This window comes from Phytopseudomonas straminea (genome assembly GCF_900112645.1).
GTDB classification, from domain to species: domain Bacteria; phylum Pseudomonadota; class Gammaproteobacteria; order Pseudomonadales; family Pseudomonadaceae; genus Aquipseudomonas; species Aquipseudomonas straminea.
In genome coordinates this window covers 1-56,818 of record NZ_FOMO01000002.1, presented here as the reverse complement: position 1 = coordinate 56,818, position 56,818 = coordinate 1, and the positions used below count along the sequence as shown (strand labels likewise).

General features: G+C 59.1%; 53 protein-coding genes and 1 tRNA gene. 38 read left to right on the top strand and 16 right to left on the bottom strand.

All coding sequences use genetic code 11. From position 1 onward, the window contains the following. Positions 1 to 75 precede the first annotated feature (75 nt). Positions 76 to 2,523 carry an acyl-CoA dehydrogenase gene (locus BM279_RS04405; protein WP_093501349.1) on the bottom strand — a complete coding sequence of 816 codons (2,448 nt, stop codon included), beginning with the start codon at positions 2,521 to 2,523 and terminating at the stop codon, positions 76 to 78. Between the two features lie 333 nt (positions 2,524 to 2,856). Between BM279_RS04405 and BM279_RS04400 the strand changes: the two genes are divergently transcribed. The 3 genes from BM279_RS04400 to BM279_RS04390 all read left to right on the top strand — a co-directional run bounded on the left by BM279_RS04400 (position 2,857) and on the right by BM279_RS04390 (position 5,413). After that, the gene (locus tag BM279_RS04400; protein ID WP_093501347.1) at positions 2,857 to 3,477 is read left to right on the top strand and encodes a glutathione S-transferase family protein; all 621 of its coding nucleotides are present in this window, start codon (positions 2,857 to 2,859) and stop codon (positions 3,475 to 3,477) included. 218 nt (positions 3,478 to 3,695) lie between these two features. Then, complete coding sequence (locus BM279_RS04395) at positions 3,696 to 4,628, top strand: ABC transporter ATP-binding protein (protein WP_093501345.1); 933 nt, start codon at positions 3,696 to 3,698, stop codon at positions 4,626 to 4,628. Further along, positions 4,628 to 5,413, top strand: a complete 786-nt coding sequence (locus BM279_RS04390) for an ABC transporter permease (RefSeq protein WP_093502494.1) — start codon at positions 4,628 to 4,630, stop codon at positions 5,411 to 5,413. Before BM279_RS04395 ends, BM279_RS04390 begins: the two co-directional genes overlap by 1 nt. 45 nt (positions 5,414 to 5,458) lie before the next feature. Here the strand turns inward: BM279_RS04390 and BM279_RS04385 are convergent, their stop codons facing one another. Continuing rightward, the gene (locus BM279_RS04385) at positions 5,459 to 6,430 is read right to left on the bottom strand and encodes a magnesium and cobalt transport protein CorA (protein ID WP_093501343.1); all 972 of its coding nucleotides are present in this window, start codon (positions 6,428 to 6,430) and stop codon (positions 5,459 to 5,461) included. A gap of 89 nt (positions 6,431 to 6,519) precedes the next feature. Beyond that, a complete protein-coding gene (locus tag BM279_RS04380; protein WP_093501341.1) occupies positions 6,520 to 7,209 on the bottom strand; it encodes a crotonase/enoyl-CoA hydratase family protein in 690 nt (229 codons plus the stop codon). A gap of 338 nt (positions 7,210 to 7,547) precedes the next feature. On the opposite strand from BM279_RS04380, the gene BM279_RS04375 reads away from it, so the two are divergent. The 5 genes from BM279_RS04375 to efp all read left to right on the top strand — a co-directional run bounded on the left by BM279_RS04375 (position 7,548) and on the right by efp (position 12,079). Then, positions 7,548 to 7,637, top strand: a tRNA-Ser gene (locus tag BM279_RS04375). 244 nt (positions 7,638 to 7,881) lie between these two features. Next, positions 7,882 to 8,577 (top strand): lipopolysaccharide core heptose(II)-phosphate phosphatase PmrG, encoded by a 696-nt coding sequence (pmrG, locus tag BM279_RS04370; protein WP_093501339.1) that lies wholly within the window; start codon positions 7,882 to 7,884, stop codon positions 8,575 to 8,577. A gap of 398 nt (positions 8,578 to 8,975) precedes the next feature. Further along, on the top strand, positions 8,976 to 10,322 hold the full coding sequence (locus BM279_RS04365; RefSeq protein WP_093501337.1) for an MFS transporter: 1,347 nt from the start codon (positions 8,976 to 8,978) through the stop codon (positions 10,320 to 10,322). 13 nt (positions 10,323 to 10,335) lie between these two features. Continuing rightward, positions 10,336 to 11,460, top strand: coding sequence for an elongation factor P maturation arginine rhamnosyltransferase EarP (gene earP / locus BM279_RS04360; protein ID WP_093501335.1), 1,125 nt, complete (start codon positions 10,336 to 10,338; stop codon positions 11,458 to 11,460). Positions 11,461 to 11,506: 46 nt separating this feature from the next. Further along, the gene (efp, locus tag BM279_RS04355; RefSeq protein ID WP_013791768.1) at positions 11,507 to 12,079 is read left to right on the top strand and encodes an elongation factor P; all 573 of its coding nucleotides are present in this window, start codon (positions 11,507 to 11,509) and stop codon (positions 12,077 to 12,079) included. Positions 12,080 to 12,168: 89 nt separating this feature from the next. Here the strand turns inward: efp and BM279_RS04350 are convergent, their stop codons facing one another. From BM279_RS04350 to BM279_RS04340, 3 genes are all read right to left on the bottom strand, one after another. Next, positions 12,169 to 12,726: a Smr/MutS family protein gene (locus BM279_RS04350; protein ID WP_093501333.1), complete on the bottom strand. Its 558-nt coding sequence runs from the start codon at positions 12,724 to 12,726 to the stop codon at positions 12,169 to 12,171. Between the two features lie 46 nt (positions 12,727 to 12,772). Beyond that, a complete protein-coding gene (locus BM279_RS04345; RefSeq protein ID WP_093501331.1) occupies positions 12,773 to 13,093 on the bottom strand; it encodes a hypothetical protein in 321 nt (106 codons plus the stop codon). A 78-nt stretch (positions 13,094 to 13,171) separates the two neighbouring features. Beyond that, positions 13,172 to 13,771 carry a cysteine hydrolase family protein gene (locus tag BM279_RS04340; RefSeq protein WP_073265086.1) on the bottom strand — a complete coding sequence of 200 codons (600 nt, stop codon included), beginning with the start codon at positions 13,769 to 13,771 and terminating at the stop codon, positions 13,172 to 13,174. Between the two features lie 226 nt (positions 13,772 to 13,997). Here BM279_RS04340 and prmB point away from each other — a divergent pair, with 226 nt between their 5' ends. Continuing rightward, entirely contained in the window at positions 13,998 to 14,924 is a 927-nt protein-coding gene (gene prmB, locus BM279_RS04335) for a 50S ribosomal protein L3 N(5)-glutamine methyltransferase (RefSeq protein ID WP_425272662.1), read from the top strand. Between the two features lie 229 nt (positions 14,925 to 15,153). On the opposite strand, the gene cobF is transcribed toward prmB, so the two are convergent. From cobF to phhA, 5 genes are all read right to left on the bottom strand, one after another. Beyond that, entirely contained in the window at positions 15,154 to 15,918 is a 765-nt protein-coding gene (cobF, locus tag BM279_RS04330) for a precorrin-6A synthase (deacetylating) (protein ID WP_093501329.1), read from the bottom strand. A gap of 160 nt (positions 15,919 to 16,078) precedes the next feature. Then, positions 16,079 to 18,346 (bottom strand): glucosylglycerol-phosphate synthase, encoded by a 2,268-nt coding sequence (ggpS, locus tag BM279_RS04325; RefSeq protein WP_093501327.1) that lies wholly within the window; start codon positions 18,344 to 18,346, stop codon positions 16,079 to 16,081. An 88-nt stretch (positions 18,347 to 18,434) separates the two neighbouring features. Beyond that, the gene (locus tag BM279_RS04320; protein ID WP_093501325.1) at positions 18,435 to 19,724 is read right to left on the bottom strand and encodes an MFS transporter; all 1,290 of its coding nucleotides are present in this window, start codon (positions 19,722 to 19,724) and stop codon (positions 18,435 to 18,437) included. A gap of 191 nt (positions 19,725 to 19,915) precedes the next feature. Continuing rightward, entirely contained in the window at positions 19,916 to 20,272 is a 357-nt protein-coding gene (locus tag BM279_RS04315; RefSeq protein ID WP_093501323.1) for a 4a-hydroxytetrahydrobiopterin dehydratase, read from the bottom strand. 107 nt (positions 20,273 to 20,379) lie between these two features. Further along, entirely contained in the window at positions 20,380 to 21,186 is an 807-nt protein-coding gene (gene phhA, locus BM279_RS04310; RefSeq protein WP_256662745.1) for a phenylalanine 4-monooxygenase, read from the bottom strand. Between the two features lie 193 nt (positions 21,187 to 21,379). Here phhA and BM279_RS04305 point away from each other — a divergent pair, with 193 nt between their 5' ends. Further along, positions 21,380 to 22,933 (top strand): sigma-54-dependent transcriptional regulator, encoded by a 1,554-nt coding sequence (locus tag BM279_RS04305; protein ID WP_093501321.1) that lies wholly within the window; start codon positions 21,380 to 21,382, stop codon positions 22,931 to 22,933. Between the two features lie 39 nt (positions 22,934 to 22,972). Here BM279_RS04305 and BM279_RS04300 read toward each other — a convergent pair whose 3' ends face one another. From BM279_RS04300 to BM279_RS04285, 4 genes are all read right to left on the bottom strand, one after another. Further along, on the bottom strand, positions 22,973 to 23,635 hold the full coding sequence (locus tag BM279_RS04300; protein WP_093502488.1) for a DUF799 domain-containing protein: 663 nt from the start codon (positions 23,633 to 23,635) through the stop codon (positions 22,973 to 22,975). A 5-nt stretch (positions 23,636 to 23,640) separates the two neighbouring features. Beyond that, on the bottom strand, positions 23,641 to 23,988 hold the full coding sequence (locus BM279_RS04295) for a DUF4810 domain-containing protein (protein WP_093501319.1): 348 nt from the start codon (positions 23,986 to 23,988) through the stop codon (positions 23,641 to 23,643). Positions 23,989 to 24,002: 14 nt separating this feature from the next. Further along, positions 24,003 to 24,671: a CsgG/HfaB family protein gene (locus tag BM279_RS04290; RefSeq protein ID WP_013791755.1), complete on the bottom strand. Its 669-nt coding sequence runs from the start codon at positions 24,669 to 24,671 to the stop codon at positions 24,003 to 24,005. A gap of 254 nt (positions 24,672 to 24,925) precedes the next feature. After that, the gene (locus BM279_RS04285; protein ID WP_093501318.1) at positions 24,926 to 25,822 is read right to left on the bottom strand and encodes a LysR substrate-binding domain-containing protein; all 897 of its coding nucleotides are present in this window, start codon (positions 25,820 to 25,822) and stop codon (positions 24,926 to 24,928) included. 128 nt (positions 25,823 to 25,950) lie between these two features. Between BM279_RS04285 and BM279_RS04280 the strand changes: the two genes are divergently transcribed. From BM279_RS04280 to BM279_RS04230, 11 genes are all read left to right on the top strand, one after another. After that, positions 25,951 to 26,778, top strand: a complete 828-nt coding sequence (locus BM279_RS04280; RefSeq protein ID WP_093501316.1) for an HTD2 family dehydratase — start codon at positions 25,951 to 25,953, stop codon at positions 26,776 to 26,778. A gap of 75 nt (positions 26,779 to 26,853) precedes the next feature. Further along, positions 26,854 to 28,017 (top strand): acyl-CoA dehydrogenase family protein, encoded by a 1,164-nt coding sequence (locus tag BM279_RS04275; protein WP_093501312.1) that lies wholly within the window; start codon positions 26,854 to 26,856, stop codon positions 28,015 to 28,017. Positions 28,018 to 28,216: 199 nt separating this feature from the next. Beyond that, positions 28,217 to 29,569 (top strand): MmgE/PrpD family protein, encoded by a 1,353-nt coding sequence (locus BM279_RS04270; RefSeq protein WP_093501310.1) that lies wholly within the window; start codon positions 28,217 to 28,219, stop codon positions 29,567 to 29,569. A gap of 14 nt (positions 29,570 to 29,583) precedes the next feature. Next, positions 29,584 to 30,786, top strand: coding sequence for a CaiB/BaiF CoA transferase family protein (locus BM279_RS04265; RefSeq protein WP_093501307.1), 1,203 nt, complete (start codon positions 29,584 to 29,586; stop codon positions 30,784 to 30,786). Between the two features lie 208 nt (positions 30,787 to 30,994). Continuing rightward, positions 30,995 to 31,819: an HpcH/HpaI aldolase/citrate lyase family protein gene (locus BM279_RS04260; protein WP_093501304.1), complete on the top strand. Its 825-nt coding sequence runs from the start codon at positions 30,995 to 30,997 to the stop codon at positions 31,817 to 31,819. Positions 31,820 to 31,950: 131 nt separating this feature from the next. Next, complete coding sequence (locus BM279_RS04255) at positions 31,951 to 32,952, top strand: TRAP transporter substrate-binding protein (protein ID WP_093501302.1); 1,002 nt, start codon at positions 31,951 to 31,953, stop codon at positions 32,950 to 32,952. Positions 32,953 to 33,041: 89 nt separating this feature from the next. Further along, a complete protein-coding gene (locus tag BM279_RS04250) occupies positions 33,042 to 33,710 on the top strand; it encodes a nitroreductase (protein WP_093501300.1) in 669 nt (222 codons plus the stop codon). Positions 33,711 to 33,997: 287 nt separating this feature from the next. Next, positions 33,998 to 34,465: a MarR family winged helix-turn-helix transcriptional regulator gene (locus tag BM279_RS04245; RefSeq protein WP_093501298.1), complete on the top strand. Its 468-nt coding sequence runs from the start codon at positions 33,998 to 34,000 to the stop codon at positions 34,463 to 34,465. Continuing rightward, the gene (locus tag BM279_RS04240; protein ID WP_208604525.1) at positions 34,465 to 35,910 is read left to right on the top strand and encodes an efflux transporter outer membrane subunit; all 1,446 of its coding nucleotides are present in this window, start codon (positions 34,465 to 34,467) and stop codon (positions 35,908 to 35,910) included. The genes BM279_RS04245 and BM279_RS04240 overlap by 1 nt, the downstream gene beginning before the upstream one ends. 9 nt (positions 35,911 to 35,919) lie before the next feature. After that, positions 35,920 to 37,113 carry an HlyD/EmrA/EmrK family protein gene (locus BM279_RS04235; RefSeq protein WP_093501296.1) on the top strand — a complete coding sequence of 398 codons (1,194 nt, stop codon included), beginning with the start codon at positions 35,920 to 35,922 and terminating at the stop codon, positions 37,111 to 37,113. A 1-nt stretch (position 37,114) separates the two neighbouring features. Then, a complete protein-coding gene (locus BM279_RS04230; protein ID WP_093501294.1) occupies positions 37,115 to 38,644 on the top strand; it encodes a DHA2 family efflux MFS transporter permease subunit in 1,530 nt (509 codons plus the stop codon). A gap of 71 nt (positions 38,645 to 38,715) precedes the next feature. On the opposite strand, the gene BM279_RS04225 is transcribed toward BM279_RS04230, so the two are convergent. After that, the gene (locus BM279_RS04225) at positions 38,716 to 38,952 is read right to left on the bottom strand and encodes a YheU family protein (RefSeq protein ID WP_093501293.1); all 237 of its coding nucleotides are present in this window, start codon (positions 38,950 to 38,952) and stop codon (positions 38,716 to 38,718) included. A gap of 306 nt (positions 38,953 to 39,258) precedes the next feature. Here BM279_RS04225 and ihfB point away from each other — a divergent pair, with 306 nt between their 5' ends. The 17 genes from ihfB to BM279_RS04140 all read left to right on the top strand — a co-directional run bounded on the left by ihfB (position 39,259) and on the right by BM279_RS04140 (position 56,687). Beyond that, the gene (ihfB, locus tag BM279_RS04220; protein WP_013791075.1) at positions 39,259 to 39,546 is read left to right on the top strand and encodes an integration host factor subunit beta; all 288 of its coding nucleotides are present in this window, start codon (positions 39,259 to 39,261) and stop codon (positions 39,544 to 39,546) included. A 441-nt stretch (positions 39,547 to 39,987) separates the two neighbouring features. Further along, positions 39,988 to 41,505 carry an MBL fold metallo-hydrolase RNA specificity domain-containing protein gene (locus BM279_RS04215; protein WP_093501291.1) on the top strand — a complete coding sequence of 506 codons (1,518 nt, stop codon included), beginning with the start codon at positions 39,988 to 39,990 and terminating at the stop codon, positions 41,503 to 41,505. A 129-nt stretch (positions 41,506 to 41,634) separates the two neighbouring features. Continuing rightward, a complete protein-coding gene (locus BM279_RS04210; RefSeq protein WP_093501289.1) occupies positions 41,635 to 43,083 on the top strand; it encodes a mannose-1-phosphate guanylyltransferase/mannose-6-phosphate isomerase in 1,449 nt (482 codons plus the stop codon). Beyond that, positions 43,080 to 44,249: a nucleotide sugar dehydrogenase gene (locus BM279_RS04205; RefSeq protein ID WP_093501286.1), complete on the top strand. Its 1,170-nt coding sequence runs from the start codon at positions 43,080 to 43,082 to the stop codon at positions 44,247 to 44,249. The genes BM279_RS04210 and BM279_RS04205 overlap by 4 nt, the downstream gene beginning before the upstream one ends. Before the next feature lie 3 nt (positions 44,250 to 44,252). Continuing rightward, positions 44,253 to 45,590, top strand: a complete 1,338-nt coding sequence (locus tag BM279_RS04200; protein ID WP_093501284.1) for a flippase — start codon at positions 44,253 to 44,255, stop codon at positions 45,588 to 45,590. Further along, positions 45,530 to 46,309: an FkbM family methyltransferase gene (locus tag BM279_RS04195; protein WP_208604524.1), complete on the top strand. Its 780-nt coding sequence runs from the start codon at positions 45,530 to 45,532 to the stop codon at positions 46,307 to 46,309. Before BM279_RS04200 ends, BM279_RS04195 begins: the two co-directional genes overlap by 61 nt. Positions 46,310 to 46,527: 218 nt before the next feature. Further along, positions 46,528 to 47,430, top strand: coding sequence for a glycosyltransferase family 2 protein (locus BM279_RS04190; protein WP_208604523.1), 903 nt, complete (start codon positions 46,528 to 46,530; stop codon positions 47,428 to 47,430). 3 nt (positions 47,431 to 47,433) lie between these two features. Then, complete coding sequence (locus BM279_RS04185; protein WP_093501278.1) at positions 47,434 to 48,252, top strand: methyltransferase, TIGR04325 family; 819 nt, start codon at positions 47,434 to 47,436, stop codon at positions 48,250 to 48,252. A gap of 208 nt (positions 48,253 to 48,460) precedes the next feature. Then, complete coding sequence (locus tag BM279_RS04180) at positions 48,461 to 49,468, top strand: hypothetical protein (protein ID WP_208604522.1); 1,008 nt, start codon at positions 48,461 to 48,463, stop codon at positions 49,466 to 49,468. Beyond that, positions 49,468 to 49,830 carry a sugar 3,4-ketoisomerase gene (locus BM279_RS23735; protein ID WP_093501276.1) on the top strand — a complete coding sequence of 121 codons (363 nt, stop codon included), beginning with the start codon at positions 49,468 to 49,470 and terminating at the stop codon, positions 49,828 to 49,830. Before BM279_RS04180 ends, BM279_RS23735 begins: the two co-directional genes overlap by 1 nt. Beyond that, a complete protein-coding gene (locus BM279_RS04170) occupies positions 49,827 to 50,918 on the top strand; it encodes a DegT/DnrJ/EryC1/StrS family aminotransferase (RefSeq protein WP_093501272.1) in 1,092 nt (363 codons plus the stop codon). Before BM279_RS23735 ends, BM279_RS04170 begins: the two co-directional genes overlap by 4 nt. A gap of 201 nt (positions 50,919 to 51,119) precedes the next feature. Continuing rightward, positions 51,120 to 52,244: a GDP-mannose 4,6-dehydratase gene (gene gmd / locus BM279_RS04165; RefSeq protein ID WP_093501269.1), complete on the top strand. Its 1,125-nt coding sequence runs from the start codon at positions 51,120 to 51,122 to the stop codon at positions 52,242 to 52,244. Positions 52,245 to 52,246: 2 nt separating this feature from the next. Further along, the gene (gene fcl / locus BM279_RS04160) at positions 52,247 to 53,212 is read left to right on the top strand and encodes a GDP-L-fucose synthase (RefSeq protein WP_093501267.1); all 966 of its coding nucleotides are present in this window, start codon (positions 52,247 to 52,249) and stop codon (positions 53,210 to 53,212) included. Continuing rightward, positions 53,205 to 53,948 carry a glycosyltransferase gene (locus tag BM279_RS04155; protein WP_167363097.1) on the top strand — a complete coding sequence of 248 codons (744 nt, stop codon included), beginning with the start codon at positions 53,205 to 53,207 and terminating at the stop codon, positions 53,946 to 53,948. Before fcl ends, BM279_RS04155 begins: the two co-directional genes overlap by 8 nt. Before the next feature lie 72 nt (positions 53,949 to 54,020). After that, positions 54,021 to 54,812: a glycosyltransferase family 2 protein gene (locus BM279_RS04150; protein WP_093501263.1), complete on the top strand. Its 792-nt coding sequence runs from the start codon at positions 54,021 to 54,023 to the stop codon at positions 54,810 to 54,812. After that, complete coding sequence (locus BM279_RS04145) at positions 54,809 to 55,741, top strand: glycosyltransferase (protein ID WP_341864798.1); 933 nt, start codon at positions 54,809 to 54,811, stop codon at positions 55,739 to 55,741. Before BM279_RS04150 ends, BM279_RS04145 begins: the two co-directional genes overlap by 4 nt. Further along, positions 55,734 to 56,687 (top strand): NAD-dependent epimerase/dehydratase family protein, encoded by a 954-nt coding sequence (locus BM279_RS04140; RefSeq protein ID WP_093501261.1) that lies wholly within the window; start codon positions 55,734 to 55,736, stop codon positions 56,685 to 56,687. Before BM279_RS04145 ends, BM279_RS04140 begins: the two co-directional genes overlap by 8 nt. Positions 56,688 to 56,818 lie beyond the last annotated feature (131 nt).

Sequence of the window (56,818 nt, the reverse complement as noted above, 5' to 3'; positions counted from 1 at the left end):
TCCGGGTGATCCTGAAAGTAAAACGGGCGCCGGAGTATAAGGTCCATGGCGCCCGCTGTCGTCTCTGCCTTGCGATTACCTCACCTTGCCTTCGCTGGGCAGCAGCTCCTCCTTGCTGAAGTCGTCGACGTCGATCACCACGCGGCGGGCCTGCTCGGCGCGCTGCAGTTGCTGGCCTTCCTCGGCGCTGAGCACGCCGGCGGCGACCGCCGTTTCTATCTCATTCTGCCCAGGCGTTTCACGCACTTGCCCGGCCTTGACGGCCTTATGTAGTTTCTTCTGCAGTGGCGCAGCTTCCTGCAGTAGATTGAAGGCGTGTTGCAGAGCGCCAACCGGGTCCTCGGTCGAGGTGGGGCGGAAGCAACCTTCGAGCACGGCCTCGAGCGCTGGGTCACCGGCATTTTGACCAATGATCGCGGCGACTTGCGCATCGAGGTGATCGTCCGGACCCTGGTGACGGCGGCCGAACGGGAACACCAGCACGCGCAGGGCGCTGCCGAGCAGGCGGTTTGGGAAGTTGCTAAGCAGCTCGTCGATGGCGTTTTCGGCCTTGCCCAGGCTTTCTTCCAATGCCCAGTGCAGCAGCGGGCGCACGTGCTCCGGGTAATCCTGGTCGTGATAGCGCTTGAGCGCCGCCGAGGCCAGATACAGATGGCTGAGTACGTCGCCCAGGCGGGCCGACAGACGCTCACGGCGCTTCAGCTCACCACCCAGCAGCATCATGCTCAGGTCCGCCAGCATGGCGAACGCGGCGCTCAGGCGGTTGAGAGCGCGGAAGTAGGGGCGGCTGATGCGGTCCCCCGGCACCTTGCCGAGCAGGCCCAGGCTGAGGCTCAGGATCAACGTGCTGGCGGCATTGCTGACGGCGAAGCCGATGTGCTGCATCAGCAAATCGTCGAACTCCAGCAGCGCCTGGTCGCGGTCCTCGCGGCCGGCCAGGGCCATTTCCTTGAGTACGTAGGGATGGCAGCGGATGGCGCCCTGACCGAAGATCATCAGGTTGCGCGAGAGGATGTTGGCGCCCTCGACGGTGATGAATATCGGCGCACCTTGCCAGGAACGGCCCAGGTAGTTGCTCGGGCCCATGATGATGCCTTTGCCGCCGTGCACGTCCATGGCGTGGGTGATGCATTCACGGCCGCGTTCGGTCAGGTGGTATTTGAGGATCGCCGAAAGCACCGATGGTTTCTCGCCCAGATCCACCGCGTTGGCGGTTAGGATGCGCGCGCTGTCCATCAGCCAGGCATTGCCGCCGATACGCGCAAGGGCTTCCTGGATACCTTCGAAGGCCGAGAGCGGTACGTTGAACTGCTCGCGCACCTGGCTGTACTGGCCGGTGACCAGGCTGGTGAACTTGGCGGCGCCGGTGCCTACAGCCGGAAGGGAAATCGAACGGCCGACCGACAGGCAGTTCATCAGCATCATCCAGCCCTTGCCGAGGTAGTCCGGCCCACCGATCAGGTAGTCGAGGGGGATGAATACATCCTTGCCGGAGTTCGGGCCGTTCATGAAGGCGGCGCCCAGCGGCACGTGGCGACGACCGATGTTCACGCCGGGAGTGTCGGTCGGAATCAGCGCCAGGCTGATGCCGAGCTCTTCCTTGTCGCCGAGCAGATGATCCGGGTCATAGGCCTTGAAGGCCACGCCCAGCAGGGTCGCTACCGGGCCGAGAGTGATGTAGCGCTTTTCCCAGTTCAGGCGCAGGCCGACGACTTCCTCGCCGTTCCACTGGCCTTTGCAGATCACCCCGCTGTCGGGCATGGCGCCGGCATCGGAGCCGGCCAGCGGGCCGGTCAGGGCAAAGCAGGGAATGTCTTCACCGCGAGCCAGGCGCGGCAGGTAATGATTGCGCTGTTCTTCGGTGCCGTAATGCAGCAGCAGCTCGGCCGGGCCCAGGGAGTTGGGCACCATCACGGTGGAGGCCAGGTCGCCGCTGCGGGTGGCCAGCTTCATCGCCACCTGGGAGTGGGCGTAGGCCGAGAATCCCTTGCCGCCGTATTCCTTGGGAATGATCAGGGCGAAGAAACCGTGCTGTTTAATGTGATCCCAGGCTTCGGGCGGCAGATCCATGCGTTGGCCGATCTGCCATTCGCTGACCATGGCGCACAGCTCTTCGGTCGGGCCGTCGATAAAGGCCTGTTCTTCCTCGGTCAGCCGGGCTTTCGGGTAAGCCAGCAGCTTGTCCCAGTCGGGGCGGCCACTGAACAGCTCGCCGTCCCACCAGACGGTGCCGGCTTCGATGGCATCCTTTTCGGTATTGGACATCGGCGGCAGCACCTTCTGGAACCAGGCGAACAGCGGCTTGGTGAAGTGCTTGCGGCGCAGCTCCGGAAGCGCCAGTGGCAGGGCGACGGCCAGCCACAGCAGCCAGAAGATCACCATCAGCCAGCTGGGAGCATGGCTGTAGGCGCCCATGACGAGCAGGTAGGCGGCAACGATGGCCAAGGCGGGCAGGGGAGCCGTGCGGCGGTGGGCCAGATAGGCCGTACCGAGAACCAGGACGAGCAACCAGACAGCGAGCATGCAGAATCCTCCGTGATGGCGACAGCAGAACGGCAAGCGCCGCCATAATCGTAGTCGGCTTGGGTGGAAGCTGCCGACAGGGGGTGTAACAGGGCGCTTGCTGAGCAGATGCGGCCGGTCACGTTCCGATAGTGACCCCGCGCCAGGCAGGCGAGTTCGGATAACAAATTGTCTGCGCGGATGACCTGTTGGTCAGGTGCCCAATGGTGCTGACTGCCTGCGGTATGAACCCGGTCGATAGCCAACATTATTGTGGCCGGCTTCCTTCCTGGCGACACAGTGGTAGGGTTGTCAGCCTCCTGGCAGGCAGGACTCTGATAAGGACGATGGGTGATGCTGAAAATTTGGGGTCGCAAGAATTCCAGTAATGTACGCAAGGCGCTGTGGTGCGCTGAAGAAGCAGGTGTCGCTTACCAGCGCGTCGAGGCCGGTGGCGCCTTCGGGGTGGTCGACCAACCCGAGTACCTGGCACGCAATCCCAATGGGCGCGTGCCGATGATCGAAGACGGCGACCTGGTGTTATGGGAATCCAACGCCATCGTGCGCTACCTGGCCGCGGCCTATGCGCCGGGCAGCCTTTACCCTGAAGAGCCTGCCAGCCGTGCGTGCGGCGACAAGTGGATGGACTGGACGACCTCCAGCTTCGCCGGCGAGTTTCGCGATCTGTTCTGGGGCGTTTTGCGTACTCCGGTCGAGCAGCGCAATGAAGTGGTGATCGAAGCGGCTCGGCAACGCTGTATCGACTTGTTGGCGCTGCCCGAAAAAGCGTTGGGCGAGCAGCCCTACCTGTCCGGCGAGCGCTTCGCCATGGGCGACATCCCGCTGGGCAGCTTCATCTATGCTTGGTTCGAAATGCCCATCGAGCGGCCAGCGCAGCCCAACCTGCAGGCCTGGTACGCCCGCTTGTGTGAGCGGCCGGCCTATCGGCGCGCGGTGATGACCGACCTGACCTGAGGGCACCTCTAAAAACTACCTGCGTTGTCATCGCAGCGTTGAAAACAGGCTAAAAATGCTCATTTACAAGCTGTAAACTCCGCTTTTTCGCCTGTTTTCGCCTTGCGATGACTGCCTCGCCTACGTTTTTAGAGGCGCCCTGAGTGGGCAATTGCGTTGCAATGTTTGCATGGCATCCCCCCTCTAAACCCTGTCTTTTTAATGGGTGCATATCCTTTATGAGTACTGCTCTGTCGATCCGACAGCTGACCAAGACCTACGGCAACGGCTTCACCGCCTTGCATGGTCTCGACCTTGACGTCGCCGAGGGCGACTTCTTCGCCTTGCTGGGGCCAAACGGCGCCGGCAAGTCCACCACCATCGGAATTCTTTCCACCCTGGTGAACAAGTCCAGCGGTACGGTCAACGTATTCGGCCACGATCTGGACGCCCAGCCCGCCGCGCTCAAGCGCTGCATCGGCGTGGTACCCCAGGAATTCAACTTCAACCAGTTCGAAAAGGTCTTCGACATCGTCGTGACCCAGGCCGGCTATTACGGCATTCCGGCGCGCCTGGCCAAGGAGCGCGCCGAGCGATACCTCACCCAGCTGGGGCTGTGGGAAAAGCGCGGCGTGGCGTCACGAGAGCTCTCCGGTGGCATGAAGCGCCGGTTGATGATCGCCCGCGCGCTGGTGCATGAACCGCGCCTGCTGATCCTCGACGAGCCGACCGCGGGCGTCGACATCGAGCTGCGCCGTTCGATGTGGAGTTTTCTCACCGACCTCAATAAGCAAGGCATTACCATCATTCTCACCACCCATTACCTGGAAGAGGCCGAGCAGCTGTGCCGCAACATCGGCATCATCGACCACGGGCGGATCGTCGAGAACACCAGCATGAAGGCGCTGCTGGGCAAGCTGCACGTCGAGACCTTCCTGCTCGATCTCAAGCACGATCTGGCTGCCGTGCCGGCCCTTGCCGGTTATCCGGTCAAGCTGGTCGACCATCACACCCTCGAAGTGCAGGTCGACAAGAGCCAGGGCGTCACCGACCTGTTCCGTCAGTTGGCGGCGCACGACATCGAGGTGCTGAGCCTGCGTAACAAGAGCAACCGCCTGGAGGAGCTGTTCGTGTCCCTGGTCGAGAAGAACCTGTCGAAGGTGGCCGTATGATGCACGAGCAGTCCGAGTTCAGCGCCAATCTGGTGGCCTTGCGCACCATCGTCTATCGCGAAGTGCGCCGCTTCATGCGCATCTGGCCGCAGACCCTGTTGCCGCCGGCGATCACCATGGTTCTGTACTTCGTGATCTTCGGCAATCTGATCGGCCGGCAGATCGGCGACATGGGTGGCTTCACCTACATGGAATACATCGTACCGGGGCTGATCATGATGTCGGTGATCACCAACAGCTACGGCAACGTGGTGTCGAGCTTCTTCGGCAGCAAGTTTCAGCGCTCGGTCGAAGAATTGATGGTCTCGCCGGTCTCGCCGCATACCATCCTGATCGGTTACGTCACCGGTGGCGTGCTGCGCGGCCTGGCGGTGGGCGTCATCGTCACCATCCTGTCGCTGTTCTTCACCCACTTGCAGGTGCATCACCTTGGGCTGACAGTACTGGTGGTGTTGCTGACGGCGACGATCTTCTCCCTCGGTGGTTTCGTCAACGCGGTGTTCGCGCGCAACTTCGACGATATCTCGATCATCCCGACCTTCGTGCTGACGCCGCTGACCTACCTGGGTGGGGTGTTCTATTCGATCAGCCTGCTGCCGCCGTTCTGGCAGACGGTATCGATGGCCAACCCGGTGCTGCACATGGTCAACGCCTTCCGTTACGGCATCCTCGGCGTGTCGGACATCAGCATCGGCACCGCCATCGGCTTCATGCTGGTCGCCACGGCGGTGCTCTATGTGCTGTGCGTTCGCCTGCTGGTCAGCGGCCGTGGGATGCGTCAGTGAGCAGATCGAGCTGAGAGCACACTGCAACAGCGTGCTCTGGTCGCGCTACAGCCAGCCGTAATGGCGGAAGCTGGCGTACAGCCCTACGCAGCCAGCGCCGATCACGCCGAGTACGGCGAAGTAGCCGTACTGCCAGTTCAGCTCCGGCATGTTGTGAAAGTTCATGCCGTAGATGCCGGCTACCGCGGTGGGAAAGGCCAGTATCGCCGCCCAGGCGGCGAACTTGCGCTGCACCACGCTCTGCCGGGATGACTCGAGCAGAAGGCCGACTTCGATGGCATGGTCGGCCATCTCCCGCAGATTGGTCAGGTCCTCGAGCAGCCGATTGACGTGAATCGCCACGTCGCGAAAGTACGGTCGCATGTTTTTGTCGATAAAGGGGAAGTCCAGGTGCTGCAGCTCCTGGCAGATCTCCGCGAGGGGCCCGATATTGCGGCGCAGGCGCAGAAGATCTCGGCGCAACTGCTGGATACGTACCACCTCGCCGTGGGTCATGGCGCATTCGAGCACGGTTTGCTCGAGTTGCTCCAACTCGGTGTAATAGGTGTCCATCAGCGGCCGGTAGTTCTCGATGATGAAACTGATCAAGGCGTAGAGTACGAAGTCTTCGCCGTGCTCAAGCAGCAGCGGCCGCGCCTCGCAGCGCTGACGTACCTTGGTGTAGGACGCGGAGTCGCCGTAGCGGGCGCTGATTACGTAACCCTTGCCGGCGAATAGCTGGGTTTCCACAAAAGTCAGTTCATTAGCGATATGTACGGGCGAGTAGAGCACCAGAAACAGCGCATCGCCGAAGATTTCGAGCTTGGGACGTGTGTGCCGCTGCAGCGCATCTTCTAGAGCCAGCTCATGCAGATTGAACTGTTGTTGCAGGTTGCCGAGTTCCTGGTTGCCGGGGTCGTGCAGGCCGATCCACACGAAGTGTTCGGGCTTGGCGGCCCATTCCCGACCTTCGTCGAGGTGAATGTCGCTGACTTTGCGACCCTTGCTGTAAACCGCTGCTGCGACCACATCGCCCATGGTGTACCCCGTGCCAGATTAGTGGTCGCAGCTTACCTGCTTATCTCGATGTGCTCAGTAGCCGCTGAGCGGCTCTTTCACGGCTGGCGTTACAGCGAATGCTGCTTGTCCAGCTCGATTGCTTTGTCGAGAGTTTCCAGCAGCGCGGCACGTACCTTGAGCTTGGTCTTGCGGTGAGCGTTCATGTTGATCTTCTTGAACTGCGCCGCCGCGGCCTGGGCGGTAGCCATTAATTGCTCGGCCGGTACCACCTTGTCGAGGAAGCCGGCATCGACGGCGCTTTGCGGGTCAAACATCTCGCCGTTGATCACCGAGCGATGGAAGGCGGACTTGCGCAGACGATCGCGCGCCAGTTCGATGCCGACGTGGTGCATGGTCATGCCGATCTGCACTTCGTTGAGGCCGATAGTGAAGGCTCCTTCAACGCCGATGCGGTAATCGCTGGAAAGCAGCAGGAAGGCGCCTTTGGCCACTGCGTGGCCGGGGCAGGCGGCGATGATGGGATAAGGATGGGCGAGCATGCGCCTGGCCAGCGTCGAGCCGGCAGCGACCAGATCGATTGCGTTTTGCGGGCCGGAGGTTATCACCTTGAGGTCGTAGCCGCCGGAGAGAATACCCGGCTGGCCGGTGAGGATAACGATGGCCTTGTCCTGGGTCGCGCGGTCCAGGGCCGCGTTGAAGGCCTCTATCAGCGCCGGCGAGATCGCGTTGACCTTGCCGTTGTTGAGCGTCAGCGTGGCGATGCCGTCATCGAGTTGGTAGCTGATCAGGTCGCTCATGGTCGACTCCTTGTTGTGAAAGTGCGGCTGACGTTACCCATCCGCCGTGATCCGGTAAAGCACGAAGGGTGACCATAGAGTCAGGTTGGCTGGGCGATGTAGGTGCAGGGCGGGGTGGTCATGCCGGTGATGGAGTGGACTGATTACCACTGTCGGCTTTCCTCGGGCCTCGCCTGCCAGCGCTATGCGCGCTTGCTCGCACCATAGCGATGGCGCGTACGTCGCCCCGACATCTCTCAATGGCTTAAGCGCATGAATCTTTTGAAAAAAGTTTTGCGTTTGGAAGAACCTTCGATTACATTAGCGCGCCTCGACAGACAGCGCGTTTGGCGAGATCCGGTGAAGTGTCCGAGCGGTTGAAGGAGCACGCCTGGAAAGTGTGTATACGGGAAACCGTATCAAGGGTTCGAATCCCTTCTTCACCGCCACTTTCGATTCAACGCAAACCCCCGTCATTCCTAGCGAAGCGGGGGTTTTGTGTTTCTGGTGTTCAGGTTTTGGAACGGTCTTGGGCTAAAACGGCAGTTTTGCAGCCAACAATCCACCGTTAGCTGCTTGCAGGCACATCGGCTTACAAACCGCCTTATCGCCATTTGCGAACTATCCGCAACCGATGGAGTCAGCTTAGATCGCGCCGATGAAAGATATAGAGGCGGTCAAGCTGGAGTTCCGATGTTGCAATCCCTGTTTCTACGCCCGGCGCGGCGCTTGTACAGCAAGCTGAGCGCTCGTCAACGTCGTGGCGCAGTGGCCGCCTGCGTGGCGGCTTCCTTCGCGACTGCCCTGGGGGCGTTCGTGATGCAGCCGCCCGAGATCGAAGATCTTTCCGAAGAGCGCAGCCATGAGTTGCCCAGTCTCCTTGCCAAGTGGCAGGAGGGCGATGTGATCGTTCTGCTGCGTCATCTGGAGCGCTGCGACAAGGAAGACTATCCCTGCCTGGAGGGAACGGAGGGCATCACCTCCCGATCACTCCCTGTTGGTGGTTGGCTGGCAGATGGTTTCGGGCAACTGGGTCTGACCAGAACCGACGTCTACAACAGCCCGCTTACCCGCACGGCCCAGACCGAGTCGCTGGTGTTCAACGACGTGGGTATGGACGAAGACTGGCTGTATCGGTGCAAAGAACGGATGCTCGATGATGCGCTCGAGCATAAGGTGCCGGGCAAGAATATGGTTCTGGTCACCCACAGCAGTTGTATCTCAGCGTTTGAGAAGTCTCTGGGTTATGACAGCGACACGCCGGAATACGGAACTGCGCTGTTTTTCAGTAAAGCTGCTGATTCCGACTCGCTGCAGGTGATCGGTTTTCTCGACGCCGACGACTGGAAGAGTGCGCTGAGCGACCAGGCTCAGCGCCAGCGAGGCTGAGCCCTCAGAGCAGTGAGGCCGTCGCTTGCATGGCAGGCGACGGCATCGTCGTATTTTGCTGTTGCGGTTAGTGGGCAATCGATCACGACTACGTGGCTGAGCCGATTGTTCGAGCCCCTCTGCTCGTGTATCGTCCGCGGCCTTTGATGGGCGGCCTGCGCCCCTCAGGTTTCACCGTTTCAGCTCCCTCGCCTTACAAAATCAAAAACCAGAGCCGCCCCGGCTTTCGAGGTTTTTGGGTGTTGGCGTCCGTGTTTACGTGCGGCGTCTTTCCTGAAACATTCCCCCACTCGGCCAAGCATCGCTTGTCGTCGAGCGGCATGGTGTGCGCAGCCTGTAACGGTTACAGCATTCTTTTTTCCGATGCGCTCAAGGGGCGGCATCGCTTCGAGGTTTTTATGTCGCAATTGCTTGGCATGGCGCTGGGGCCCTTGCTCGGTTTGTTCATCATCAGTATCGGCAACGGCTTCATTTCGTCGCTGACCACACTGCGCTTGGATGCGGCAGGCGTGTCGGCGACGGTGATCGGTATCGTGTCGGCTTCCTATTTCATCGGCCTGACCCTGGGAGCGCTGTTCAATGACCGGCTGATCCTGCGCATCGGCCATATCCGCGCCTACAGCAGTTTCGCCTCGCTGACGGCGGTGAGCGTACTGCTGCAGGGGCTGTTCTTTGACCCCTGGGCCTGGTTCGTCTTCCGGCTGATCGCCGGCTGGTCGATTCTTGGTGTGTTTCTCGTCGTCGAAAGCTGGATGCTTCTGGCGGGTGACCAGAAGGTGCGTGGTCGCCTGCTGGCGTTGTACATGATGGCGCTCTACGGCTCCGGCATGCTCGGCCAGTTGCAGCTCGGCGCCATCGATGCCTGGGGCGACACCGCGCCGTTCATAGTGGCCGGGCTGCTGGCGTCGTTGTCGGTGCTGCCCATGGGCATCATTCCGCGGGTTACGCCCTTGGTGGAGAAGGTCGAGCCGCTGCTGCCGCAGCAGTTGATCCGTATGACGCCGACCGGGGTGATTGGCTGCTTCGGGTCCGGTATCGCCATCGCTGCGGTCTATTCGCTGCTGCCGCTGTACCTGCAGCGCGTCGGCATGAGCGTCAGCGAGGTCGGGCAGATGATGGCCAGCGTGATTCTCGGCGCCATGCTGCTGCAGTACCCGGTGGGGCGTTGGTCCGATCAGCATGATCGGCAGAGTGTGCTGATCGTACTGAGCCTGTTCTGCCTGCTGATTTCCCTAGCGATCATGATTCTGCCGTCTTCGCCGCTGCTGCTCATGGTGCTGCTGTTCCTGCTCGGTGGTGGCGTGTTCGCCGTTTACCCGGTGGCAGTCAGCCACGCCGCTGACCGGGCGCCTGCTGGCGCGCTGGTGCGTATGGTGCAGGGGCTGCTGCTGATCAACTCTCTGGGCTCGGCGATCAGCCCGCTGATGATCTCGCCGCTGATGGAGCATGACGGCGACGCCGGCTTGTTCCTGGCCTTCAGCCTGCTCAACGGTTGCCTGGTGCTGTTGTTCTTCTGGCGCCGCAAGCTGCGCCCCGCGCCTCAGCCTGTGGCACCATTCGAGCCGGCGACGCCCGCCTCGATGGTGGGGGCAGAGCTGCGGGTGACCGAGGATCTGGTTCAGGGCGCGCTGGAGCACGAGCGCCAGGAAGATCTTTCCGATGTGGTGCCCGGCGTCGAAGTGGCCGAGCCGCTGGTCGATGCCAGCATGAACACGCGGCAGTGTGAGGGCGGGCTGCAGGCCTGAAGGGAAGGGCGTTATGAGGTGGGATATTTTCTGCCGTGTCGTCGACAACTACGGCGATATCGGCGTGACCTGGCGCCTGGCCCGGCAGCTGGTGGCCGAGCAGGGCGCTGCGGTGCGCCTGTGGGTCGATGATCTGGCGGCGCTGGCGCGTATCTGCCCGCAGGCCGATGCGGATTCCGATTGTCAGCTATTGAGCAGCGTCGAGGTGTGCCATTGGGCGCAGGCCTGGCAGGCGGTGGAGCCGGCGGATGTGGTGATCGAAGCCTTCGCCTGCGAGCTGCCCGCCGAGTATGTGGCGGCGATGGCGGCGCGCAAGGCGCCCGCACTCTGGTTGAACCTGGAGTACCTGAGCGCCGAGAGCTGGGTCGAAGGTTGCCACGGCCTGCCGTCGATGCAGGGTAATGGGCTGCAGAAGTTCTTCTTCTTTCCAGGCTTCAGCGCCGGCACGGGTGGGCTGCTGCGCGAAAGCGGGCTGCTCGCCGCTCGCGACCGGCTGCAGAGTGACGCCAGAGCCCGCACTGATTTTCTTGCGTCATTGGGTATCAGCCCGCTCACCGATGCGCGCCTGGTTTCCCTGTTCGCCTATGAGAATAGTGCCCTGGCCGGTTGGCTGGATGCCCTGGCTGGCGCTGACACAACGACCCATATGCTGGTTCCGGAAGGACGCATCCTCGGCGATTTGCAGCGCTGGGCCGGTTCGCCGCTCATGCTTGGCGAGGTCATGCAGCGCGGCGCCTTGAGCGTGCAGCTGCTGCCCTTCATGCAGCAGGATCAGTATGACGCGCTGCTCTGGTGCTGCGACCTCAACCTGGTGCGCGGCGAGGATTCTTTCGTGCGTGCGCAATGGGCGGGCCGACCGCTGGTCTGGCATATCTACCCACAGCAGGAAGAGGCGCACTGGGAAAAGCTCGAGGCCTTCATGGCACTGTATTGCCGGGGGCTTTCGAGCGAGGCCGAGGCCGCCCTGCGCCTCGTATGGCGGGCGTGGAATGCGGGCGAAGGCATGGCGCCGGCCTGGGCCGCCTGGCTGGAGCGCGCCGATGAGTTGGCCGCCCATGCCCAAGTCTGGGCCAGGCGCCAGGCGGTATATGCAGATCTTGCCGCGGCGCTGGTGCAGTTTTATCGAAATTGGCTATGATACGCGGCCTCGAATTTTGTAAATCCATTCAGATCCGGATATTCGTATGAAAACCGCACAAGAAATGAAGCCTAACAGCGTGGCCCTGATCGACGGCCAGCCATGGCTGATCCAGAAGGCCGAGTTCACCAAGTCCGGTCGTAACAGCGCTATCGTCAAGATGAAGCTGAAGAACCTGATCAACGGCTCCAAGACCGAAACCGTCTACAAAGCCGATGACAAGATGGAGCCGGTGATCCTTGAACGCAAGGAAGTGAACCTGTCCTACATCAGCGGCGACGACTACGTGTTCATGGATCCGGAGTACAACTCCTACGAGCTGCGCGCCGAAGACCTGGAAAGCGTTCTGCCGTTCATCGAAGAAGGCATGAACGACGTCTGCGAAGCCGTGTTCTTCGAAGGCAAGGTTATCTCCGTCGACCTGCCGACCACCATCGTGCGTCAGCTGGCCTACACCGAAGGCTCCGCCCGTGGCGACACCTCCGGCAAGGTGATGAAGCCTGCCAAGTTGAACAACGGTACCGAAGTGAAGGTTGCCGACTTCTGCGAAATCGGCGACTGGATCGAAATCGATACCCGCACCGGCGAGTACAAGTCCCGCGCCAAAGCGCCGGCCTGATTCAGCGCTGCGCTGTACAGAAAACCCGGCCTGGCGCCGGGTTTTTTATGCGCTGCGATCAGCGCTTTGTAGGGGAGCGGATCAAGCGATTACTCGTCACGGCCATCCATCATGGTGCGTTTGAGCATCACATAGATGGCCCCCGTGCCCCCGTGCTTGGCCACACAGGAGGCAAAGCCCAGTACCTGCGGATGCTGGCGCAGCCAGGTGTTCACGTGGCTTTTGATCATCGGCTTGCGGCCATCGGTGCGTACTGCCTTGCCGTGGGTCACCCGCACGCAGCGGATTTCAAGCTTGGTGGCTTCGGCGAGAAAATCCCAGAGTGTGTCGCGGGCCTTTTCCACGCTCATGCCGTGCAGGTCGAGGCTGCCGTCGAAGGGAATCTGGCCCAGCTTGAGCTTGCGCATCTGGCCGTCCTGCACGCCGTTTTCGGCCCAGAACAGCGCGTCTTCGGCGCCGACGTCGATGACGAACTGATCGGACAGGCCGTCGACCTTGATGGTGTCGGTACGCTGGGTGGCAGCCTGGCGCAAGGTGGCCAGTCGCGCGCGGTCGCTCTTCGGTTTGCCGGTGTCTGCACGGTCGTGCTTGATCGGCTTCACGCCTTGCAGCTGGGCTTTGAACAGGGAAAGGTCGTCGTCTTGCATGGGGCCTCCGCAGGGGCGCCCAGTTTACCAAGCGGCGCGGGGTGGGTCAGTCGCGTTTCTTCATCAGGTGCGGAGACATGGCCATGTCAGCCCTGCGCTGGCGCATGCGGCGTCGGGCTTTGCGCCAGCCCAGTACGCCACCCCAGAGAAGTACCACTCCGAGCACCAGCAGTACGCTGGCGTCAGTGGTCGAGTCATTGAGGTTGCCCAGAGCCGGCGGGCGACCCAGCAGGGTCGACGCGCCCGCCATCAGCAGCAGAATGCCCAATACCGCAAACAGCGCCGTCAGCGCAGCGGCAAAACGCAGTCGCCAGCTGAACGAGCGTCGCGGGCGGAGGCTGACACTGAAACCGTCTGTTTGCTTCATGCGCTGATTCCTTGAGGGATCTTCTCGCTATGACTGGCAGTGTAGTAGCGGGTTCCAACCGATAAAGCACCTGAATGCTCAGAGTAAAGCGTTGGCGTCCGGCACCCAGGCGGCAAAGTTGTCGGCCAGGGCGATCATCTCCACACGGTGCATCTCGGCGGCGCTGATCACCTTGCCATCTGGCGTGGGCAAGTCGCGGGTAGCACAGGCGGCGTCGACCACGGTGCAGCGGTAACCGTAATCCTTGGTGGCGCGGATGGTGGTGCTGATGCTCGAGTGAGTCATGAAACCGCAGACGATCAGGTCCAGGTGGCCGAGGGACTGCAGCTTCTCGTGCAGTTCGGTGCCGGAAAAGGCGTTCGGCATGCGCTTTTCGACGACGATCTCGCCTGGCAGCGGCGCCACTTCCGGCAGGTGATCACCCCGCGGGCCGCGCGGGTCGAGCAGACCACCGGGTATGCCCAGGTGCTTGATGTGCACGATGGCGCCGCCCTGAGCACGTACGGCGTCGAGCAGCTTGGCGATCTCGACCAGCGCGGCATCGAGGCCGGGCAGTTGCACCACGCCGCTGCGATATTCCTCCTGAGCATCGATGACCAGCAGGGTCGCATTGCTCAAGTTGGCGGGGGCGTGGCCACGGCCGGTGAGCTGATAGAACGTTTGCGGGTGGGACGACATGTACGACTCCTTGCTGGCGCGGTTAACGGTGCATATTGTCCGCCTCTATGACGCCGCTGTGAACCTCTCTGTTGGCTGTATTGCTGCCTGGCAGCGCAGCGCTGGCAGCAGAATCGTTTCAGCAAGCCGGCACTTTTGAACGCCCAGCGTGCTGCCAATCCTTTGCAGGGCGCTGGAATGCTGGGGCTGGCCTGCTAGACTAACGGCTTTTGCCCGGAGCCCTGTCGTGACCGATGCCCACCCAGCCCTGAAAACCCGCCTGCGCACCCTGCGCGACTACATCCGCTGGGCGGTGAGCCGTTTTCAGGCCGAAGAGCTGTTCTTCGGGCACGGCACCGACAATGCGTGGGACGAAGCCCGTCAGCTGGTGCTCGGCGCGCTGCACCTACCCTGGGAAATCGCCGACGGTTACCTGGACTGCCGCCTCGAGGACGACGAGCATCTGCATTTGCAGACCCTGTTCAAGCGCCGCATCGAAGATCGCGTGCCCACCGCCTATCTGCTGGGCGAAGCGTGGTTCTGCGGTTTGCCGTTCATCGTCGACGAGCGCGTGCTGGTGCCGCGTTCACCGATTGGTGAGCTGATCGAGCAGCGCTTCAGCCCCTGGCTGGCCGGCGAACCCGCGCGGATTCTCGATCTGTGCAGCGGCTCCGGGTGCATCGGTATCGCTTGCGCCTACGAATTCCTCGAAGCCGAAGTGGTGCTTGGTGATCTGTCCTTCGAGGCGCTGGAAGTGGCCAATCGCAATATCGAGCGTCATGGTCTCGAGGAGCGCGTCTATACCGTGCAAGGCGATGGCTTCGCCGGGCTGCCTGGGCAGCGCTTCGACCTGATCGTCTCCAACCCGCCGTATGTCGATGCCGAGGATTTCGCCGACATGCCGGCCGAATATCAGCACGAGCCGGAAATGGGCCTGGCCTGCGGCGACGATGGCCTGGACCTGGTGCGGCGGATGCTCGCCGAGGCTGCCGATCACCTGACCGAAAAAGGCTTGCTGATCGTCGAGGTGGGCAACAGCCAGGTGCACGTCGAAGCACTTTACCCGGAAGTGGATTTCGCCTGGCTGGACTTCGCCCGCGGCGGCCACGGCGTGTTCATGCTCTCGGCCGAGCAGTGCCGCGAGCACCAAGCGCTGTTTCGCGAACGCTGTTGAGGCGATGCTCTCGATCGGCCAGCTTGAAAAAAGTCGCCTGGCCGGACGCTGAATACTGGCCTTTGCGATTTCGTGGGAGGGGCTTTAGCCCCAAGCTCTTAACACCTAGCTGGCAAAATCGAGGCTAAAGCCTCTCCCACAAAGCCCTGCTCAGCGTCCACTTATGCCATTGCCGCGATCAAACAGCCAGGCGACAGGCTGCGGGCGGGCGCTACCCACAAGTCTGCTATCAGGCCTCACGCCCGCCGCGGCGCAGCAAATAACTGTCCATGATCCAGCCGTTGGCTTCGCGTGCTGCTGCGCGGGTCGTGGCGATCTGCTCGGCCACTTCCACCAGCTTGCCGGCGATCAGGATCTCGTCCGGCGTGCCGACGTAGGCGCCCCAGTAGATGTGCAGGTCTTCGTCGATTACCTGGCGATAGCTGTCCTGGGCGTCGAGCATCACCACCACGCTGTCCACGCCTTGGGGCCAGCCCTCGCGCAGTCGACGCCCAGTGGTGATCTGCACGGCGCGGCCGATTTGGTTGAGGGGAATGCGGTGGCGTGCGGTGAGGGCCTGCACGCTGGTAATGCCGGGGATCACTTCGTAGGCGAGGGGCCGGCCGCCAGCGATCACGCCATCGAGAATGCGGATGGTGCTGTCGTACAGCGACGGATCGCCCCAGACCAGAAAGGCGCCGGTTTCGCCCTCTTGCAGCTGGCCGAGCAACTGCTCGAACACCACCTGCTTGTCGCGGTTGAGGCTGTCGATGCTGGCGTCATAGTTTGACACGTCTCGCTCGCGCTCCGGGTTGGTGGCCTCCAGAACGCGGTACTGGCGGCCCGGCGCGATATAGCGATCGAGGATCAGGCGGCGCAGGGCGATCAGCTTGTCCTTGGCCTCGCCCTTATCGAGGATGAAGAACACGTCGGCGCGGTTGAGGGCCTTGATCGCCTGGGTGGTCAGATAGTCAGGGTCACCGGCGCCGATACCGATGATCAGGATGTCGTTCATGCTGCACGTCTCGTTCTTGCGATGGCGCGCAGCATATCAGTTCGTCATCACGACAGACCGTAGCCTGCTGCTGAGCGAAGCGATGCGCAGGGGCGGTGTCTCGGCAGGCTGCACATCCCTGACCTGGATATCGCTTCGCTCAACGCCAGACTACTGATGGTTAGCCAGCCGCCAGGCGCAGGACATTTTCCGCCTCTTCCTCCGGCTCGGCGACACCAGCCAGGAACTCATCGCCCCAACGGCGGATGTCGTTGTAGCTGACGATATCGAACAGCTCGCGCAGCCGAGCCCGGGCTTCGGCCTTGGGCATGTTCAGCGCCAGGTAGCAGGTTTGCGCCAGGTCGGCGGTGTCGTGAGGGTTGGTCAGCAGGGCGCCCTTGAGTTCGGCGGCGGCACCGGCGAATTCCGATAGCGCCAGCACGCCCTGGCCGTCGGTCAGCCCCTGAGTGGCGATGAATTCCTTGGCCACCAGGTTGAGGCCGTCGCGCAGCGGGGTGATCCACATCACGTCGGCCATGGCGTACCAGGCCACCACCTCGTCGAACGGGAAACTGCGGAAGAAGAACTGCACGGGCGTCCAGCCGACCCGTGCGAAGCGGCCGTTGATGCGCCCAACCGCCTGTTCGATCTGCGATTGCAGTTCGTCGTAGATGGTCATCTCGCGCGCTGCCGGTACGCAGATGCTGACCAGGGTGATCTTCTTGTGCAGCTCCGGATTGTCGGCCAGCAGGCGCTCGTAGGCCTGCAGCTTCTCCAGAATGCCCTTGGTGTAATCCAGGCGCTCGACCGACAGGATCAGCTTGATGCCGCTCAGCTCCTCGCGCAGGTTGGCCATCTGCTCGCGGGTCTTGTCCTGGGCCAGGGCGTTGCGCACCCGTTCGATATCCAGGCCGACCGGATGGGCGCCGAGCTTGACCACCCGGCTGCCGGTGTCCACCGCGGTGGTCATGCGCTCCAAACCAACGGCGCAACCATAGGTGACGAAGCGCGGCGCGCAGTTCTGCCGGCTGACGGTCTGCAGCGGCGTGACGCCACGAGCCACGTCGACGAAGTTCTCCACCTGGCGCGGGATATGAAAACCGATGTAGTCGCACTGCAGCAGGCTGCCGATGATCTGCCGGCGCCACGGCAGCACGTTGAACACGTCGGCCGAAGGGAAGTAGGTGTGGTGAAAGAAGGCGATGCGCAGGTCCGGGCGAAGCTCGCGCAGGTAGCCGGGCACCATCCACAGGTTGTAGTCGTGCAGCCACACCACGGCGCCTTCCGCGGCTTCCTTGGCGGTACGCTCGGCGAAGGCGCGGTTGACCTTGAGAAATACCTGCCAGTCGTCCTCGTCGAAGCGTGCCCGCTCCCAGAAGGTGTGCAGCGTCGGCCAGAAGGCTTCCTTGGAGAAGCGCTTGTAGAAGATGTCGACCTCCTGCTTGCTCAGCGCCACCCGGGCAGCGGTGAGCTTCGGGTAGCGCTCGGCATCCACGGTGGTGTGGGTTTCGAACGGCTCGTCGCCGCCTTCGTCGACGGCCCAGGCGACCCATGAACCCGGGCGAGAGTCGCCGAAGAAACTCATCAGGGTCGGGATGATGCCGTTGGGGGACGTGGGGCGACGGCGCTGCACCTTGCCGTCCGCGCCGCGGTGCTCCTCGTAGGGCAGACGGTGATAGACCATCACCAGCTCGGCGCGACCCGGCTTGGTGGCGGTGCGTTTTTCCGCGGCGATGCCGTGCTCGCCAAGAAAGCCGAAATGCACGAAGGCCTGCAGAATGCCGCCGCAGCCCGGACGGTCCGCCTGCAGGATCCACGACTGATGCTCGGTGGCCTTGATCAGGTTGGGCTCGGATTCGCCCACGCAAACGCCCTTGTAGGTGCCGTCGAGCATGTTCAGGTCATTCAGGGTGTCGCCGCAGGCCAGCACCTCGCCGTCATCGAGCCCCAGCCACTCGACCAGCGCCTTGAGGCTGGTGCCCTTGTTGACGCCCTTGGGCAGAAAGTCGAGGTAGCGATCCGCGGAATACAGCAGATCGCAACCTAGGGTTTCTGCGACCTGGGCCAGGGCTGGATCGGCGGCCTGTTCGGGCGTGCAGAAGTACGAGCAGCGGCGCGCCTGAGGCACGTCCTGGCGTTCCAGGCCGAAGCCCTCCAGTGCCTGGGCGACCTGGCTTTCGCCGGGCCAGCGGGCGTCGACCTGGCCCTGTAGCTGCTGGATCGGTTGCAGGCTGTCGCCATGCACGAAGGTGGCGCCGACGTCGGCGATGATGAAGTCCGGTTGCGGCAGGGTGGGGTCGGCGAGCAGCGGCAGTACCGCTTCGAGGCTGCGCCCGGTGACGTAGGCCAGCTGGATTTCCGGGTGCGCGGCGATGGTCTGGTAGAGGCTAAGGCGATCCTCGGGATCACCGGCGAGAAAGGTTCCATCGAGATCGGTAGCAAGTAGCATGGGCTGTCTCCCTGTCAAAACGCCGGCATCGACCGGCGAGCAAAACGGGCACCTTGGTGGCGCCTCTGTTATGTAGGCGTGCGTGTGCCTACGACGAAGTGGTGACGGGCTCCCGCTCGTCACCGGTGTGATCGTTGTCCGAATCGATGTCATCCGCAGACGGCGGGGCAGCGGGCATCAGCTCCAGCACGGTGTGGCTGGTGCGCAGCATCGGCACGAAGTGCGCCTGTTCACCGGCGACCAGGTCGCTGACATGACGCAGGCGATAGAAGGTGTAGGCCGCCAGCAAGCCCAGGGTGGTGGCGAAGTAAAGCGGCAATGCCGCCGCGCCGCTGTATTGCATGAGCAGGCCGGCGAGCAGCGGGCCACATACCGAGCCGATGCCGTTGACCATCAGCAGGCTGCTGGAGCCGGAAAGGATTTCGTCGCTGTGCAATTGGTCGATCAACTGCGCCACGGCGATGGGGTAGATGGCGAACGACAGCCCGCCGAACAGGAACATCAATCCCAGCAACGGGCGGCCAGCGGGCAGCAGGCTCATCACCAACGCGACGATGACCGCTGCGCTGACCACCCAGAACAGCACCCAGCGCCGGTCGTGGGTATCGGAGAAGCGCCCGATCGGCCATTGCAGCAGCGCGCCACCGAGAATGGTCGCGCTCATCATCAGGCCGACCCCGGCGGCGTCGAAGCCGTTGAGGCTGGCATACACCGGCGCCATCCCCCAGAACGCACCCAGTGCCAGGCCGGAAAGGCCGGCCGCGGCGATCGACAGCGGCGCGATGCCGACGATGGCGCGCAGGTTGGTGTGCAGGGTATCGGGCACGTTGGGTTGCGCCTGGCGGGTCAGGGTGATGGGCATCAGGGCCGCGCTGATCAGCATCGCCGCCAGGGCGAACAGCAGGAAGTCAGCCGGATCGGCCAGGTTCAGCAATTGCTGGGCGGCCGCCAGGGCGCCGAGGTTGACCGCCATGTACACGGCGAACATCTGCCCGCGCTTGTCGTTGGGAACCTGGGCGTTGAGCCAGCTCTCAATGACCATGTACAGGCTGACCAACGCCAGGCCGTAGAGCACCCGCAAGCCGAGCCAGACCCAGGGGTCGACGATCAGCACGTGGAGCAGGACGGTGATGGCGGCCAGGGCGGCGCAGAACGAGAAGGCACGGATATGCCCAACGCGACGCACCAGCGGAATCGCCAGCCAGGTGCCGATCAGGAAACCGACGAAATACCCGGACATGATCAGGCCGAGCATCCCGGTGGAGTAGCCTTCGGCGACGCCACGCAGAGTCAGTAGGGTGTTGAGCAGACCGTTGCCGAGGAGGAGTAACGCGACCCCACCCAGCAACGAGCTGATAGGGGCAATCAAGGACCACATGGCGAACAACCCTAGGGAACTATGCCGGTGATGGCAAGCAGGAAGCGCGCCAGTGATCTCTAAGGTTGTTTTCTATCTATATGATATTTAAGGTTTATTTTTACCGACGAACGGTCTTTCGATTTTTCGGAGCAGTGAAAGGCACCAGCTCGGTGCGTACGCGAGCGAATTTTTCCCGTTTACGGGGCGCCTCACTTGCGCCCATCGGCCACCTTTGCCAGCTCGTCGGTGCGTGCTGCCATGACGAAATCGTTGCGGTGCAGGCCCTTGATCGAATGGCTCCACCAGGTGACGGTGACCTTGCCCCATTCGGTGAGCAGCGACGGATGGTGGTTCTCGCCCTCGGCGATCTCGCCCACTGCATTGGTGAAGGCCAGCGCATGCTTGAAGGTGCGAAAAGAGTAGGCGCGTTCGAGCTGCATCACGCCGTCGCGAACCTCGATGTTCCAGTCCGGGATTTCCTTGATCAGCTGTGCCAGTTCGGCCTCGCTGACTTTGGGCGCATCGGCGCTGCAGGCTTCGCAGGTGGCTTTGGACAGTGCGGTCATGGGGTTTCCTCGAATTCACAGGTGGTAGATGAGCTTCTGGCGGCGGCGCCTCGCCCGGGCTTGGCTGGCGCAGAAGTGCCGACGCACAGCAGATCGTAAGCAGGTTATCAGGCCGCCTTGGGCGGAAATTTCGGTGCGTGCAGGCCCAGCGCCATGGCCTGGTGCACCAGGCTCATGATGTCCTGTTGCGCCAGGGCGAACAGCCGTTGCAGGTCCGGCAGCACGAAGTACAGCGGTTGCAGGATGTCGATGCGATAGGGGGTGCGCATCGCCTCCACGGGGTCGAACGGCTGATGCTCGGGCTCGTCGGATAGACAATACACCGCCTCCCTGGGCGAGGAGAGAATGCCGCCGCCGTAGATGCGTCGGCCGGCCGGGGTATCGACCAGGCCGAACTCGATGGTCATCCAGTACAGGCGTGCCAGGAATACCCGTTCCTGCGGGCTGGCGGCCAGCCCCAGGCGGCCATAGGTATGGGTGAACTCGGCGAACCAGGAGTTGGTCAGCAGCGGGCAGTGGCCGAAGATCTCGTGAAAGATGTCCGGCTCCTGCAGGTAGTCCAGATCAGCCTCGGTGCGGATGAAGGTGGCCACCGGAAACTGCTTGTTGGCGAGCAGCTCGAAGAAGCGCTGAAAGGGAATCAGCGCCGGCACCTGGGCGACCTGCCAGCCGGTGGCGGCCTGCAGCACGCGGTTGATGTCCGGCAATTGAGGAATCCGGTCATGGGGCAGGGCGAGCTTGTCGATGCCGTCCAGGTAATCCTGGCAGGCGCTGGGCTTGATCACCTTGAGTTGGCGCTCGATGAGCGTCTGCCAGGTGCGGTGCTCGACCTCGCTGTAGTCAATGAAGCCGTTCGCGTCAGGCTGCCTGGCAACGTACTGGCTGGCTTTCATCTTGGCGATCTCCCTGCACATCCGTTCTGATCGTGGCTGGCCTGAGCATGCCCCATGCACGCGCGCCTTGCGCGGCTGCGCGCGACCGACGAGTGAGGGCGGATGGCGGTTTTCGTAAAGAAAGCATTACGTCACGCGGGAAAGCCTGTTCCTGGCTCGGTGGCTTCCTCTAGACTGGCAAGAAGCCTTGACGAAAATAACAAGAGCGGCCGTCATGCGTATCAAGATCCATTGCCAGAACCGTGTGGGCATCCTGCGCGACATCCTCGAACTGCTGGTCGACTACGGCATCAACGTCGCCCGTGGTGAGGTCGGTGGCGAGCAGGGCAACGCCATCTACCTGCATTGCCCCAACCTGATCAACCTGCAATTCCAGGCCCTGCGCGCCAAGTTCGAGGCCATCACCGGCGTGTTCGGCGTCAAGCGCGTGGGGCTGATGCCCAGCGAGCGCAGGCACCTGGAACTCAATGCTCTGCTCGGCGCCCTGGAATTTCCGGTGCTGTCCATCGACATGGGCGGCAGCATCGTCGCCGCCAACCGGGCCGCGGCAGCGCTGCTCGGCGTGCGGGTGGACGAAGTGCCGGGCATCGCGCTGTCGCGCTACGTCGAGGATTTCGATTTGCCGGAGCTGGTGCGTGCCAATCGCTCGCGCATCAACGGGCTGCGGGTGAAAGTCTGCGGCGATGTGTTTCTCGCCGACATCGCGCCGTTGCAGAGCGAACACGACGACAGCGAAGCCATGGCCGGCGCGGTGTTGACCCTGCACCGTGCCGACCGCGTTGGCGAGCGAATCTATCAGGTGCGCAAGCAGGAGCTGCGCGGCTTCGACAGCATCTTCCAGAGCTCCAGGGTGATGGCCGCCGTGGTGCGCGAGGCGCGACGCATGGCGCCGCTGGACGCACCGCTGCTGATCGAAGGTGAAACCGGCACCGGCAAGGAGCTGCTGGCCCGGGCCTGCCACCTGGCCAGCCCCCGCGGCCAGTCGCCATTTATGGCCCTGAATTGCGCGGGCTTGCCGGAGTCGATGGCCGAGACCGAGCTGTTCGGCTACGGCCCTGGCGCCTTCGAGGGCGCCCGCGCCGAAGGCAAGCTGGGTCTGCTGGAGCTGACCGCAGGCGGCACGCTGTTTCTCGATGGCGTCGGCGAGATGAGTCCGCGCCTGCAGGCCAAGCTGCTGCGCTTTTTGCAGGATGGCTGCTTTCGGCGGGTCGGCAGTGACGAGGAGGTGTACCTGGATGTGCGGGTGACCTGCGCCACCCAGGTCGACCTTTCCGAGCTGTGCGCTCGCGGCGAATTCCGCGAAGACCTTTACCACCGTCTCAATGTATTGAGCCTGCACATCCCGCCGCTGCGTGAATGCCTGGATGGCCTGCAGCCCCTGGCCGAGCATTTTCTCGACCGCGCCAGCCGACAGATCGGCTGCCCGCTACCGGGCCTGGCGCCCGCCGCGCTGGACAAGCTCGGTCGTTACCATTGGCCGGGCAATGTCAGGCAGCTGGAGAACGTGCTGTTCCAGGCGGTGTCGCTGTGCGACGGCGCGGTGGTGAAGCCCGAGCACGTTCGCCTGCCGGGCTACGGCGCGGCGCAGCCGCTGGGCGACTTCTCGCTGGAAGGCGGGCTGGACGCCATCGTCGGGCGTTTCGAGAAAGCCGTGCTGGAACGCCTGCACGGCGAATTCCCGAGCAGCCGCCTGCTCGGCAAGCGTCTGGGCGTGTCCCACACCACCATCGCCAACAAGCTGCGCGAACATAGGGTGGGCAAGGAGTAGAAAGAAACGAGCCCGGGGGCCGGGCTCTTGTGGCGGGCTTCAGCGAGCGCTGACGGGCCGCGCACGGGGGCCGGGCAGAATGCCATTGACCGCGTTGCTGCTCAGCAGGCGCGAGCTGGTGATGCCGGCGATCTCATGGCCGCGATCGTTCAGGCTGTTCATCACCTGATTGACCAGGGCGGTGATCAGGATCCCCGCCAGGCCGCCGCCGCTGTTCTGCTGTTGCTCTGCCGTGCTGGCCCGGGCCACGCCTTTCCACAGTTCCTTGCCGGTTCGCAGGTCGACCAGAGTGGCGCTGGCGGCCACCGCCACCTCGCTGCTGATCACCTTGTAGCTGCTGCCGTACTCGGTCACGTCGATGTACAGCACGGTGTCGGCACCGAAGATCTCGTAGAGCTTCTGCGGCGGGACTTCGCGGATTTCCTCGGCGTTGGCCATGCCGTTCTGCTTGAAGGTCTCGTTGACCACCGCCACCGGCAGCACGTAATAGCCGGCTTCGCTCAGGGGTGCGGTGATCAGCGAATACAGGCTGTAGGTGGCCTTGATGTCCGGCGATTTGTTGACCGGCGGCAGCACCAGGATGGAGGCCGGGCTGCTTTCCTTGAAGGCGCTGTAGTCGTAGGGCTGCTGGGTGGCGCAACCGGCCAGCAGGGCGATGGCGGCCAGGGCCGCGAGGGTTCTGAGAGAGGTCAGTAGAGGCATGTCGGTCACTTGGCCATATTGCGCATCAGGAAGTCCATGTACTGCGCGGACTCGGGGAACAGGGCTTTCTCGGTTTCGAATTGCTGGCGCACCTGATCGGGCTTGCCGATCTCCGCGTAGAGCATGCCGAGGTGGGCGTGAAAGCCCGGCGGCAGGGTGCGGTCGGCGGCGCGGGCCTTCTGGGCGCTGGCTTCCAGCGCGGCGATCTGCTCCTCGGTGCCGGTGGTGTTCTCGAAGCGCTGGTAGACCTGCTGCTGGTAGCCCTCCCAGTAGTAGAGGGATTTGGGTTGCTGGGCGCAGCCGCCCAGTAGAGCGGTGGCCAGTACGGTGGTGAGCAGAAGTGCGGATTTCATGGTTCGCTCCTCGCTCACTTGACCGGGCGCCAGGCGCCGCTGTCGACGCCGCTGACCAGTTTGTTGACGGCCTCGCGAATCGCCAGGTCGAGGACCTTGCCGTTGAGGGTGGAGTCGTAGCTGGCGGTGCCGCCGAAGCCGATGATCTCGCGGTTCGACAGTGCGTATTCGCCGGCGCCCTGGCTGGAGTACACCACTTCGGAGGTGGCGACATCGACGATGTTGAGGTTCACCTTGGCGTAGGCGATCTGCTGTTTACCGCGGCCGAGGATGCCGAACAGCTGGTGGTCGCCGACTTCCTTGCGGCCGAACTCGGTCACGTCACCGGTGACCACGAAGTTGGCGCCCTTGATCTGCTGAGCCTGCTTGGAGAAGCCCGACTCCTGCTGCAGTTCGCTGAGGTTGTCGCGATCGAGCACGTTGAAGCGGTTGGACTGCTGCAGGTGGGTGATCAGGATGGTCTTGGCCTGCCCGCCAAGGCGGTCGACGCTGTCGCTGAAAATGCCGCGCAGGTAGCTGGAGCGGTTGTCGAACTTGCCGACGGCGATCGGGCTGCGCGGGCCGCTGTATTGGCTGGTGGCGGTGTTGACCTTGGCGACTTCCAGCGTGCGCGAGCTTTCGGTGGCGCAGCCGGCGAGCAGCACGAGCATGCCTGCGAGGCCAGCGGTAATCATCTTGTTCATACGAATCTCGTTTGCAGAGTGGGCAGGGCGAGCCTGTAACGGGCAGGAGTCAGCCGGGCACGTTCACGAGGTATGACGCATGGGATGGCTTCGCGCGGGCGGCGCGAAGCGCTTAGGTGAGTCTATCCATGACGCTGACCCTGGACGGGTGCGGGGTGCTTCCTGCGGCGACGATTCTAATGATCGACAAGGCGTTTTGCCAGCAATGCCGACCACAGGTGTGATCGGCTTCGCGTCGTGTCTGGCGTGATCAATCAGCCCGCCGTCGATTCCGGCAGCAACGTGGCGATCAACGCCCGCACGCTGCCCGGCAGGGCTTCGAGATCGCGTACCAGCATGCTGCGTTCGCGCACGGCCCAGGGCTCGTCGAGTTCGATGGTGTGCAGTTTCATGGTGCGACGGTGCCGGCTGGCGGCGGACTCGGGGATGATGCCGATGCCGACGTTGGCCTCTACCATGCGGCAGATGGCTTCGAAGCTGGACATCTGGATGCGCAGCGACAGGGTGCCGCCCAGGGTCTCGACATGCTCGCGCAAAAAGGTCAGCAGGGTGCTGCCGTCGTGCAGGCCGATGTGCTGGTACTGCAGCGTATCGCGCAGGCTGACGCGTTCGCGGCCGGCCAGCGGGTGGCCCTCCGGCACCACCAGCACCAGACGGTCGGTGCTGAAGTGCAGCACCTGCAGGCCGGCCGCTTCCACCGGGCCTGCGATGATGCCCAGATCGGCACCGCCGTCGAGCACGCCGCGGACGATATCGCGGCTCAGGCGTTCCTGCAGATCCACCGTCACGCCGGGGCGCTCGGCGAGGAAGCCAGCCAGTACCTCGGGGAGAAATTCGGTCACCGCCGTGGTGTTGGCGAAGATGCGGATATGCCCGGCCGAATCGCTGCCGTATTCGGTGAACTCGCTTTTCAGGTAATCGACCTGGCGCATGATCAGTCGCGCGTGCTGCAGCAGGCGCTGGCCGGCTGGCGTCAGCTCCACACCGCGGCTATCGCGATAGAGCAGGCGAGTATCCAGCTGGCCTTCCAGCGCCTTGATGCGCGCGCTGGCCGCCGCCGGCGACAGGGAGGCACGGCGTGCGCCCTGGGTCAGGCTCGGCGACTCGGCGATATGGATGAAGAGGCGCAAATCCGGCAGGTCGAAGTGCATGGCGGCTCTGGGGCAGGTTGGAAAATGGCGTTCAGCATAGCCGAACGCCGGCTTAAATAAATGCGGATTCTCGGAACGTTCATCGGATTGCATGCTGCCTGCACTCCAAGAACAAGCCGGGATCGACCATGAGTGACTCTGCCTTCGCAGCCTGGATCGGCCGCACCGAAGAAGCCCACGATCAACTGAGCCGCAACCTGGTCAAGCGCATCGCCGCGACCCTGGGCGAGGACACCCCCGCCCATGGCGAGGCGCTACCGCCGCTCTGGCATTGGGCATTCTTCCAGGAGCCCATCGCCGAGAGCGGCCTGGGCGGCGACGGGCACCCGGCACGCGGCGGCTTCCTGCCACCGGCGGACAACCGCAATCGCATGTGGGCCGGAGGGCGCGTCGAGTTCATCGCGCCCCTGCGGGTCGGCGGCGAGGCCACCCGGGTCTCGACCATCAAGCACATCGAAGAAAAGCACGGGCGCACCGGCGCGCTGCTGTTCGTCACCGTGCAGCACGATTACCTGCAGGACGGCGAACTGGCGATCCGCGAGGAACAGGACATCGTCTACCGCGAGCCGAGCCCACCCAAGGGCGGTGCCGGCGAAGCGCTGCCAGCCGGTGACTGGCGCGAAGGCGTGGTGCCGAGCCCGACGCTGCTGTTTCGCTATAGCGCGGTGACCTTCAACGGCCATCGCATCCATTACGACTGGCCCTACGTCACCGAAACCGAAGGTTACGCCGGCCTGGTGGTGCATGGTCCGCTGATCGCCACCCTCAACCTGCGCGCGTTCTGCCGAGCCCAGCCCCAGGCGCGGCTGCGCCGTTTCGCCTACCGCGGCCTTCGCCCGCTGGTTGCGCCCGAACCCTTCGAGGTGGCCGGGCGAGTCGATGAGCCGGGCAGGGCGCAGTTGTGGGCGGGTAATGCCGCGGGCATGGCCCAGCAGGCCGAAGTGGAATTCGAATGATCGAGCCGAGGGTGGATCACGTTTCACCGATCCGCCGCTATCGGCCGCGAAAATAACAAGAATCGAGGAACTGAGATGACCCCGCAGCAGAGCGAAGAACTGAATTTCATCCGCGAAGGCGTACGTGGCCTGTGCGCCGAATTCCCGGCCGAATACTGGCGCAAGATCGACGAGGAGAAGGGCTTTCCCGAGGCCTTCGTCAGTGCCATGACCGAAGCCGGCTGGCTATCGGCGATGATCCCGGAAGAATACGGCGGCTCCGGCCTGGGCCTGGCCGAGGCGTCGGTAATCCTCGAGGAAGTGAACCGCTGCGGCGGCAACTCCGGCACCATCCACGGGCAGATGTACAACATGTTCACCCTGCTGCGTAACGGCAGCGACGCGCAGAAAAGCTACTACCTGCCCAAGCTGGCCAGCGGCGAGCTGCGCCTGCAGTCCATGGGCGTGACCGAGCCCACTACCGGCACCGACACCACCAAGATCAAGACCACCGCCGTGCGCCAGGGCGACAAGTACGTGATCAACGGCCAGAAGGTGTGGATCTCGCGCATCCAGCACTCCGACCTGATGATCCTGCTGGCGCGCACCACGCCGCTGGCCGAGGTGAAGAAGAAATCCGAGGGCATGTCGATCTTCCTGGTCGACCTGCGCGAGGCCATCGGCCGCGGCCTGACCGTGCAGCCGATCGCCAACATGGTCAACCACGAAACCAACGAGCTGTTCTTCGACAACCTGGAAATTCCCGCCAGCAGCCTGATCGGCGAAGAGGGCAAGGGCTTTCGCTACATCCTCGATGGCCTCAACGCCGAGCGTACGCTGATCGCTGCCGAATGCATCGGCGATGGTCGCTGGTTCATCGAGAAGGCCAGTGCCTATGCCCGTGATCGCGTGGTGTTCGGCCGCCCGATCGGTCAGAACCAGGGCGTGCAATTTCCCATCGCCAAGGCCCACATCGAAGTGGAGGCCGCCGACCTGATGCGCTGGCGCGCTTGCGAGCAATACGACCGCGGCGAGAACGCCGGGGCCAGCGCCAACATGGCCAAGTACCTGGCGGCGGAAGCCTCCTGGGCGGCGGCCAACGCCTGCCTGCAGACCCACGGCGGCTTCGGCTTCGCCAACGAATACGACGTCGAGCGCAAGTTCCGCGAGACCCGCCTGTACCAGGTGGCGCCGATCTCCACCAACCTGATCATGTCCTACGTGGCCGAGCATCTGCTCAAACTGCCGCGCAGCTTTTGAGGAGCCTACTTATGAACTGCTGCGCGTCGGCCATGCCGCGTTGTAACCGGGCTGGATCGCCAGCCCGGTCGAATGCTCATTTACAACTCGTAAACTCGGGTGCGAGCCCAGTCCGTTCCTCGCCCGCTTACGCGGGGCCGCCATCGGTATTGCCTGGCTCTAGCTCGCGAGCTCATAAGCAGACTCCTGGGAGCGGCTTATGAGCACTAATACTCAACAGCTCGCCAAATTCCTCGCCGAGCTGCGTTACGGCGATCTGCCTGACTACGTACTGGATCGCACCGAAGACCTGTTCCTCGACTGGCTTGGCTCGGCCCTGGCCAGCGAAGGCGCGCGGCCGATTCCGCTGTTCGAAGCCTATGCGCAGAAGATGGGCCCGGCCGATGGCCCGGCGCGCATTCTGGTCAACGGGCGCGGCACCTCGGCGTACTTCGCCGCCCTGGTCAACGGTGCGTCGTCGCACCTGGTGGAGCAGGACGACCTGCACAACAGCTCGGTGCTGCACCCGGCCACCGTGGTCTTTCCGGCGGCCCTGGCGGCAGCGCAGGATCTCGGCAAATCCGGCCGCGAGCTGCTGCTGGCCTCGGTGGCCGGCTACGAGGCGGGCATCCGCATCGGCGAATTCCTTGGCCGCTCGCACTACCGCATCTTCCACACCACGGCGACGGTCGGCACCCTGGCCGCCGCCGTGGCCGTGGGCAAGTTGCTGAACTTCGACCAGAAGCAGTTCGTGCATCTGCTCGGCAATGCCGCCACCCAGGCCGCCGGGCTGTGGGAGTTCCTGCGCGACGCCGCCGACTCCAAGCAACTGCACACCGCCAAGGCCGCCGCCGATGGCCTGCTGGCCGCGTACTTCACCGCCCAGGGCCTGACCGGTGCGCAGAACATTCTCGAGGGCGAGCAGGGCATGGCCGCCGGCATGTCCAGTGATGCCAAGCCTGGCAAGCTGTCGGATCGCCTCGGCAGCCGCTGGGCGCTGGTCGAGACCTCATTCAAGTTCCACGCCTCCTGCCGGCATACCCATCCGGCCGCCGATGCGCTGCTCGATCTCATGCAGCGCGAAGGCCTGCGCCATGGCGATATCGCCAAGGTCATCACCCATGTGCATCAGGGCGCCATCGACGTGCTCGGGCGTGTGGTGGTGCCGCAGACCGTGCACCAGGCCAAGTTCTCCATGGGCACCGTGCTCGGCCTGATCGCCGTGCATGGCAAGGCGCAGCTCACCGAGTTCGCCAACTTGGCGCTGAGCGATGCGGACGTCGCCGCGTTTCGCGACAAGGTCAGCATGCGTCTCGACCCCGAAGTGGACGGCGCCTATCCGGCGCGCTGGCTGGGGCGCGTCGAGGTGGTCACCACCGATGGTCGCACCCTGCATGGCGCCATCGACGAGCCCAAGGGCGATCCGGGCAACACCCTCAGCCGCACCGAGCTGGAAGACAAGTTCCGCCGCCTGCTGGCCTTTGCCGGCAAACGTGGCAGCGATGAGGCGGGCGAGCTGATCGCCAGGGTCTGGCGCCTGCGCGAGACCGACGACCTGAGCAACCTGGCTTGACCGAGGACGCGCATATGAACAACGCACAACAACCCCGGCCACTGGACGGCATCACCGTGGTCAGCCTGGAACATGCCATCGCCGCGCCGTTCTGCACCCGCCAACTCGCCGACATGGGCGCTCGGGTGATCAAGGTCGAGCGGCCGGGCAGCGGCGACTTCGCCCGCGGCTACGACGAACGCGTCAACGGCCTGGCCTCCCACTTCGTATGGACCAACCGCTCCAAGGAAAGCCTGACCCTGGACCTCAAGCAGGGCGATGCCAGCGACGTGCTCGACAGCCTGCTGGCCAAGGCCGATGTGCTGGTGCAGAACCTTGCGCCGGGTGCGGCGGCACGCATGGGGCTGTCGTTCGACAAGTTGCATGCGCGATTCCCGAAGCTGATCGTCTGCGACATTTCCGGCTACGGTGAGGGCGGCAGCTACGAGAAGAAGAAGGCCTATGACCTGCTGATCCAGAGCGAGGGCGGCTTCCTGTCGGTGACCGGCGGCGCGGGTGACGACCAGCTGGCCAAGGCCGGTTGTTCCATCGCCGATATCGCCGCAGGCATGTATGCCTATAGCAATATCCTTTCGGCCCTGCTGCTGCGCGGCAAGACCGGGTTGGGCAGCCGCATCGACGTGAGCATGCTCGAGAGCCTGGTCGAGTGGATGGGTTATCCCCTGTATTACGCGTACGACGGTGCCACGCCGCCGCCGCGTGCCGGGGCCGCCCACTCGACCATCTATCCCTACGGCCCGTTCCCTGCCGGTGATGGCGGCACGGTGATGCTCGGCCTGCAGAACGAACGGGAGTGGCAGGCGTTCTGCGAGCGGGTGCTGTTGCAGCCCGAGCTGGCAGGCGACGAGCGTTTTTCAGCCAATTTCAAACGCTCGGCCAACCGCGAGGTGCTGCGCGGCATCATCGTCGAGACCTTCGCGGCGCTGAGTGCCGAGCAAGTCATCGAGCGGCTGGAACAGGCGCAGATCGCCAATGCCCACGTCAATGACATGGCCGGCGTCTGGGCCCATCCGCAGCTCAAGGCCCGCAACCGCTGGCGCCAGGTCGCCAGCCCTGCCGGCAGCTTGCCCGCGCTGCTGCCGCCGGGCAGCAACAGCGCCTTTGCCCCACGCATGGACCCCGTGCCAGCGCTCGGCGAGCACACCGACGCCTTGCTCGCCGAGCTGGGTTATGGCGAGGCGCAGATAGCAGGATTGAAGGTGAGCGGGGTGGTTTGAGGTTGGTCGGTTTTTGGTGAAGGCGGACGGTCGCGTAAATCGTAGGAGGGGCTTTAGCCCCGAGCTTTATTAGCGAGCAAAGAGCTCGGGGCTAAAGCCCCTCCTACAAAAAACGGCGGCGCCCGATTTCCTCTTCTGCCTTCCAACCGCCAGCTATCGCCCAGCAGCTCCCTTTGTTCATTCAAATTCACGTCAGGGATCAGCTTCAATGACCAGACAGATCATTCGTACCGCGCTCTTCGTTCCCGCCTCACGGCCCGAGCGCATCCCCAAGGCCCTCGCCAGCAGCGCCGACGTGGTCATCGTCGACCTCGAGGACGCGGTGCAGGAAAGCCTCAAGGTCGAAGCGCGGGACAACCTCGAGCGCTTTCTGGCGGGTAACCCGGAGGCGCGCCTGCTGGTGCGCATCAATTCCCCTGAACACCCCGGCCACGCCGCCGATATCGAGCTGTGCCAACGCCATGGCGGGGTGATCGGCGTGTTGCTGCCCAAGGTGGAAAGTGCCGCGCAAGTGGCTCGCGTCGGCGAGGCCGGCAAACCGGTCTGGCCGATCATCGAAAGCGCCCGTGGCCTGCACGAACTGCCGGCCATCGCCGCGGCACCAGGCGTCGAACGGTTGTCTTTCGGCGGCCTGGACCTGGGCCTCGACCTCGGCCTCAACAGCGGCACCGCGGCGGCCGAGCGCCTGCTCGATCAGGCCCGCTACGCAATCCTGCTGCACAGCCGCCTGGCCAATCTGGCGGCGCCGCTCGATAGCGTGTTCCCGGCGATTCAGGATCAGGCCGGCCTCCACCGCGCCAGCCGTGACGCCCGCGACATGGGCTTTGGCGGCCTGCTGTGCATCCACCCCAGCCAGGTCGCCGTGGTGCACCAGGCCCTGGCGCCCTCGGCACAGGAACTCGACTGGGCGCGCCGGGTGCTGCAGGCCGGTGAGGGCGGTGACGGTGTGTTCGTGGTCGATGGCCAGATGGTCGACGCGCCGGTGGTCGGGCGCGCCCGGCGCATCGTCGCGCGGGCCGGCGGCACGGGCTGATCCCTCGGACCGCGTTCGGTACTGCCGAACGCGGCTTTGCACAATCACGAATTCCGCGCCCCTGCGGCGCGTTGTAAACAGGCAATCAGCACGTTCACTACCTACTTACAAAAACAAGATGAGGTACACCCATGCTCAAGCTTTCCCTCAAGGCGCTGGTCTGCGCTGTCGCCGTCTCCGTAGCCGGGGGTGCGCACGCCGCCGACTCGGCGCCCATCAGCATCAAGTTCGCCCATGTGGTCGCCGAACACACGCCCAAGGGGCAGGGCGCGCTGATGTTCAAGAAGCTGGCCGAAGAGCGCCTGCCGGGACGGGTCAAGGTCGAGGTCTACCCGAACTCGTCGCTGTTCGGCGATGGCAAGGAGATGGAGGCGCTGCTGCTCGGTGACGTGCAGTTGCTGGCGCCGTCGTTGGCCAAGTTCGAGCATTACGCCAAGCCTATCCAGATCTTCGACCTGCCGTTCCTGTTCGACAACATGGAGGCGGTCGACCGCTTCCAGGCCAGTGAGCAGGGCAAGGCGCTGCTGGCCAGCATGGAAGGCAAGGGCATCACCGGCCTGGCCTACTGGCACAACGGCCTCAAGCAGCTTTCGTCGAACAAGGCGATGCACGAGCCCAAGGATGCTCGTGGCCTGAAGTTCCGGGTGCAGGCATCGGCGGTGCTCGACGAGCAGTTCAAGGTGCTGCGCGCCGCGCCGCGCAAGATGAGCTTCGCCGAGGTCTACCAGGGCCTGCAGACCGGTGTGGTCAACGGCACCGAGAACACCTGGTCGAACTACTTCAGCCAGAAGGTCCATGAGGTGCAGCCGTTCTTCACCGAATCCAACCACGGTTTGATCGATTACATGGTGATCACCAACACCAAGTTCTGGAACGGCCTGCCGGAAGACGTGCGCAGCGAGCTGGACAAGGTCATGGTCGAGGTCACCGCCGAGGTGAACCGCCAGGCCGACGACCTCAACAAGGAAGCCCGCTCAGCCATCGTCAAGGCTGGTACCAGCGAGATCATCGAGCTGACCCCGGAGCAGCGCGAGAAGTGGCGCGAAGCCATGCGCCCGGTCTGGAAGAAGTTCGAGGGCGAGATCGGCGCCGGCCTGATCAAGGCGGCCGAGGCGTCCAATCAGGCGCAGTGATGAAAGGTTGAATCGGTCGAAACACGGGCCGCTTCCCTCGGGAGGCGGCCTTTGTTTTGATGGGCATCGATTGAGAGCGAGGAGCGCCAATGAAGGTCAGCCAGGCTTTGCGTGAGCGTCGTAGTGTTCGCGCCTTTCTCGACCGGCCAGTGCCGCCGGCCTTGCTGCGCGAGCTGTTGGAACTGGCGGCGCGGGCGCCCTCCAGTGGCAACCTGCAGCCCTGGCGCATTCATATGCTGCAGGGCGATGCGCTGAAGCGTTTCGTCGCACATATCGCCGAGCGGCTGACGAGCGATCCGGAGCCCGATCCGGCGGATTATCAGGTTTACCCGCAGCCCCTGCAGGAGCCTTACCGCACCTCGCGATTCGAGGTGGGCGAGCAGATGTATGGGCTGTTGGGCATCGGCCGCGAAGACAAACCCGCACGCCTGGCCTGGTTCGCCCGCAACTTCCGTTTTTTCGAGGCGCCCTGTGCGTTGTTCTTCTCGGTCGACCGTTGCATGGGGCCAGGGCAGTGGGCCGATCTTGGCATGTACCAACAGAGTCTGATGCTGCTGCTCAAAGAGCACGGCCTGGACAGCTGCCCGCAGGCCTGCTGGGCGCGTTATCACCGCAGCGTCGAAGAGTTTCTGCAGCTCCCGGCCGAACGCATGCTGCACTGCGCCATTGCCGTGGGCTATTCCGACACCGAAGCGCCGGTCAATCGACTGGTCAGCGAACGGCTGCCGCTGGAAGCGTTCTGCACTTTTCTGGAGTGAGCAGGGAAGAGCGACCAGAACTGAAGTAACCCCGGGTGTCGCTTCGCTCGACGCCAGGTTACCGACCATAGTCGGGTTGAGCCTGCGAAACCCGGGAACGATCTCGCGCTCAACCCTCGGCTACATAAATCCCCTGAACCCGCCCCATACCCGAGAGTCAGTCTCCTACCGCTGATTATTTCAAAGTATGTCTGTCGTTAATGTCGAGTATTACAAAATGTAATTGGGCTGATCGCTGCCTGGGCAGTAACCTGCATGGCATTCACTGCCTGGGCAGGTAATTGCCGATGCCGCATTTCGACCGCGAACATTTTTCGCTGCAGCACTCACCCGGCCACCTGATCGCGCTGACCAATCAGCTCAAGGATCGCCTGCTGGAACGCCACCTGGTGGATCACGGCGTAACCGCCGCGCAATTCAAGGTGGTGCTGTTGATCAGCCAAAGTCGGGTCAGCACGCCCGCCGATCTGGTGAGGCTGCTCAGCCTCGACAGCGGGGCGATGACCCGCATGCTCGACCGCCTGGAGCAGAAAGGTCTGCTCACCCGCGAGCGCAGCCATGAAGACCGCCGCCAAGTTCGCCTCACGTTGACTGAAGTCGGCGAAGCCCTGGGCGTGCGAGTGCCGCAGATCGCCGCCGACGCCACCAACGAGCTGACCGGCTGCCTGACCCGCGCCGAACTCGACGAATTCCAACGCCTGATGAAAAAGATGCTGATGGCCGCCGACGCCTTGCCAGAGCTGCCAGGAGAATGATGAACACCATGCCGTTGCGTACGCCTTTATCCCTGCTTTTCAGCGCCTTGTTGCTGGCTGCCTGTGCCTCCCAGGACGGCCTGCACACCGAAGGCCACACCCTCGACGCCGCCAGCCTGCAAGGACATACCTTCACGGGCAACCTGTCGACGGCGGCTTGGCCGGCCAGCGACTGGTGGAACCGCCTGGGCGATCCACAGCTCAATGCGCTGATCGAAGAAGCCCTGCGCAGCAATCCGGACCTACAGGTCGCCGATGCCCGTGCGCGCCAGGCCAATGCCGCCGTGCTGGCCGCCGATGCGCAACGCCAGCCGACCTTGGATGCCAATGCCGGCGTCACCCGCTCGCGCCTGGCACGGGTCGACGACCCCAGCGGGCAGGGGCGGCGCTATAGCACCTTGCGTAGCCTGTCGCTGGAAGGTGGCTATCACTTCGACTTGTGGGGCGGTGATCGTGCCGCCTGGGAAGCGGCCCTGGGCCGTGCCCGTGCCGGCGAGGTGGACCAGCAGGGCGCGCGCCTGACCTTGGCCGCCGAAGTGACCCGCGCCTACAACGACCTCGGTCTGGCCTACGCCACCCGTGATCTGGCCGAGCAGGACCTCAAACGCAGCCGCGACATGCTCGATCTGGCGCGCAGTCGGGTCGATGCGGGCCTGGATAGCGAATACCAACTGCAGCAGACTCAGAGCCTGGAAGCCGCCGCCGAAGCCAGCCTGACCGCCGCCAATCAAACGGTCGACAGCGCGCGCATTCGTCTGGCAGTGATGCTTGGCCAGGGCCCGGATCGTGGGGACACGCTACCGCGTCCGCAGCTGATTGCCCCGGATGCCATGAGCCTGCCGGCCAACGTGCCCGCCGAACTGCTCGGCCGTCGCCCAGATCTGGTCGCCGCGCGCTGGCGCGTCGAAGCGGCCACCAAGGACATCGCCGCCAGCAAAGCCGACTTCTATCCCAACCTCAACCTGAGTGTGGCGGCCGGCAGCAAGTCACTGCTAGGGGACGCCGTTTTCGGTGGCGCTAGCCGTTTCTTCAATATTGGCCCGGCGCTTAGCCTGCCAATCTTCGACGGTGGCGCGCGCCGCGCCGCGCTGGCCGGGCGTAACGCCGACTACGACGTAGCCGTGGCCCAGTACAACCAGACCCTGGTCGGTGCGCTGGGCGATATCGCTGACGGCATCAACCGCATTCGCTCTCTGGAGCAGCAGATCGCCCAGCAGCAACGGGCCCGTGACATCGCCCGCAGCTCTTACGACATCGCCATGCAGCGCTACGCCGATGGCATCGGCAATTACCTCGACGCGCTGAGCGTCGAGCAACAGCTGCTGCAGAACGAACGACAACTGGCCAGCCTGCGTGCCGAGCGTATCGACGCCTCGGTGCTGCTGATGCAGGCCCTGGGCGGCGGCTTCGAAGCGCCTGCTCAATCATCCACTTCCGCACGCTGAGTACTCGCCATGACCGACTCTCAAGCCACCTCCGCCAACCCGAATTCGGGCAAGCGCAAACGTCTGTTGCTGGGCCTGGGCCTTATCGTTGTTCTGGTCAGCGCGGCCATCTTCGCCTACCACGAGCTGTACGGGCGCTTCTATGAAGAAACCGACGACGCCTACGTCGGTGGCAACCTGGTGCAGATCACCCCGCAGATCACCGGCACTGTCACCCGTATCGCCGTGGATGACGGTGACTATGTCGAAGCCGGCCAGCCCCTGGTCTGGCTCGACCCGGCCGATACTGAAGTGGCCCAGCAGAGCGCCGAGGCCAACCTGGCGCGTACCGTGCGCCAGGTGCGCGGGTTGTACAGCAACGTCGACAGCTACAAGGCCCAGGTGGCCTCTCGCAAGATCGACGTGCAGCGTGCCAAGGCCGACTACCAGCGCCGCGTGACGCTGGCTGGCAAGGGCGCGATCTCCCGTGAAGAGCTGGCCCATGCCCAGGACACCCTGAACAGCGCACAGAGCGCCCTGACCTCTGCCCAGCAGCAACTCGACACCAACCAGGCACTGGTCGACGACACCGTGATCGCCTCACACCCGGACGTGAAGAGCGCCGCCGCGCAGCTGCGTCAGGCGTTCCTCAACAACGCCCGCAGCACCCTAGTGGCGCCGGTCAGCGGCTACGTGGCGCGCCGTTCCGTGCAGCTGGGGGCACGCATCCAGCCCGGTACCGCGCTGATGGCCGTGGTACCCCTGCATGAGGTGTGGATCGACGCCAACTTCAAGGAAACCCAGCTGCGCGAGATGCGCATCGGCCAGCCGGTGACCGTCGAGGCCGACCTGTACGGCGATGACGTAACCTACCAGGGCCACGTGGAAAGCCTTGGCGTCGGTACCGGCAGCGCCTTCTCGCTGCTTCCGGCGCAGAACGCCAGCGGCAACTGGATCAAGATCGTGCAGCGCCTGCCGGTGCGCATCCGCCTGGAAGACGAGGCGCTGGACAAGCACCCGCTGCGCATCGGCCTGTCCACCACGGTGACCGTCGACCTGCATGACCAGAGCGGCGCCCAGCTGACCAACCAGATGCCCAAGGACGCGCGCTTCAGCACCGCGGTGTACGACGCCCCGCTGGGCCAGGCCGACGTGCTGATCGAGCGCATCATCCACGACAACGGCCCGCAGAGCGCCAACGCCACGCCGGCGAAGCAGGGCTGACATGAGCGACGCCAATTTCCGCCCGGCCAGCATGCTGCTGGCCACCATCGGCATCTCCCTGGCGACCTTCATGCAGGTGCTCGACACCACCATCGCCAACGTCGCCCTGCCGACCATCTCCGGCAACCTGGGTGTCAGTTCGGAGCAGGGCACCTGGGTGATCACCTCGTTCGCCGTATGCAACGCCATCGCCTTGCCGCTGACCGGCTGGCTGGCGCGGCGCTTCGGCGAGGTGAAACTGTTCCTCGCCGCGGTGGTGCTGTTCGTGATCACCTCGTTCCTGTGCGGCATCGCCCGCTCGATGCCTGAGCTGGTGGTGTTCCGTGCCCTGCAGGGGCTGGTCGCCGGGCCGCTGTACCCGATGGCGCAGACGTTGCTGCTGGCGATCTTTCCCAGCGCCAAACGGGGCATGGCCCTGGCGTTGCTGGCGATGGTCACGGTGGTGGCGCCGATCATCGGGCCGATCGCCGGTGGCTGGATCACCGACAGCTACAGCTGGCCGTGGATCTTCTTCATCAACGTACCGATCGGCATTCTCGCCACCCTGGTGGTCTGGGCGCAGATGCGCAACCGCCCGGAAACCACCGAGCACCAGCCCATCGACTACGTCGGGCTGATGCTGCTGGTGCTCGGCGTCGGCGTGCTGCAGGTGGTGCTCGACAAGGGCAACGACCTGGACTGGTTCGAGTCGACCTTCATCCAGATCGGCACCGCGATTTCGGTGGTGTCGCTGATCGCGCTGGTGATCTGGGAGCTGACCGACAAGCACCCGATCATTAACCTGCGCCTGTTCATGTACCGCAACTTCACCTTCGGTACCCTGGCCCTGGTGCTCGGCTACTCGGGCTTCTTCGGCATCAACCTGCTGCTGCCCCAATGGCTGCAGACCCAGCTGGGCTACACGCCGATCTGGGCCGGGCTGGCAGCGGCACCGATCGGCATCCTGCCGCTGTTCCTGTCGCCACTGGTGGGCAAGTACGCCCACAAGTTCGACCTGCGCCTGCTGGCCGGCGGCTCGTTCTTGGTGATCGGCGCCTCGTGCTTCATGCGCGCCTCGTTCAACACCGAGGTGGATTATCGGCACATCGCCGAGGTGCAGGTGTTCATGGGCCTGGGGATCGCGCTGTTCTTCATGCCGACCACCAGCATCCTGCTCTCCAGCCTGCCACCCAAGGACATCGCCGACGGCTCGGGCCTGGCCACCTTCCTGCGCGTGCTGGGCGGCAGCTTCGCCTCGTCGCTGACCACCTGGATCTGGCACCGCCGGGAGATCTACCATCACGCCCAGCTGACCGAGCACGTCACGGCTTATGACCCGGCCACCCACCAGTACCTGGAACAGCTCGGCGGCGCCTCGCAATCGGCCTACCTGCAGATCGACCGGGTGGTGGAAAGCCAGGCCTACATGCTCTCCACGGTGGACTACTTCACCCTGATGGGCTGGCTGTTCTTCGGCCTGATCCTGATCATCTACCTGGCCAAACCACCGTTCTCGGCCAAGGGCGCGGCGGAGTCGGGTGGCGGGCATTGAGCCTCGGGCTTGCTGACGCTTTGCCGAGGACTGTTAAACCGTGGGTCGGTCAGCGCCCCACAGTGGTTTCCTTACTCCTTATCCTCCAGCCACTCCCTGGGCACATCGCGTTTCAGCGCCAGCTGGCACTGCTGGCTTTCCGGATCGAACACGATTACGGCTTCGCCTTTGTCCAGCGCGCGCCGCACGCGTTCGACGCGGGTTTGCAGCGGTGTGTCATCACCATTGTCTGTGCCGTCGCGGGTCACGAAATCTTCGATCAGGCGGGTGAGGGTATCTGCCTCGAGCAGATTGGCGGGGATCAGCAAGGTTTTCTCCTGAGGCGCAGCGTGGCTTTTAACCAACGGATGCATGAGGTTCGTTGGACGGTGCTCACTGGTATTTGATCACGTTGGTGCGCGGCCGCTCAGCAACATTGCGAGCGAATCGCCATGCCCGCTAACAATGCTGTTCAGTCAAAGACTTAGGTTCATGTGCCGGAAACGACGACAATTGATTCACGACGTCAACCACATTTTCGAAGTTGATGGTTTTTTAGGCTGTTCAAAAGCTGATCAGCGTGCTACAACCTTTTCCATCGAGTGACATAGCCGCTTGAAAACGAAGGGAAAAGTATGACCAAGTCGGAGTTGATCGAAAGAATTGTCACCCATCAAGGGCAGCTTTCAAACAAAGATGTCGAGCTGGCCATCAAGACCATGCTGGAACAGATGTCCCAGGCGCTGGCCACCGGTGACCGCATCGAGATCCGCGGCTTTGGCAGCTTTTCTCTCCACTATCGCGCGCCGCGGGTCGGTCGTAACCCCAAGACCGGGCAGTCGGTACGCCTGGATGGCAAGTTCGTTCCGCACTTCAAACCGGGCAAGGAATTGCGTGATCGGGTGAACGACGAGGAGGAGTGATTCTCCTGGCTTGTGCTGACATCCGCGTCAGTTGCCTTTTGATCACTCAATGGCACGCGAGTGGTAGTAGCTCGCAGTCCTCAGCCTGCAACGGGCTGCGGTGAAGTTTCCACTTCTTCCTTCAAGTAATTCTTTTGAGCCCGCAAGGCTTCTTTGTCCCTCCGTAAGAGATGTCGCCAAAGCATCTATCCTCGGGTTCCTGTTGTGGGGCCAGGCGGGTGCGCGCAGTCCATGCCCGCGATTTGCCGAATGACACTCCGCTCACGAGCCTGGCCAGTAGCTTGAGTCAGCCGCTGTAGCCTGGGTTGAGCGAAGCGATACCCGGGGGATCAGGCCCAGATTTAACAAAACACTCTATGCCTTGGCTCTTTATTCAATGCGCCTCATAACGCATCATTACGTCCCTCAAAAATCCCCCGCCAGACGTTAAAGGATTAACTGATGGAATACCCGCACATCACCCATCACGGCGCCCAAGACGGTGTAACCGGCTCCTGCCACCAGTTGCATATGGCGCAGCACAGCAGCGTCCTCATCGATTGCGGTCTGTTCCAGGGTGCTGATGCATCGCCACTCGGCGCGCGGGCTGATCACCAAATCATCGAGTTTTCGCTCGACGGCATTCGCGCCTTGATCGTCACTCACGTGCATGCCGACCATGTAGGGCGCATTCCCTATCTACTGGCCGCTGGTTTCAATGGCCCGATACTGTGCAGCGAGCCTTCGTCCAAACTGCTGCCCATCGTGCTGGAAGATGCTTTCAAGCTCACCTTCAGCCGCGACCAGAAACAGGTCGAGCGTTACCTCAAGCAGGTGCAAGAGCGCATCATCGCGCTGCCCTACGATCACTGGTTCACCCTGCAGAACGATGAAGGCCTGGAGGCCAAAGTGCGTCTGCAGCGAGCTGCTCATATGCTCGGCTCGGCTTATATAGAGGTCGATTTGCAGTACGGCCCTGGCCAAACCAGCAAGCGGGTAGTCTTCTCCGGCGACCTTGGCGCACTAGGCGCACCGATCCTCAAGCCCTGCGTGCCACCGAAGCGTGCCGACATTCTGGTACTGGAAAGCACCTACGGCGACCGCCTGCACGAAGACCGCAGCACCCGCCGCCAGCGCCTGGAACAGGTCATCGAACACGCCCTGGCCAACAACGGCACCGTGCTGATACCCGCCTTCAGCGTCGGCCGCACCCAGGAGCTACTCTACGAGCTCGAAGACATCATCCACAGCAAAAAGCTGGACACCGCCGCCGCTCCAGAACCCCCTGTGGGAGCGGGCCACGCCCGCGAAAATCTTCAAACAACACCCAGTGCCCCTGCAGGAACCGACTGGCCAAGCCTACCCATCATCCTCGACTCACCCCTGGCCAGCCGCTTCACCCAGGCCTACCGTGAACTCAAAGACCATTGGAACGACGAAGCCCAGGCCCGCGTACAGTCTGGCAGAACGCCCTTGGCATTCGACCAACTAATCACCATCGACAGCCATGCCGACCACCAGAAAATCCTCAACCACCTGGTCAGCAGCGCCCGGCCCGTCATCGTCATTGCCGGCAACGGCATGTGCTCCAGCGGTCGCATCGTCAATTATCTAAAGGCCATGCTGGGCGACCCGCGGCACGATGTGCTGTTTGTCGGCTATCAGGCCAGAGGCACCCCAGGCCATGCCATCCAGCGCTTCGGCCCGCGCAACGGTTATGTGGAATTTGACGGGCAACGCTATGAAATTCGGGCAGCAGTACACAGCATTGGTGGGTATTCGGCGCATGCGGATCAGGCGGGGTTGGTCGGTTTTGTCACTGCGATGGAGCAGTGGCCGGGAGAGATTCGGTTGGTGCACGGTGACAAGTCGGCAAAATGTGCTTTGGCTAATGCATTAAGGGAGCGCTATCTTAGCCAAGCGCGGGAGGGGGACGTCATATTGCCTGGAATTACCAATGACGAAGAAGCAGTGAGCTAATCCCCTTGCTATCTCCTCTATACAGAAGCCGCAGAAGTGCGGCTTCTATCGCATCTAGAGCGTGGTGAGCCGGAAGATCGGTTTGCCAACGCCTCTATATAAACACCCATTGCACAGGTTCGACGTTCGATGCTGTCAGCTAACCCCATTCAACCAGTCGTGCTATGTGGCGGCTCAGGCACACGTTTGTGGCCTTTGTCACGTTCAGGCTTTCCAAAGCAGTTCCTGTGTCTGGTAGGCACGGACAGTTTGTTCCAGCAGTCCGTCAAACGACTCATGGCTAACGGTGAGGATAGTGGCGCGCGATCATCGCCTTACATCGTGTGCAATGACGAGCACCGCTTTCTTGCGCAAGAACAGCTCAGAGAACTTGGGGTCGAGAACGCTACATTTCTGCTAGAGCCGGTAGGGCGCAATACTGCACCTGCATTGACACTCGCCGCCTTGGCTGCGCGCGATTCGGGAAGCGATCCTGTACTTGTTGTGACGCCGGCGGATCAAGCCATCATCGATGGCGATGGCTTCCGCGTGGTGATGGATCAGGCGGTTGAAGCCGCGATCGAGGGCAGCATCGTCATCCTTGGCATCACCCCTGACCGGCCGGAAACAGGTTACGGCTATATCAAAGTAGCCAGCAGCAACCAAGCAATTGCTGCCGTCGAACGTTTTATTGAAAAGCCCGATGAGAAAGCTGCGCAAGCTTATCTGGATGAAGGCGGCTATTACTGGAACGCTGGTTTATTCGTACTCAAGGCCTCGGTCTGGCTGGCAGCTTTGGAGAGTTTCCGCCCCGACATCCTTAAGGCGAGTGTGAATAGCTGGGAGAGCAAGCGTATCGATGGCGCCTTTGTTCGGCCTGGGAAAGAGGCATTTATGGCCATTACTGGTGAGTCGGTCGATTACGCCGTCATGGAGAAGTGCCCTGGCAGTGCCTGGCCCATCAAGATGCTGCCTTTGAATGCGGGATGGAGTGACTTGGGCGCTTGGGATGCTGTATGGAACGTTTTGGCTAAGGATGACGCTGGCAATGCACTCCAAGGTGATGTACTGATAACCGAGAGCCGTAATTCTTTGGTACATGCCAGTAGCCGCCTTGTAGCGTTAGCCGGCGTTGAAAACCTCGTGGTGGTTGAGACGGCAGACGCAGTTCTGGTTGCTGATAGAAGCCGGTGCCAGGACGTTAAGCATATTGTGAGCCTGCTCAACCAACAGTCACGCGAAGAGCATGCCCTGCATCGCAAGGTTCAACGCCCTTGGGGCTGGTACGACATTATTGATGAAGGCGGGCGCTTCAAGGTCAAGCGGATACAGGTCAACCCTAAAGCGAGCCTTAGCCTGCAGAAGCATCATCATCGAGCCGAGCATTGGATAGTCGTACACGGTACTGCCGAAATAACCCGGGGTAGTGAAACGCTTTTATTGAGCGAAAATCAGAGCACCTATATCCCTCTGGGCAAAGTTCATCGCCTCTCTAATCCGGGCAATATTCCATTGGAAATCATCGAAGTGCAATCCGGCAGTTACTTGGGCGAAGACGATATCGTGCGTTTTGAAGACCAGTACGGGAGAAACCATTGAAAATCGCCATCGCTGGCCTTGGTTACGTCGGCCTGGCCAATGCCGTTCTGCTGGCGCAGCACAACGAAGTCGTGGCTGTGGATCTTGTCCCTGAAAAGGTTGATCTACTGAACCGCCGCCAAGCGCCCATCCAAGACCCGGAGATTCAGGAGTTTCTGGATAACAAATCACTCAACTTCCGAGCGACGCTTAATAAGAACGAAGCCTATGAAGGTGCTGACTTCGTCATCATCGCGACGCCAACCGATTACGATCCTGGGACAAATTACTTTGACACTCGGTCAATTGAAACCGTGATCCGAGAAGTTCTGGATATTAGTCCTAGTGCTTTAATGATTATTAGATCAACCGTTCCAGTGGGATATACTGAGCGAGTACGTGATCAATTTCGTACAAACAATATAGTTTTCTGTCCCGAGTTTCTTAGGGAAGGAAAAGCACTGTATGATAATCTTTATCCTAGTCGGATTGTTGTGGGCGAGCGGTCGGCCAGAGGCGAGATGTTTGCGGGTCTTCTGCGGCAGGGAGCAGTTAAGCAGAATATTCCGGTGCTTTATACTGCTTGCAAGGAAGCAGAAGCTATAAAGCTATTTGCTAATACATACTTGGCGATGCGGGTGGCTTTTTTTAACGAGCTCGATACCTACGCTGTTACTAATGGTCTAGACGCTGGTCAAATTATTGAGAGTGTCTGCTTGGATCCGCGTATTGGCAGTCATTACAATAATCCGAGTTTTGGATATGGAGGATATTGCCTGCCAAAAGATGCTAAGCAACTTTTGGCTGATTACCGGGATGTTCCGCAGAGCCTCATTTGTGCGATAGTTGAGGCGAATAGAACGCGCAAAAATTTTATCGCAAAAGATATCTTGCGCCGTAACCCCAAGACGGTAGGTATTTATAAGTTAGCCATGAAGGAAGGGAGCGAAAATTTTCGAGCATCTGCTATTCAAGATGTAATGAATCTCTTGCAGAAGCAGGGTGTCGAAACCATTGTCTTTGAACCTGGCATCGAGTTGCGTGAATTTTATCAATCACGAGTTGTGAATGATCTGAGCACTTTTAAGCAGGAAGCAGATATTATCGTCGCAAACAGATTTAATGACGCACTTGCAGATGTTGCCGAAAAAGTTTACACGCGCGACATTTTTGGGATTGATGCGTGACTTATGAATATCTTGCCCACTTTTATTCGTCAACGCTTGATACATCGACCCAATACGCTTCGAGTTATAGATAACATCGCTTGGTTGACGTTCGACAAGATACTGAGGCTGGGGGTGGGGTTGATAGTTAGCGTCTGGGTGGCTCGATACCTCGGGCCCGAGCAATTTGGGCTGTTTAGTTTCGCAACTGCATTCGCAGGGATCTTCAGCGCTATTGCTGGACTCGGACTTGCAAGTATAGTGGTCCGCGACTTAGTTACAAGCCCACCAAGCTCGCCTGCTATAATGGGCTCGGCATTGTTGATACAACTGGTAGGAGGAGTTGTATCATATGGCTTAATGTTGGTGCTTATAGCGTGGCTGCGCCCGGGAGATGACTTTATAAAGTTGATTGTTGCCATAGTCGGTGTAGGTGTGGTTCTTAAGGGTTCTGACGTTGCGGTATATTGGTTTGAGGCCCAGGTGCAATCTAAATATATTGTTTGGGTACAGAATGGTACTTTTCTTATTTTTGCCATGGTCAGGCTCTTTCTAATTTTTTCAAAAGCTCCCCTATTGGCCTTTGCATTGTCAGTTTTCTTCGAAGCTATAGTGGTTTCACTGTTAATGCTAATAGCTCTACATAGTAAAGGTATAGCGTTAAGTAGTTTGCGTTCGGGTAGGCGGCGAATTCTGGGCTTGCTGCGAGACAGCTGGCCGTTATTGTTGTCTGCAATGAGTATTATGGTTTATATGAAGATTGATCAGATAATGTTGGGGCAGATGCTCGGTGAAGAGGCTGTAGGGATTTTTTCGGCTGCAGTTCGCGTGAGCGAAGTCTGGTATTTTTTACCGCTTACGGTGTGTGCTAGCTTGTTTCCGGGGATGTTACTGCTGAGGGAAACAAATAGAGCTCGCTACATGCAGCGTTTACAATTGTTGTTTGGTGCAATGGTTTGGCTGTCTCTTGTAGTCGCAATATTTATGATGTTTAGCTCTACATGGATTGTCGTAACGTTGTTTGGAGAGGCTTATGCTCCTGCGAGCGGCGTGCTTGCGACACATATTTGGGCATCAGTTTTTGTTTCGCTTGGTGTCATTAGTGGTCAATGGCTTGTCGCAGAGGGGCTGCAAATCCTAAGTATGCAAAGGGCTGTGCTCGGGGCACTGGCTAATGTTCTTTTAAATCTACTTCTTATACCGGCGTTTTCGGTTAATGGAGCAGCCATGGCAACTGTTATTTCATTTGCTATAGTAGCTCTGTTTTCTGATTTGATTAACCGGGAAACTAGATTTATTTTTTGGATGAAAATCAAGTCGCTGCTGCTTCCCTTTACTCTGTTGCTGTCGTTGAGGTCTTGAAATTGAAGTGGCTCATTGTGCTGTTAAAAAAATCTGTCAGGCAAATATTGAGTGTTTTTCAATGGGATCCGTGGTTCGGCAAGTCTTGGTCGCAAGAGGGTGAAGATCGAATATTAGAGCGGATATTTGAAGGGAAGACGTCGGGTTTTTATATTGATGTTGGTGCTCATCATCCAATGCGTTTCTCCAATACTTATCTTTTTTATAAAAAAGGGTGGTGTGGGATTAACATTGACGCTATGCCTGGATCCATGAGGAGCTTTCAGAAGTTTCGCTCTAGAGATATCAATATAGAAGCTGGGGTAGGGCTAAGTGAATGCGAGCTGGATTATTATATATTCAACGAGCCTGCCTTAAATGGATTTTCTTCTGAGTTATCCAGTGCGCGTAATGTGGAAGATAGTAGTTATAAAATAATCCGCACTGAGAAAGTAAAGGTTTTAACGCTTTGTCAAATACTTGAAGCTAACTGTAGTGAGGGACAGCTAATAGACTTTATGTCTGTCGATGTAGAGGGCTTGGATTTAGACGTTTTGTCATCGAATGACTGGGAGCGATTCAGGCCAGTCTATGTATTAGCAGAGTTATTGGAGAGCGATTTCACGGAAATAGATCGAGATAAGGTTGTTCTTTTAATGAGAAGCAAGGGGTATAAAGTTTTTGCAAAGTGCGTTAATACGGTTTTCTTCAAAGATGCGCAGGGAAAGAGGCATGAGTAGTTGCGCCAATTAACTGGGATTAAGGCGTGGTATGCGCGGTGCTTTCGAAATTCTAGTTTTCGTTATTTAGGTCTAGCTGTACTGTTTTTTGGCTTTTCTTGTCGCTCCATTTCAGTGTTTCGTGCAACTTGCTCATAGTGAGAGTTCAATGGATTTCGGGATGGTGTTTGTTTTTATAAGCCGGCGAGTGCTTATGAATTTATATGTGGGTTTTAATAGTGCAAAATAGACTTGCTCCGGTCGTGATTTTTGTTTATGCGCGAAGAGATCACGTTGAGAAAACAATAAGTGCTTTGCTGTCAAACGAACTGTCGCCGGATACTGATCTAATTGTGTATTCGGACGGGGCTCGCTCTCATGCTGATGTTGAAAAAGTTGCTGAAGTTCGGTTTTTTTTTGAATCCTTAATTGGTTTTAAGAGCGTTACGTTGCGTGCTAGGGAACATAATTTTGGCTTGGCTAAGAATATTATTGAGGGGGTTACAGAAGTTCTGGAGGATCATGAGAGTCTCATAGTCCTAGAAGATGATATGGTTACGTCTCCATTTTTCTTAAAATATATGAACGATGCGCTCGATTTTTATAAAGATGATAGTCGTATCATTAGCGTGCATGGTTATATTTTTCCAGTGAAATTGCTGTTGCCAGAGACTTTTTTTCTGTTAGGGGCAGATTGTTGGGGATGGGCTACTTGGCGTCGTGGTTGGGAGTTTTTTAATTGTGACGGAAACTATTTGCTGGAAAAGATAAAGCAGAGAGGGTTGCAAAAGAAATTCGATTTCAATGGTGCTTATCCTTATACACAGATGCTGCTTGACCAGATCGAAGGGCGTAATAATTCTTGGGCTATCCGTTGGTATGCATCGGCTTTTCTTGCGGATAAGTTAACTTTGTATCCTGGTAAAAGCCTCGTTCTAAATATAGGTAATGATGGGAGTGGGACTCATTGTGAGCAAGAAAATAGCTTTGATGTGTCGCTAAGCTCTCAGCCTATCGTTGTCGGCAGTGTCAAGGTAGAGGACTCCTACGAGGGGCGCAGAGCGTTTGAGGAATTCTTGAATGGTTTGAGAGGCTCTTTTCTTAAGAGATTGAAGCGGTTTCTATTTAGATTTTTAAGGTGATCTTTGAAGGGTGAAACTGTGCGACGGTTAATTAAACTGCTATTGCCTCCTATTTTTATTTCAGTATACAGGGCGCTTTTTCATAAAAAATACGGTTTTTATGGTAATTATAGTTCTTGGCAGGAGGCCGAAAGTCAATGTGAAGGGTATTCTTCTGTTCATATATTTGACCGAGTTAAAAAATCAGCTCAGTTAGTAAAGGATGAGAAATATTTCTGTGAGCGTGATTCAGTTCTCTTTGATTCGCCTCAATATTCTTGGCCTAGCTTGGCATGTCTCATGAACGTGGCAGCCCAGAATAAAGGTCGGTTAAGTGTGCTCGACTTTGGTGGCAGCCTTGGAAGTGCTTTTTTCCAAAATAGGCGATTCCTTGAAAACCTCTCTGTTGAGTGGTCAGTCGTAGAACAACCTCATTTTGTAAGTTATGGTGCGAAAGAGATTGCTGGTAACGGGTTGCAGTTTTTCTCTACTCTGGCTCAGTGCGCTGAGCAAAAAGCAATAAATGTAGTTTTTTTGTCTGGTGTTCTTCAGTATTTGCCCAATCCATATCAATTGTTAGACGAGATACTTAGCTATGGCTTTCCTTTTGTGATTCTAGATCGGACGCCATTTGGTCGAGCAGGGTATGATATTTTAAAAATTCAAATTGTCGATCCCTCTATATATGTTGCTAGTTATCCTGTGTGGCTATTAGACGAGAGCTTATTTTGTGAAAGATTGCATAGTCATGGTTATACGATTGTAGAAGAGTTTAGCTCTAATATTGATTGGCAAGATGCGAGCTATACCTTTAAGGGTTTTTTAATAAAAAAGAATTCGTAATGGTTTCGGTGGGGGCGTTATTAATTCCGCGTTGATTTGTTTTGCAGTGTTTGCGGGAGGCTATGTTGGGCGATGTATTCCAATGAATAAAATATTTTGATTGCGGGTCTATTGAGATGCTTTGTAGCTGACTACTAGCTTTTATTAGAGGTAAAATTGATGAGCTGTCTTCTAAGTATTGGGGAACTCCATGTTCTAATGATTGTGGGTGGGAGGTTATGCGGTGCATAATTTTTGTACGCTCTTTGACTCCCATTATTTGTCGCGCGGGTTGGCGATGTATGAGTCGTTAAAAAAATACTGTTCTAGTTTTCATTTGTATATTTTTTCATTCGATGATGATAGTTATAATTATTTGGTCTCGCAAAGTTTTGAGTATGTGACTGTTATCTCGTTGTCAGAATTGGAAAACCCGTCATTGCTGGCGGTTAAGCCTGGCAGGAGCAGAGCTGAATACTGCTGGACTTGTACGCCTCAAGTTTTAAAATATTCCTTGGAAAAATTTTCTATCGAGCGCTGTACATATTTAGATGCAGATCTCTATTTTTACTCTGACCCTGGCGTGCTGATCAATGAGATGGGTGATAAGTCAGTTTTGATTACAGAGCATCGGTATTCGCCTCGATATGATCAGTCGGCTATTAGCGGCATTTACTGTGTCCAGTTCATGACCTTTCGCAATGACTCGTTGGGATTGCACGTTCTTAATTGGTGGGTGGACGCTTGTCTGGAGTGGTGTTTTGCTCGCTGTGAAGACGGTCGTTTCGGGGATCAGAAATATCTTGATGACTGGTTGCATCGTTTTTCCGGAGTGCATTCTTTGGAGCATGTGGGCGGCGGTGTTGCTCCGTGGAATGTCCAGCAATATGATTTCCTTATGACTCCAGAGCAAAAGATCGTGGCCTGTAAGCGGGCAACGCAGCAACAAGTTTTACTCATATTTTATCACTTCCATGGATTCAAGTTTATGGGGGATAAATATGTAGAGTTGGGCTGCTATGAAATGACGGCTAAAGTGAAACGTTTGATATATAAGCCTTATCTGAAGCATTTGCTGGAAATTGAAAGCGCTATCTCTAATGATGTGAGGGGGGCAGGGCGGATTAACAGCGTTACGCCATTTCACCCGAGCCTTGTATGGGGCTTAAGACTTTTGAAGCGAAAACTGGTTGGGCACATGAATTTTCACTCTCTTAATAAAATATTGAGTTTGTAATGGCTAGTCTAATATCGCTACCAACATATTCCGATGCTCGAGGCTCGCTTTCAGTTGTCGAGGATGCTTTGCCGTTCGAAGTGCGGCGAGTCTATTTTGTTTATGACGTAGTTGGCGCACGTGGAGGGCATCGTCACAAGCGTACCCGGCAAGCATTGGTTTGTGTATCAGGCACATGCGATATATATGTTAACAATGGGCGTTCTGAGCTGACTTATAAGCTAGCGACACCCACCGATTGCTTGGTCTTGGAGCCCGAAGATTGGCATACCATGCACTCGTTTACAAAGGCCGCGACGCTACTCGTCTTTGCATCGGAGCGTTACGATAAATCCGACTATATTGATGAAAAATACCCATGATTGTATATGAAGATTTGGCACGTTTGAATGCTCCCTTTTTTGAGGATTTCAAGAAGGCTTTTAATTTAACTTTGGAAAGCGGCTGGTATGTACTTGGAGAGCAGGTGCGATCATTCGAAGCTGAGTTTGCAAGCTTTTTAGGGGTTCAATTTTGTTCCGGTGTCGCCAGCGGTCTTGATGCAATGGTTATTGCCTTGAAAGCACTGGATCTACCTCCGGACTCAGAGGTTATAGTCCCTGCAAATACTTACATTGCTACCATCTTGGCCGTTCTGCAGGCTGGATTGCGTCCGGTCTTGGTGGAGCCTGAGTTGGTAACTTACAATATAGATCCTTCGAAAATCGAAGCTCATATTACAAAAAAAACGAAAGCAATTTTGGTTGTTCATCTTTATGGTAAGGCCTGTGAGATGGATCCAATCTTATCTTTATGCGAAAAGCATGGCTTACGACTGCTTGAAGATTGTGCTCAGTCTCACGGAGCTACTTATAAAGGGCGCCTAACGGGAAGTTTTGGTGATTTTGGTTGTTTCAGCTTTTATCCCACTAAGAATTTAGGGGCTTTAGGTGACGCGGGTGCTATTGTTTGTAATAGTGAAGAGCTTGACCAGAAGGTTAGGGTCCTCAGAAATTATGGGTCGGCACGTAAATATTATAATGATGTGGTTGGTTTGAATTCTCGCCTAGATGAAATTCAAGCATCCTTTCTTCGTGTAAAACTTAAGCGGTTGAATGATATTAATAAGCACAAGAAAGCTCTTGCTGAGATATACCTTTCAAGGCTTTCCGATGAGTTCATAAAGCCTTGTGTCAGGGATGGGTTTTCTGATGTTTTTCATATTTTCAACATACGGCATCCGCGCCGTGATGAACTCAAGGCTTTTCTTCATGCCAACGGGGTTGGTGCGGAAATACATTACCCAGTTGCTCCGCACCGCCAAAATGCCATGCGGGCAGTCTTGAATGGGGAATACCCAATATCTGAACTTATTCATGATACTACTTTAAGTCTACCTGTATCATATTTTCATAGCTTTGACGAGGTGAATCAGGTGTGTGACATTGCTAATCGTTTTGCTTCTTCCTGATGTTAAGATTTCCTCATAACGCAAATGCAGGCTGAAGTGGGCGATCTACCGCTTGATATATATGTTTGATGAAATGTGAGTGCATAAAATGCCCGGTCTCTCAGCTTTGGAAGTCACAGTGGGTGAAACTGGTTTTTTCCTAATTTAGTTGCCTTATATTATCAGGCTGTAATCAATATTTCTGCCCTCAAAGGCTATCAAGTGAATCGAAAAAAAGCGCTGATAAGTGGAGTTACCGGGCAAGATGGTTCATACCTTGCTGAGCTTCTGTTGGAAAAAGGTTACCAGGTCCACGGTATCAAACGCCGTGCTTCCTCTTTCAATACCCAGCGGGTTGACCATATCTATCAAGATCCCCATGTCGAACATCAAAACTTCGTTTTACATTATGGTGACTTGACCGATTCGTCCAACATCACCCGTATTCTGCAAGAGGTTCAGCCGGACGAGGTCTACAATCTGGGTGCGCAATCTCACGTAGCCGTCAGCTTCGAGTCTCCGGAGTACACCGCCGATGTAGATGCCATGGGTACCTTGCGCATTTTGGAGGCAATCCGTCTCTTAGGACTGGAGAAAAAAACTCGCTTTTACCAAGCTTCTACCTCTGAGTTGTATGGGCTGGTTCAAGAAACGCCTCAAAAGGAGACGACACCGTTTTATCCCCGCTCTCCTTATGCCGTAGCCAAGCTATATGCTTACTGGATTACCGTGAATTATCGCGAGGCATACGGTATGTATGCTTGTAACGGTATCCTTTTCAATCATGAGTCTCCACGTCGCGGTGAGACCTTCGTGACGCGTAAGATCACCCGAGGCCTGGCGAATATTGCCCAGGGGCTGGAGAAGTGCCTTTACATGGGAAACATGGATGCGTTACGTGATTGGGGGCATGCGAAGGATTACGTCCGTATGCAGTGGATGATGCTGCAGCAGGAACAACCGGAAGATTTTGTGATTGCAACCGGTGTTCAGTATTCCGTGCGGCAGTTCATCATGTGGTCTGCTGCAGAGCTCGGCATCACGCTGCGTTTCGAGGGGCAAGGGGTTGATGAGATTGCCTTGATCGAGGCTGTCGAGGGTAATAAGGCGCCCGCCCTCAGCGTGGGTGACGTGGTAGTGCGTATTGATCCCCGGTATTTCCGTCCAGCGGAGGTAGAAACCTTATTGGGTGATCCTGCCAAAGCCAAGCAGAAGCTAGGCTGGGTACCCGAAATCACCGTGCAGGAGATGTGTGCCGAGATGGTGCACGAGGATTTGAAGGTTGCTCAACGTCACGCCTTGCTCAAGCAACACGGCCATGATGTGCCCGTGTCTGTGGAGAACTGAGTGTGGTGCGGGATCTCAACCAAGTAATCTTCGTTGCTGGCCATCGCGGCATGGTCGGCTCTGCGATTGTGCGTCGCCTGAAGGCGTTAGGCTACCAGCGTGTTTTGACTGCTTCCCGCGAAGAGCTGAATTTGCTCGATCAGGCAGCGGTACAGCGTTTCTTTTGTGCTAACCGCATCGATCAAGTCTACCTGGCAGCTGCTCGTGTCGGCGGTATACACGCCAATAACACCTATCCAGCTGATTTCATCTATGAAAATCTGATGATTGAGGCGAATGTCATTCAGTCTGCGCATATCAATGGTGTGCAGAAGCTGCTGTTCTTGGGATCATCCTGCATATACCCCAAGTATGCCGAACAACCGATGGCGGAGCAGGCCTTATTGACTGGTCCGCTGGAGTCGACAAATGAACCTTACGCAATTGCCAAAATTGCAGGTGTCAAGTTGTGTGAAAGTTATAATCGTCAGTATGGTCGCGACTATCGAAGCGTAATGCCGACCAATCTGTACGGTCCGGGTGATAACTATCACCCGGAAAACAGCCATGTGCTTCCTGCACTTATTCGCCGTTTCCATGACGCTAAGTTGAAGGGCGACGCCGAGGTCATGGTATGGGGCAGTGGAGCACCCCGCCGGGAGTTTCTTTATGTTGATGATATGGCTGCAGCCAGCGTGCATGTCATGAATCTCTCTCCGGATCATTGGAAAGCGGTCGTAACTCCAATGTGCTCGCATATAAACGTAGGGAGCGGTAGGGATTACAGTATTTTCGAGGTTGCTAAGCTAGTCGCTCAGACTGTTGGATATTGTGGAGATTTGTTCTTCGACGTGAGCAAACCTGACGGGGTACCTCGCAAGCTCATGAGCAGTGCAAAGCTGACAGCGTTAGGCTGGAAGCCGGAGGTTACCTTGGATTCAGGCTTAAGATATGCCTACGAGGCTTTCTCGGAGGCTCGCCATGCCTGACTTAAAGCCCACACTTAGTGTCGTTACTGCTACTTATAATGCCGCCGAAGTATTGCCGCAGCTGTTGGCCTCGCTGCGTGCTCAAACTGATTCGGATTTTGAGTGGGTAGTAATGGACGCGATGTCGACAGATGGTACAGTCGAACTGCTTGAGCAGGTCACGGATGTACGCTTGGTTTATCGGTCAGAACCTGATTTTGGTATTTATGATGCGTTAAATAAAGCAGTGAAGCTTTGCTCGGGTGATTACTATTTGGTAATTGGTGCAGATGATATTCTAGCTCCCGATGCGATCGCGAGTTATAAGTTTTGGGCTGCCGAAAGCAATGCCGATATTATTACTGCTGCTGTATCGATTGGTGCTGCCTCAAGGGGCGGCCCAGGTGGCCAGTCCTGGTTGAGAGGGCAGATGGCTTTCGTCACGGCTCACGCAGTCGGGTCGATATATAAAAAGTTGCTTCATGAGCGACCCGGCGTAGGTTTTTACTCTCGGGCTTATCCTATTGCCGCAGATCAGCTTTTCATATTGCGAGCAGTAAAGCATGGCGCGAGCGTGTATGTAGCCGAGTTTTACGCAGGCAAATTTGGTGATGACGGAGTCAGCTCTAATGACCTGTTAGGTGCGTTGACCGAGTTTTTTCGCATTCAAATGCAATTTGAGTGGCGACCGGCACAAATTTTATTATTTATGCTGCGGTTACTGAAGAATACCCCTCGACTCATTCGTAGGCAGTGATTTATGCGGAGTGCGAGTCTTTCGTCGTGTGTTGATCGTGACAGTTTACTTGTGGTGAGTTAGGGAGTATGTGTGCGCGCTGACGTTTCAGTTGTTATTCCTTTTTTTAACGCGCTGACCACCGTCGGTCGCAGTATTGAAAGTATCATTGCGCAGAGTATGCCGGTTCGCGAGTTGATCATTGTCGATGATGCCAGCAGTGATTCTGAAGCGTTGGTGCATTTGGTAGATAGTTATAGATCTTCATTAGAAATTGTTTTAATTTTGCTGGATGCCAATTGTGGGCCTGCCAATGCGCGCAATGTGGGGGTGGCCAGCGCTTCTTCATCTTATATAGCCTTTCTCGATTCGGATGATGTTTGGCACCCCGATAAGGTGCGGATCCAATATGGATTCATGCAGCAAAACCCGGTCTGTCTTACATCTCACGGCTATATTGCAGACCTGCAGGTGCGACCTTTTTCGAGTGAGGCGCCCCTATCCAGCAGTCTTATTAGTAAATATCGTTTCATTTATGGAAACCCAATTTTTACACCGACAGTCATGGTGCGAAAGGAGGGGTTCGTTCCATTCGATACCCGTTATCGGCGAATGGAAGACTACTTATGCTGGTATGAGAACCTGCGCAATGGAAATCACATATCACTAAATCGCGAGTTGGCAGGAGGTTTCAAGCCCGCTATAGGAGAGTCAGGATTAACTGCATCGGTTCGTCTGATGCATGAGGGGTATATCGACGTCTTGAGAGGGTTGCGCAAAGAACGCAAAATGCCGCTGTTCAATTATTTTCTCGCCTTCTCATGTGAAATGATCAAGTTTCCGATCAGGTCGTTTTGGGTTTTCCTCAGAAAGGTTTCCTCGTGAGTTCTATTGATCAGCCATTGCAGCGGGTAGCGGTTTTGCTTGCGGCATACAATGGCATGCAATGGCTGTCGGAGCAGCTCAAGTCGATCCTTAGTCAGGACGGTGTGGATGTCACGTTATATGTAAGCATCGACAGGTCGGACGATGGTACATATGAATGGGTATGTAGCGTTGCAGATAATGACTCAAGGATCGTGCCGTTGAGATACGGGGAGGTATTTGGGGGGGCGGCAAAGAACTTTTTCCGACTAATTCGTGACGTCAATTTTGAATCATTCGACTACATCGCATTCGCCGACCAGGATGACATCTGGCTGCCAAACAAGCTCCAACGTGCTCATTACCACCTCCAGTCTCGAAGCTGTGACGGATATTCAACGAATGTTACCGCCTTCTGGCCCGATGGGCGTCGCATTCTAGTAAATAAGTCTCAGCCACAGATGAAGTGGGACTACTACTTTGAGGCTGCTGGGCCCGGCTGTACTTACGTGATGACGGCTCGATTGGCAGAGGCGATAAAACAATGCGTACTTGCTCATCGAGAGCGTATAGAGGAAGTCGCGTTGCATGATTGGTTTTGCTATGCGTTCGCCCGTAGCAAAGGCTATAGCTGGTATATCGATCCAGAGCCGTCGATGCTATATCGGCAGCACGCGTACAATCAATTTGGCGCCAATACTGGTATTAAAGCGCTACGATCAAGGCTCAGGCAGATCTACAGTGGCTGGTGGCTGTCCCAGGTTCGCTTGCAGGCTAGCATTCTTCAAGCAAGGGAACTGCCATTGATATTTCGTCTGGACACTTCATTCCGCCCTGGACTGTTCGGTTTGTCACTCCGTGCCTGGCACTGTAGGCGCCGAGTGCGTGACAAGATGTTCTTTGTGCTGATTTGTTGGCTGCTCATGCTGAGAGGGCCCGATAATGGCTGAATGCGCTAGGCTTCTGGTCACCGGTGCTGCGGGTTTTATTGGCTCGGCGCTTATTGCTCGTCTGGTTACCGAGCCCCATTGGATGGTGGTCGCGTCCGTCCGTACTCGAGGGAAGCCATTCGCGCCGGATGTCGATGTCGTGTCTGTTGGTTCGATAGATGGCACTACCAACTGGTCTGTGCCTCTGCAAGGGACCCACGCCGTTGTGCATACTGCAGCGGTAGCTCATATACGCAAGGTTCACACAGCCGAGCAGCTGGCATGGCTGCGTAGGGTCAATGTTGATGGGACTTTGGCGCTTGCCCGCCAAGCGGCCGCGGCCGGCGTGAAGCGGTTCGTTTTCATCAGTTCAATCGGCGTTAACGGCAATGCCAATATTCGGCCGTATACTGCGCAGGACCCAGCGCAACCGGTAGAGCCCTATGCCCAATCCAAGTGGGAGGCTGAGCAAGGGCTTTGGCGTGTGCAGCAGGAAACCGGCATGGAGGTGGTGAGCATCCGGCCACCTTTGGTCTATGGCCCTAATGCTCCGGGTAACTTTAGCAGTCTGGTTCGCTGGATTGGTCAAGGGATTCCGCTGCCGCTCGGGGCAGTCCACAATCGTCGTTCGCTGGTAGGTATCGATAACCTCGTCGATCTGATCGTTCGCTGCGTTGACCATCCCTCTGCTGCCAACAATGTTTTTCTGGCGGGTGACGGTCGTGCTCTTTCTACTAGCGAGCTCCTGCGTTTAGTAGGTGAGGCCATGGAAAAGCCGGCGCGGTTGATTCCCGTGCCTGCAGCCGCTCTGCAGCTTGGGGCGACCTTGTTGGGGCGTAAGGCAATGGGTCAGCGTCTGCTCGGCTCGCTGCAGGTAGACATTTCGCATACGTGCGAGACACTGGATTGGCAACCGCCTTTCACGGTTGAAGAGGGGCTGAGGCGTTGTTTCTCGCCCTTGGGTTGATTGGCTTTTAGAGGTTTGGTTTTGTGATTCGTGTTTTAGGTTCTGTACGAAAAGTCGGTGCGGGTAGAATTGCCGCCATGATTGGCTGGAGGCCCGCATGGCAAAGCGCTACGAACTCCCCGATGCAGCCT

Excerpts from the sequence above, each read along its gene's own strand:
- BM279_RS04395 (WP_093501345.1), top strand. The coding sequence starts at position 3,696 with ATGAGTACTGCTCTGTCGATCCGACAGCTGACCAAGACCTACGGCAAC.
- BM279_RS04200 (WP_093501284.1), top strand. The coding sequence starts at position 44,253 with ATGAATATCTTGCCCACTTTTATTCGTCAACGCTTGATACATCGACCC.
- efp (WP_013791768.1), top strand. The coding sequence starts at position 11,507 with ATGAAAACCGCACAAGAAATGAAGCCTAACAGCGTGGCCCTGATCGAC.
- BM279_RS04340 (WP_073265086.1), bottom strand. The coding sequence starts at position 13,771 with ATGTCGTCCCACCCGCAAACGTTCTATCAGCTCACCGGCCGTGGCCAC.
- ihfB (WP_013791075.1), top strand. The coding sequence starts at position 39,259 with ATGACCAAGTCGGAGTTGATCGAAAGAATTGTCACCCATCAAGGGCAG.
- BM279_RS04320 (WP_093501325.1), bottom strand. The coding sequence starts at position 19,724 with ATGTGGTCCTTGATTGCCCCTATCAGCTCGTTGCTGGGTGGGGTCGCG.
- BM279_RS04385 (WP_093501343.1), bottom strand. The coding sequence starts at position 6,430 with ATGGGCGATGTGGTCGCAGCAGCGGTTTACAGCAAGGGTCGCAAAGTC.
- BM279_RS04230 (WP_093501294.1), top strand. The coding sequence starts at position 37,115 with ATGAGCGACGCCAATTTCCGCCCGGCCAGCATGCTGCTGGCCACCATC.
- BM279_RS04365 (WP_093501337.1), top strand. The coding sequence starts at position 8,976 with ATGTCGCAATTGCTTGGCATGGCGCTGGGGCCCTTGCTCGGTTTGTTC.
- BM279_RS04350 (WP_093501333.1), bottom strand. The coding sequence starts at position 12,726 with ATGCAAGACGACGACCTTTCCCTGTTCAAAGCCCAGCTGCAAGGCGTG.
- BM279_RS04155 (WP_167363097.1), top strand. The coding sequence starts at position 53,205 with ATGCCTGACTTAAAGCCCACACTTAGTGTCGTTACTGCTACTTATAAT.
- BM279_RS04170 (WP_093501272.1), top strand. The coding sequence starts at position 49,827 with ATGATTGTATATGAAGATTTGGCACGTTTGAATGCTCCCTTTTTTGAG.
- cobF (WP_093501329.1), bottom strand. The coding sequence starts at position 15,918 with ATGAACGACATCCTGATCATCGGTATCGGCGCCGGTGACCCTGACTAT.
- BM279_RS04280 (WP_093501316.1), top strand. The coding sequence starts at position 25,951 with ATGAGTGACTCTGCCTTCGCAGCCTGGATCGGCCGCACCGAAGAAGCC.
- BM279_RS04275 (WP_093501312.1), top strand. The coding sequence starts at position 26,854 with ATGACCCCGCAGCAGAGCGAAGAACTGAATTTCATCCGCGAAGGCGTA.
- BM279_RS04285 (WP_093501318.1), bottom strand. The coding sequence starts at position 25,822 with ATGCACTTCGACCTGCCGGATTTGCGCCTCTTCATCCATATCGCCGAG.
- BM279_RS04380 (WP_093501341.1), bottom strand. The coding sequence starts at position 7,209 with ATGAGCGACCTGATCAGCTACCAACTCGATGACGGCATCGCCACGCTG.
- earP (WP_093501335.1), top strand. The coding sequence starts at position 10,336 with ATGAGGTGGGATATTTTCTGCCGTGTCGTCGACAACTACGGCGATATC.
- BM279_RS04215 (WP_093501291.1), top strand. The coding sequence starts at position 39,988 with ATGGAATACCCGCACATCACCCATCACGGCGCCCAAGACGGTGTAACC.
- BM279_RS04240 (WP_208604525.1), top strand. The coding sequence starts at position 34,465 with ATGAACACCATGCCGTTGCGTACGCCTTTATCCCTGCTTTTCAGCGCC.
- BM279_RS04290 (WP_013791755.1), bottom strand. The coding sequence starts at position 24,671 with ATGAACAAGATGATTACCGCTGGCCTCGCAGGCATGCTCGTGCTGCTC.
- BM279_RS04265 (WP_093501307.1), top strand. The coding sequence starts at position 29,584 with ATGAACAACGCACAACAACCCCGGCCACTGGACGGCATCACCGTGGTC.
- BM279_RS04245 (WP_093501298.1), top strand. The coding sequence starts at position 33,998 with ATGCCGCATTTCGACCGCGAACATTTTTCGCTGCAGCACTCACCCGGC.
- BM279_RS04210 (WP_093501289.1), top strand. The coding sequence starts at position 41,635 with ATGCTGTCAGCTAACCCCATTCAACCAGTCGTGCTATGTGGCGGCTCA.
- BM279_RS04315 (WP_093501323.1), bottom strand. The coding sequence starts at position 20,272 with ATGACCGCACTGTCCAAAGCCACCTGCGAAGCCTGCAGCGCCGATGCG.
- BM279_RS04270 (WP_093501310.1), top strand. The coding sequence starts at position 28,217 with ATGAGCACTAATACTCAACAGCTCGCCAAATTCCTCGCCGAGCTGCGT.
- phhA (WP_256662745.1), bottom strand. The coding sequence starts at position 21,186 with ATGTGCAGGGAGATCGCCAAGATGAAAGCCAGCCAGTACGTTGCCAGG.
- BM279_RS04300 (WP_093502488.1), bottom strand. The coding sequence starts at position 23,635 with ATGCCTCTACTGACCTCTCTCAGAACCCTCGCGGCCCTGGCCGCCATC.
- BM279_RS04295 (WP_093501319.1), bottom strand. The coding sequence starts at position 23,988 with ATGAAATCCGCACTTCTGCTCACCACCGTACTGGCCACCGCTCTACTG.
- BM279_RS04405 (WP_093501349.1), bottom strand. The coding sequence starts at position 2,523 with ATGCTCGCTGTCTGGTTGCTCGTCCTGGTTCTCGGTACGGCCTATCTG.
- BM279_RS04140 (WP_093501261.1), top strand. The coding sequence starts at position 55,734 with ATGGCTGAATGCGCTAGGCTTCTGGTCACCGGTGCTGCGGGTTTTATT.
- BM279_RS04255 (WP_093501302.1), top strand. The coding sequence starts at position 31,951 with ATGCTCAAGCTTTCCCTCAAGGCGCTGGTCTGCGCTGTCGCCGTCTCC.
- BM279_RS04305 (WP_093501321.1), top strand. The coding sequence starts at position 21,380 with ATGCGTATCAAGATCCATTGCCAGAACCGTGTGGGCATCCTGCGCGAC.
- BM279_RS04260 (WP_093501304.1), top strand. The coding sequence starts at position 30,995 with ATGACCAGACAGATCATTCGTACCGCGCTCTTCGTTCCCGCCTCACGG.
- BM279_RS04400 (WP_093501347.1), top strand. The coding sequence starts at position 2,857 with ATGCTGAAAATTTGGGGTCGCAAGAATTCCAGTAATGTACGCAAGGCG.
- BM279_RS04235 (WP_093501296.1), top strand. The coding sequence starts at position 35,920 with ATGACCGACTCTCAAGCCACCTCCGCCAACCCGAATTCGGGCAAGCGC.
- BM279_RS04390 (WP_093502494.1), top strand. The coding sequence starts at position 4,628 with ATGCACGAGCAGTCCGAGTTCAGCGCCAATCTGGTGGCCTTGCGCACC.
- pmrG (WP_093501339.1), top strand. The coding sequence starts at position 7,882 with ATGTTGCAATCCCTGTTTCTACGCCCGGCGCGGCGCTTGTACAGCAAG.
- BM279_RS04345 (WP_093501331.1), bottom strand. The coding sequence starts at position 13,093 with ATGAAGCAAACAGACGGTTTCAGTGTCAGCCTCCGCCCGCGACGCTCG.
- ggpS (WP_093501327.1), bottom strand. The coding sequence starts at position 18,346 with ATGCTACTTGCTACCGATCTCGATGGAACCTTTCTCGCCGGTGATCCC.
- BM279_RS04250 (WP_093501300.1), top strand. The coding sequence starts at position 33,042 with ATGAAGGTCAGCCAGGCTTTGCGTGAGCGTCGTAGTGTTCGCGCCTTT.
- BM279_RS23735 (WP_093501276.1), top strand. The coding sequence starts at position 49,468 with ATGGCTAGTCTAATATCGCTACCAACATATTCCGATGCTCGAGGCTCG.